We start from the raw sequence: 54,333 nt of genomic DNA, 5'->3' as shown, positions 1-54,333 counted from the left end.
CGCGACGATCGACGGCACCGCCCGGCGCGGCTGGCTCGACATCCAGATGCGCCCGGAGCGTCACAATGCGGTGAAGCTGCTCCTCTTCCTCGACGTCGGCGGATCGATGGACCCGCACATCAAGGTCTGCGAGGAGCTGTTCTCGGCCGCGACATCCGAATTCAAGAATCTCGAATTCTTCTACTTCCACAACTGCGTCTATGAGGGCGTGTGGAAGGATAACCGCCGCCGCCATTCCGAGCGGACCAAGACCTGGGACGTGCTCCACAAATACGGCCACGACTATAAGCTCGTCTTCGTCGGCGACGCTTCGATGAGCCCTTACGAGATCAGCCATCCCGGAGGCTCGGTCGAGCATTTCAACGAGGAAGCGGGCGCCGTCTGGATGCAGCGGATGGTGAACACCTATCCGTCGGCCGTCTGGCTGAATCCCCTGGGCGAGCGATATTGGGGTTATTCCCAGTCGATCGGCCTGATCCGCGCCCTGATGCAGGACCGCATGTATCCGCTGACGCTCGAAGGCCTCGATGAAGCGATGCGGACGCTGAGCCGGAAGAACTGAGGTTAGCCGCAGCTTGTCATCGGCTTGAGCGGCGGGCATCGTTTCGCTCCCAAAAAACCAGGGGGGCGCCATTCAATGCTGAAATATCTTCTTCTCGCCGCGACGATGCTGTCTGCGTCGCCCGCCCTTGCCGAAGTCCACGAATATCGCGTGCTCTCCGGCGGAAACGATGTCGGGCACCTGAAGGCCGATGTCGATGCCCAGCGCGTCACCATCGATTACGACTATAAGAATAACGGCCGCGGCCCGACCATCGCGGAGACGATCGCGCTGGACGCGGACGGCTATCCCGTCCGCTGGGACATCGAAGGAGCGACCACCTTCGGCAACAAGGTCGACGAAAGCTTCGCGCGCGAAGACGGCTCGGCGACGTGGCGGGACGCGACCGGCGAGGGGCAAGGTCCTACGGCCGAGGCGCGCTTCTACGTGCCGCAGAATGGAAGCCCCTGGTCGCTGGCGCTGGTGGCCAAGGCCCTGCTCGTCGACGAGGATCGCAGCCTGCCGGTGCTGCCGGGCGGCACCGCCAGCCTTACGGCGCGTGACACGATGACATTCGAAGGTCCGGACGGGCCGGTGGCGGCGACCATGTACGAGCTCAGCGGCCTCGATCTCAATCCCAGCTACCTGGCGCTCGATGCGGACGGCAATCTGTTCGCGCTGGCGAGCCCCCGCTTCGCCGTCATCCGCGCCGGCTATGAAGCGGCGGACCAGAAGCTGCGCGATTATGCCGAACAGCTCTCGACCGATCGCTTCGTCCGCATCCAGAAGGAAGCGGCGCACGATTTCGAAGGTCCGGTCCGCATCCGCAACGTCTACGTCTTCGATGCCGAGGACATGACCCGCAAGGGCCCCTATGCCGTCGTCTGGCACGAGGACCGGATCAGCAGCGTCCAGCCGAACGACGCCCCCGTCACGCAAGGCGAGACGGTGATCGACGGCGACGGCGGCACGCTCGTCCCCGGCCTTTACGAAATGCACGGCCATATCTCCCAGGGCGGCGCGCTGCTGAACATTGCCGCCGGCATCACCTCTGTGCGCGACATGGGCAACGAGAATGACGTGCTTGCCGGCCTGATCCAGCGCATCGGCGACGGCACGATCGCCGGTCCCCGCATCACCCGCAGCGGCTTCATCGAGGGTAAGAGCCCCTTCAGCTCCCAGACCGGCGAATTGGTCGAGACCAAGGAGCAGGCGCTCGATCAGGTACGCTGGTACGCGGCCCGCGGCTTCCATCAGGTGAAGCTCTACAACTCGATGACGCCGGAATGGGCGCCGGACCTGGTGAAGGAGGCGCACCGGCTGGGATTGCACGTCGCCGGCCACGTCCCCGCCTTCTCCAACGCCGACGCGATGATCGAGGCGGGCTTCGACGAACTCACCCATATCAACCAGCTGGTGCTCGGCTGGATCCTGGATGAGGGCGAGGATACGCGCACCCTCCTCCGCCTCACGGCCCTGGACCGGCTGCCCGCGCTCGATCTCTCCAGCGCGCCCGTGCAGCGCACGCTCGACATGATGGTCGGCAACGAGGTCTCCATCGATCCGACCCTCACCATTCACGAGAATCTGCTGCTCGGCCGCAACGGCAAGGTGTCGCCGAGCTTCGCCGACATTTACGATCATATGCCGATCGGCCAGCAGCGCAGCCTGAAGGAAGCCTGGGCGGACGTCTCCGCGCCGGGACAGGACGAGAAATATCGAGGCGCCTTCGACCAGATCATGGCGACGGTGCGAATGATGAAGGATCGCGGCATCTTCATGGTGCCGGGGACCGACATGGGCGGCTCCTTCGCCTATCATCGCGAGCTCGAGCTGTTCCAGCGCGCCGGCTACACTGCTCCGGAAGTGCTGCGGCTGGCGTCGCTCGGCATGGCCGAATATCTGGGGCAGGACGAGGACTTGGGCTCGATCGAAGACGGCAAGCTGGCCGACTTCTTCCTCGTGCCCGGCGACCCGACCAAGGATCTCAAGGCGGTGAAGTCCATCTCCATGGTGGTGGCGAACGGCACCGTCTATTTCCCGAGCGAAATCTATCCCCATTTCGGGATCAAGCCGTTTGCGCCCGCGCCGCGGATCGTAACCGCCGCCCCCTGACAACAAGGGAGCGCGCCCGAACCGGGTCAGCGCTCCCCTTGTTCGCCCTCTAGGGCCGCTCGCACGTTACCGAGGTGCGCCTCATAATTCCGCCACCGTCCGGCTGAGCGGCGGTAGATGGGCTGGCGCACCTGCCAGACGCTTGCCGTCCTGACGGCCGTGTTCGCCTCATGGAAGGAGAGGCAGGACTCCTTCCATTCGAGGCCGCAAAAGCCAAGAAGGCGCTCGATGGTGGGACGCGGCTCGGCGACCAGGGCCTCATAATCGAGGTCGTAAATGTCCTTCGGATAGAGCGCCTTCCAGTGCGCCATCAGGCGGCGGTACTGGCCGTGCCAATGGGCCGTGTCCATGAGGTCGAGCGCATAGGGCATGCTGTGGTCGAGGTGGAGGAAGTAGATCGACAGGATGTTGTCGAGCGGTTCCCGGCGGGTGTGGACGATCCGGGCGTCCGGAAACAGCGCCTTGATGAGGCCGATATGGAGGAAATTGTCGGGCCGCTTGTCGGTGACGAGACCGGCGTCGGGATGGATGGCACGGAGCCGCTCCAAATAATCGCGGCGCAGGCGTTCGAGCTTCTCGGGACCGGCCTCCGCCGCCGCCTCCGGATAAGGCTGAAGCTCCCGCTGAATGAGGGTCGGCAGCAGGTTCAGCTCCCCACCGGCAGTCACCTGGCTGTGGCTCGCCAGGATCTGCTCAGTCAGGGTCGAGCCGGACCGGAACATCCCGCAGATGAAGAGCGGCGCGCCGGTCTCGCCTTGACCTCGCGCGGCCGGTGCGGGGAAGGCCTCAATGAGACGATCGATCAGGCTCTCCACTGCCGCTGCGTCGTAGCGCACGGGCGCGCCGGCGCTGGCACGGCTGGCGGCATTGGCGTCGCCATAGGCGGCGAAAGCCTCGTCATAGGCTCCGGCGGCGTCGAGCGCCTGACCCAGCGCGAAGCCGAGATCCGCCCGATCGACGGCGCTTACGCCAGGGCGGGCGATCGCTTGCCTCAGTCGATCGATCATTGGATCGTCGGGACCTGCAGCCCTCGTCAGGCCGGCCAGCCGCGTCAGCGCCAGCGCGTGGTCGGGCTCCAGCGCCAGCACTTGCTCATAGGCCTCCCGCGCCTCGACCCGCAGGCCGCGATCTTCGTGGAGATTGCCGAGGTTGAGCCAAGCGGGAACGTAGCGCGGATTGAGCGCCAGCGCGGCCTTCAGCTCCGCCTCGGCGGCATCGCTCCGGGCGAGATGATCGGCGAGGATGACGCCCCGGTTGAGATGGACCTCCTCCGGCTGGCTGACACCATGGTCCAGGGCGCGCTGATAGGAAACCAGCGACTCTTCGAACCGCCCCGCCCAGCGTTGGAGGTACCCCAGATTGTACCAGCCTGCCGGAATGTCCGGCCGCAAGGCCAGCAGCTGCTCATAAGCCGCGATGGCGTCCTGAACCCGCCCGGCCCGTTGCAGGTCGGTGGCGCGCCTGAGCAGCGTTTCGGGCGTCTCGGCGGTCATGGATAGCGCAGATAGGGCCGCCGTTCTTCCAACCAGGCGCACTCGTCCGGCAAGGTCAGCGCCTCCAGGTCTTCCGGCGTCGCGGCCGCGTCGTCGACCCACTCGCGGAGAGCCGGGCCGCCGTTGATGACATCGATGGCGAGCTTGTCGAACTCATATTCGTACGGGAAGTCGCGCCAGAGCGGATAATCCGGATAGAGACGGCGGATCGCCTTGAAGGCGAGCGCCTGGAGCCGCCAGGGTTTGAAGGCGCCGTGGTCGTAACGCGGACCCTCGGCGTGGATGTGGACGCCGTTGCAGAGCTTGCCGACATGCTTGTGGAAGGTCGGCTCGAACCAGCAGTCGCGAAGGATGCAGCCCCGCAGCCACTCCGGCGCGAGCGACCGCATCTCGGCGATCACCGCCTTGGCGTCGATATCGGGCGCGCCGAACAGCTCCAGCGGGCGGGTCGTGCCCCTCCCCTCGGACAAGGTCGTGCCCTCGAGCATCACCGTGCCGGCATAGGCGCGGGCCATGTTGACGTTCGGGGCGTTGGGGCTGGGATTGATCCAGATGCGCTCCTCCAGCGGCCAGCCATGGCCGGGCGCCGCATCGGGCTCATAACCTTCCATCTCGATGACGCGATAGGCGACGTCGAGCTTCATCTCGTCCACGAACCAGAGACCCAGCTCGCCCAATGTCAGGCCGTGGCGCATCGGCATCGGCCCGGCGCCGACGAAGCTCTCCCAGCCGGGGCGGAGCGTGAGCCCCTCGACCGGGCGTCCGGCGGGGTTGGGGCGATCGAGCACCCACACTTCCTTGCCATGCTCGGCCGCCGCCTCGAGGACGTAGAGCAGGGTCGTGATGAAGGTGTAGATGCGGCAGCCAAGGTCCTGCAGGTCGACGAGCAGGATATCGAACGTGCCCATCGCCTGGCCGGTGGGGCGTCGGACCTCGCCATAGAGGCTGAAGACGGGGATGCCGTGCGCCGGGTCGTTATAGTCCGGCGACTCCATCATATTATCCTGCTTGTCGCCGCGCAGGCCGTGCTGCGGCCCGAAGGCGGCACTGAGCTTGATGTCACCCGACGCGGCGAGGGCGTCGAGCGAATGGGTCAGATATTCCGTCACTGATGCGGGATGGGCGAGCAGCGCCACGCGCTTGCCCTCCAGCGGCGCGCGCAGGGCCGGATCGGCGAGGAGGCGGTCGATACCGAATTTCATGGTCGAACTGCTGGCGGGAGTTGGAGTGCAAAGCAATCGGAATGATGAAAATCCGGGTCGCCGGGAGGATGCGCCAGCGCCCAATAGGATTTGCGGCCAGACCGCTCCTCGATAACGGCCGAGAGCCCCATTCGCGCAGGTCCCGCCCAAGCCAGCGTCGCCTGCAATTCGTAGCATCCGACATCCGCGCGGGCCCCGATAATCGGGGCAGTCACCGCGGCAAGGCTCCTCCCCTCCCGATAGTCCTTGAAGCGATAGGCGGCCCATTGCGTCGACGGCGCGAAGTTGAATTCGTGATAGCCGGTACCCGATGTGTCGCGAAGGAAAGCTTCGAAGCAGCTATGCTGCCACAGATCGTCCGCTCGGGTCGACGCGGCCGGAGGCGGCAGCAGGATCTCGCCTATTTCGCCTGTGACGCGATAGTGCAACGCCAGCTTCCCGGGGTTCGTAGATTCTACCTCCACTTCGATGCGAGACACGGCATTGGAGGGCGTGTCTGGATGAACCCTCAGCGCGACGCGCATGCCGCCTCCGTCACCAGCCCGATTGCCAGCCTCAAATCCGCCATGTAACCGCACGCCTCATGAGCCAGTACAAGTCCGATCTCCTCCGCCTACTCGACGAGCGCGGCTATATCCACCAGTTGACCGACGCCGAGGGCCTAGATGCCTTGGCGACGAAGGAGATCGTGCCGGGCTATATCGGCTTCGACCCGACCGCGCCCTCGCTCCATGTCGGCAGCCTGGTCCAGATCATGCTGCTGCGCCGGCTCCAGCAGGCGGGGCACAAGCCCATCGTGCTGATGGGCGGCGGCACCGGCAAGATCGGGGATCCAAGCTTCAAGGACGAAGCGAGGAAGCTGATGACCGAGGAGACGATCGCGGCCAACGTCGCCTCGATCAAGCGGGTGTTCGAGAATTTCCTGACCTTCGGCGACGGGCCGACCGACGCGATCATGCTCGACAATGCGGAATGGCTGGACGCCCTCGAATATATCCCCTTCCTTCGGGAGGTGGGGCAGCATTTCTCGATCAACCGGATGCTGACCTTCGACAGCGTCAAGCTGAGGCTCGATCGGGAGCAGTCGCTCTCCTTCCTCGAATTCAACTATATGATTCTCCAGGCCTATGACTTCCTGGAGCTGTCGCGCCGCGCCGGGTGCCGGCTGCAGCTCGGCGGATCGGACCAGTGGGGCAATATCGTCAACGGCGTCGAGCTCGCCCGCCGCGCCGACGGGACGCAAGTCTATGGCGTGACGACGCCGCTCATCACCACCGCCGACGGCGGCAAGATGGGCAAGACCATGTCGGGCGCGGTGTGGCTCAACGCGGACCAGCTGCCGCCCTATGATTATTGGCAGTTCTGGCGGAACACGCAGGACGCCGATGTGGGGCGCTTCCTGAGGCTCTTCACCGACCTGCCGGTGGACGAAGTCGCGCGGCTGGAGTCGCTCCAGGGGAGCGAAATCAACGAGGCGAAGAAGGTGCTGGCTGACCTCGCCACAGCGATGGCGCACGGTGAGGCCGCGGCAACCGAGGCGGCGGAGACGGCGCGTAGGACGTTCGAGCAAGGCGCGGCGGGAGACTCCCTGCCGACGCTGAGGGTGCAGGGCGATGGGCTCGGCATCGTCCAGGCCCTGACCGTGCTCGGCTTCGCCGCCTCGAACGGCGAGGCTCGGCGCAAGATCGGCGAAGGCGCCGTGCGGCTCAACAATGTCGTGATCTCCGACCCGACCTTCACGATCGTGCTGGAGACCGACGAACCGCTGAAGCTCAGCCTCGGCAAGAAAAAGCACGGCCTCCTGACACGCTGATCGTTGTCATTGCGAGGAGCGGAGCGACGCGGCAATCCAGACCTACGAGGCTGGATTGCTTCCCCGGCTTTCGCCGGGGTCGCAATGACGGCTGTTATCCCGAGCGCAGCAGTCCCACGGCCGCGTCGCGCTCGAACAAATAGAGCAGGGTTCGCGCCGCCTTGCCGCGCGGGCCTTCGAGGCCGCCGTCGCGGTCGACGAGGAGGCGGGCATCGTCCATCGCAGTCTGGGCGAGCTCCGCGATCTGTTCGGGACTGGCGAGACGGAACTGAGCCTCGCCCGACTGCCGCGTGCCGAGGATTTCGCCGGCACCGCGCAAGCGCAGATCCTCCTCGGCGATACGAAAGCCGTCATTGGTTTCGCGCATCAGAGCGAGGCGGGCGCGCGCCGTCTCGCTGAGACTGTTGCCGCGCAGCAGCAGGCAGACCGAGCGCTGGTCGCCACGGCCTACCCTACCCCTTAGCTGGTGGAGCTGGGCCAAGCCGAAGCGATCGGCGCCTTCGACGATCATCAAGGTGGCGTTGGGAACGTCGACGCCGACCTCGATGACGGTAGTGGCGACCAGCACGGAGAGCTCGCCGCGCTGGAACCGCTCCATCACCGCATCCTTCTCCGGCCCCTTCATTCGGCCGTGGACGAGGCCGATGCGGTCGCCGAAGCGGAGGCGGAGCGTCTGGGCGCGATCCTCGGCGGCGGCCTGGTCCGAGGCCTCGCTCTCCTCGACCAGCGGACAGACCCAATAGGCCTGTTTGCCCGCAGCGATGTGACGGCCGAGCGCTTCGACCACCTCGGGCAGCCGCTCCGCGCTCAGCACGCGGGTCTCGATCGGCTGGCGGCCGGGCGGCATCTCGTCGAGTCGGCTGACGTCCATCTCGCCATAATGGGTCAGCGTCAGCGTTCGCGGGATAGGCGTGGCAGTCATGACGAGGAGGTGCGGCGGCCGCACCGCCTTTTCCGCCAGCATCATCCTCTGCGCGACGCCGAAGCGATGCTGCTCGTCCACCACGGCGAGGCCAAGCCGCTTGTAGGTGACATGTTGCTGGAAGATGGCGTGGGTGCCGACGAGGATGTCGATCGAGCCGTCGGCGAGGCCCATCAGGGTCGCCTCGCGCGCTTTGCCCTTCTCGCGCCCGGTGAGGATGGCGACGTTGACCGGAAGCCCAGCGAGTTGGCGCGACAAAGTGTCGAAATGCTGGCGGGCAAGGATTTCGGTCGGCGCCAGCAACGCCCCCTGCGCGCCGGCTTCCACGGCGATCAGCAATGCCTTCAACGCCACCAATGTCTTGCCCGATCCGACATCGCCCTGGAGCAGCCGGAGCATCGGCATTTCCTGCTGGAGATCGCCCTCGATCTCGGCGATGGCGCGCGCCTGGGCCCCGGTGGGCGCATAGGGAAGCTTCAGCATGTCCCGTAGCCGCCGGTCGCCCCTCAGCGGCACGCCTTTGCGCTTCCTCGATGAGGCGCGGACCAGCATCAAGGCGAGTTGGTTGGCAAAGATTTCGTCATAGGCGAGCCGCTCGCGCGCCTGGCCTGCCTGACGCATGCGGTGCGCCATCGACAGAGCTTCCGACCAGCTTGGCCAGCCTCGCCGTTCGAGCACGCTCGGTTCCACCCATTCGGCGAGCTCCGGCACCCGCGATAGCGCCTGGGCGGCCAGATGGCCCATGCGATTGTTGGTGAGCCCTTCCGACAACGGATAGACGGGCTCGCTTTCCGGCAAGGTCGCGGCCTCGTCCGGCGGCAGCACATAGTCCGGATGGACGATCTGCAATTCCTGCCCGTACAGGTCCATCCGCCCGGAGACGACGCGCGGCTCGCCGATCTTGAGCTGCTTCTTCGCCCAGCCCGGATTGTTGAAGTAGACGAGGCTGAGATAATTGCCGGCCTTGTCGGTGGCGTGCACCCGAAACGGCCCGCGCGGCCCGCCCTGCCGATAGTCGACGGGCGTCACCTCCACCGTCACCACCCGCCCGGCATCGGCCTGATCGACGATCTCGACCCGCTTCCGGTCGATCCAGTTCACCGGCAGGTGGAAGAGGATGTCGACGACACGCTCCAGCCCCAGCCGCTTCAGCGGCTTGGCGAGCGCCGGGCCGATGCCCTTCAGCACCTCCACTTCAGCGAAGATCGGATTGAGAATATCGGGCCGCATGACTAAGTGAGCGTTCCTATTCAAAGCCGCCTGGTTTCACCAGAGCGGCCTTTCCACGTTGGAGCCCCATGGACCGCGAAGCCCGCCTCAAACGTCTCCGCTTCCGCGCCTGGCATCGCGGTACCAAGGAGGCCGACCTGCTGATCGGCGGATTTTTCGACCGGCATCATGAAGGCTGGAGCGACGCGGAGATCGACTGGTACGAGGCGTTCCTCGAGGAGCAGGACGTCGACATCATGGCCTGGGCGATCGGAACCCAGCCCGTGCCGGAGCGCTGGGACGGGGCGATGATGCGCCGGCTCAAGGCCCTCAACTATATCGAGCACCCCGAATAAGTGACCGACCTCAAGACGATCCTCGCGGCCGACAGGCCGATCACGCTGGCCGGCGCCCCGGCCGGATTCCTGCCCTGGCTCGCCGCCGACTTGGCGCGCGCCGCGAAGGGACGCGCCGTCTTCATCGCGCCCGACGAAGCGGCGATGCGTGCCATCGTCGACGCCGCCCATTATTTCGCGCCGGAGCTGGAGACGCTGTCCTTCCCGGCCTGGGACTGCCTCCCCTACGATCGCGCCTCGCCCTCGCTGCGAACGTCGTCGGAACGCTTGGCCACGCTCCACGCGCTGCAGCGCAAGAGCGACAAGCCCCAGCTTCTCGTCACCACCGTCAACGCCGCGACCCAGCGCACGCTTACCCCGTTCCGGATCCGCCAGCTCGTCGCCCGACTCGCTCCCGGCGAACGCATCGATCGCGACAAGCTTGGCGTGCTGCTCCGGGCCAATGGCTACATGCGCACCGATACCGTCGCCGACGCCGGCGAATATGCGGTGCGCGGCGGTCTGGTGGACCTCTTCCCCTCCGGCGAGGAGGAGGCGCTGCGCCTCGACTTCTTCGGCGACGAAATCGAGAGCGTCCGCCGTTTCGACCCCGCCACCCAGCGCACCATCGGCTCGGTGGACGGCTTTACCCTCCTCCCCGCCTCCGAGACCCTGCTCGACGAAGGGAGCATCAAGCGCTTCCGGTCCCGCTACCGCGAACTGTTCGGCGCCACCGCGACCGGCGACCCGCTCTACCAGGCGATCTCCGAAGGCCGTCGCCTCAGCGGCCTCGATCACTGGCTGCCACTGTTCGAGGAGAAGCTCGCCACTCTGTTCGATCATCTCTCGGAGGACGACCTCATCGTCCGCGACGCTCATGACTCCCGCGCCGCGGACGCCCGCTTCGAGGCGATCGAGGATTATTACCAGAACCGCACGCGGGCGCAGTCGTCGGACCCGGGCAGCTATCGTCCGCTGGAGCCGGGCACGCTCTATCTCGGCCGGGAGGAATGGGAGCGGATCATCGCCGAGCGGCCGCTCCACCAGACCACGCCTTTCCACGAGCCGGAAAGCGCCAGCGTCCTTGATTTCGGGGTGGACGGTCCCCGCGATTTCGCGCCGGAGCGGGCGCAGAACGCCAATCTCTATGAGGCGGTCGCGGCGCATGTCGCCGATCTCAGGCGCGCGAAGCACAAGGTCGTTCTGGCGAGCTATTCCAACGGCGCGCGAGAGCGGTTGAAGGGCCTGCTCGAGGACCATGGACTGAAGAAGCTCGCCCTGGCCGACACCTGGCAGGAAGCTTTGGGTGCTTCCTCTCCCCTCCCGCCAGCGGGAGGGGCTGGGGGAGGGCCTGTCAAGTCGCGCGCTGCCACACCCGACAAGCCCTCCCCTCAATCCCCTCCCGCAAGCGGGAGGGGAGGTAGCGTCGCCCTGACCGTCATCCAGCTCGACCATGGATTCACCACTCAGGAGGTCGCGCTGCTCACCGAGCAGGACATGCTCGGCGATCGCCTGGTGCGCCGTCGCAAGCGCAAGAAGAGCGCCGACGCCTTCCTCACCGAACTCGCCACTCTCACCCCCGGCGATCTCGTCGTCCATGCCGACCACGGCATCGGCCGCTACGAAGGGCTGATGCAGATTCCGGTGCAGAAGGCGCCGCACGACTGCGTTGCCCTTTCCTATTCCGGCGGCGACAAGCTTTACGTCCCGGTCGAAAATCTCGAAGTCCTCTCCCGCTACGGCAGCGAGAGCGAGGGCGTGACCCTCGACAAGCTCGGCGGCGAAGCCTGGCAGCGGCGGAAGTCGCGGATGAAGGAGCGGATTCGCGAGATCGCCGGCGAGCTGATCAAGACCGCGGCCGAACGGGCGCTCCGGGCCGGCGCCGTCGCCGAGCCCGATACCGGCTATGCCGCCTTCGCCGACCGCTTTCCCTATGAGGAGACGGACGATCAGGACCGGGCGATCGGCGACGTCATCGGCGATCTCGGCGCCGGCAAGCCGATGGACCGGCTCGTCTGCGGCGACGTGGGCTTCGGCAAGACCGAGGTCGCGCTGCGCGCGGCCTTCATCGCCGCCATGGCCGGGATGCAGGTGGCGCTCGTCTGCCCGACCACCCTCCTCGCCCGACAGCATTACAACACCTTCAAGGAACGCTTCCACGGCTTCCCGATCGAGATCGGCCGCCTCTCCCGCCTGGTCCCCGCCGCCGAGGCCAAGGCGACCAAGGAGGGCATCAAGGACGGCAAGGTCGACATCGTCATCGGCACCCACGCCATCCTCGCCAAGGGTATCGAGTTCAAAAACCTCGGGCTCGTCATCGTCGACGAGGAGCAGCGCTTCGGCGTCACCCACAAGGAGCGGCTGAAGGCGCTCCGCTCCGACGTCCATGTCCTGACGCTCACCGCCACGCCCATTCCGCGCACCTTGCAGATGGCGATGTCGGGCCTTCGCGAGCTTTCGGTCATCCAGACGCCGCCCGTCGATCGGCTGGCGGTCCGCACCTACGTCATGCCCTGGGATCCGGTCGTCGTCCGCGAGGCGCTGCTTCGCGAACATTATCGCGGCGGCCAGAGCTATTTCGTCGCTCCCCGCATCGCCGACCTGCCGGACATCGAGGAGTTTCTGCGCAACGAGGTGCCTGAGGTGAGCTCCATCACCGCCCACGGCCAGATGTCGCCGACCGAAGTCGAAGAGCGCATGTCCGCCTTCTACGACCGCAAGTACGACGTGCTGCTCTCGACCACCATCGTCGAAAGCGGGCTCGACATCCCGAGCGCCAACACCCTCATCATCCACCGCGCCGACCGCTTCGGCCTCGCCCAGCTTTACCAGCTGCGTGGCCGCGTCGGACGGTCCAAGACGCGCGCCTACGCCTATTTCACGACGCCCGAGACTCGCACCATCACCGAAGGCGCCGACAAGCGCCTCCAAGTGCTCGCCAATCTCGATTCACTGGGCGCGGGCTTCCAGCTCGCCAGCCACGACCTCGACATACGCGGCGCCGGCAACCTGCTCGGCGACGAGCAGTCCGGCCACATCAAGGAAGTCGGCTTCGAGCTTTACCAGTCGATGCTGGAGGAGGCGATCCTCGAGGCCAAGGCCGGCGATGCCGGACTAAAGGAGCGGGCCGAGGATTTCTCGCCCCAGATCACCGTAGATGCGCCGATCATGGTTCCCGAGGACTATGTTCCGGACCTCGACCTTCGCATGGGCCTCTACCGGCGCATGAACGAGCTGGAGGACCGGCAGGAGATCGAATCCTTCGCCGCCGAGCTGATCGACCGCTTCGGCAAGCTGCCGGAAGCGACGGAGAACCTGCTCAAGGTCATCGAGATCAAATTGATCTGCCGCAAGGCCCAGATCGTGAAGCTCGACGTCGGCCCCAAGGGCGCGCTGGTCCACTTCCACAACGACCAGTTTCCGGACCTCGAAGGCCTTATCGCCTATGTCCAGCGGCTGAAGGGAACGGCCAAGCTCCGCCCCGACAGCAAGCTCGTCATCTCGAGGAACTGGCCGGACCCGCAGGCCCGCATCAACGGCGCGCTGCAACTCTCCAAGGGTTTGGCGAAGATATTGGTGCAGGAGACGCGGCCGGCGAAGGAGCGCGAGCCCGCTTGAGCCGGGCCCGTCCCCCCGCTACAGCGCGGCTTTAATGTCCAACGCCTTTCCCCACCGCCACCTCCTCGGCATCGAGGGGCTGTCCGCCGACGATATCCGCATCATCCTGGACGAGGCGGAGCAGTGGGTGGAGTTCAATCGGCGGCCGCGCAAGCAGGACGGGCGGCTGGTCGGCCTCACCCAGATCAACGCCTTTTTCGAGAACAGCACGCGCACGCTCTTTTCCTTCGAGATCGCCGGCAAGCGGCTGGGGGCGCAGGTCGCCAACTTTCACGCCGCCGCCTCCAGCGTGAAGAAGGGCGAGAGCTTGATCGACACGGCGCTCACTCTCAACGCGATGCGGCCCGACGTGCTGATCATCCGTCATGAAGCCAATGGCGCCGCCGCCGATGTCGCCGACGTGATGGACTGCCCGGTCATCAATGCTGGCGACGGCCGCGGCGAGCACCCCACCCAGGCGCTGCTCGATGCGCTTACCCTCCGCCGCCGCTTCGGCCGGATCGAGGGACTGAAGATCGCCATCTGCGGCGACATCCGGCACAGCCGCGTCGCCGGTTCGAACATGCGTTCCCTGCCCCTGCTCGGCGCCGAGGTGCGGCTCGTGGGCCCGGTAGCGCTGCTTCCCGACTCGATACCCGCCGGCATCTCCACCTTCACCGATTTCGAGGAAGGTATTGCCGGAACGGACGTGGTGATGATGCTGCGTATCCAGCGCGAGCGGATGGAGGAGGCGCTGTCGGCGTCGCTCGGCGACTATCACAGCTTCTACGGACTGACCCGCGAACGGCTTGACCGGCTGGCGCCGAACGCGGCGGTGATGCACCCCGGGCCGATGAACCGCGGCGTCGAGATTGACGGCGATATCGCGGACGACCCGAAGCGCTCGCTCATTCAGGAGCAGGTCGAGATGGGGGTCGCCGTCCGGATGGCCTGCCTCGACATATTCACTCGGTCCGCCCGATCCTAAGCCCCCCACGCCTGGCGACGGGGGAGGCATGAGGGTCGTCAGCCGTTGCGCGTGTAGCGCGACGCCCAGCGCACCGGCGCGTCGCCCGCCGTTTCGCGGACGAAGCAGGCACCGCCCTTAGCGCGGATCGAGGCGCATAGGCCGTTCGCCTCCGCGCGCGAGTCGAAGCCGGAAACCGACAGGCGATGGAAGGTGCCGCGGCCCGGAATGGTGACGGTGGTGCTGAGCGGCACGCGCTCGGCCGCCGCCGGGTAGCGATCGATCGCCTTCACCCAGGCGCGCTCGACATTTTGGGGCGTGCTGAACGCGCCGAGCTGGACGACGAAGCGGCTGGGCTTGGCGCCGAGCGCCGCCCTCACCTCTTCCTGCCGCTCGGTACGGCCGACGATGCGCGGCGCCTTTTTGGCGGGCTCGAAGGTCGACATCGCCGCCCGGATCATCGGCGCTCTCTCGGCAGCGAGGTCGGCTTGCGGCTCGACCAAGGTCTGCACGGCTTCGGCGAAGCGAGATTCCGGAGTCGCGACCGGTACGGGCGCAGAGACGATCGCCTCCTCCGGCTCCGGCGCCGGCGCGAAAGCGACTTCGGTCGGTTTCGGCTCGGCGGCTATGACGGGAACGTCGGCAGCTTCAGCGAAGCGGACGTCATCAGCCTGCGGCGCCAAGGCAAGGCGCACCGGCTGCCCCGGATCCTGCACCGGCGTGACTCCGATCAGGCTCGCAACCTGCGTCCAGCTCGCCTCCGGATTGGCCATCGCGGCCCATTGCGCCATCCGCTCGTCGATCTGGGCGGGCGAGACGTCCTGCGCGGCGGTCGTGCGCGCCTTCAGCCAGTCGCCCGCCAGAGCGTAGGCCAGCGCCAGATTCTGGCGGACCCGAGCATCGGCGCCCGGCGCGCGGGCGGCGGGCTCGAGCAGCGCGATTGCCCGGTCGGTTTCACCCGCCAGCGCGTAGGCAAGACCGACATCGCCCGGCTTTGCGGTTTCGGCGAGTTGATCGAGCTGCGTCGTCGCCTGGTAGCGATTGCCCAGCGCGATCTGCGTCAGTGCCAGACTCAGCGCGGCGCGCTCATGGCCCGGCTGAAGGGTCAGCACGTCGTTGAAGCTGGTTGCTGCGGAGCGGAAGCGGCCGTTCTTGAGGTAGAGGTCGGCGAGCGACAGGCGGTAGCCGACGTCGCGCGGCTCGAGCTCGACCGCTTTTTCGACATGGACAAGCGCGTCGGTGAGCTTGCCCTGCCGCAGAGCCTGCTCGGCCTGGGCGTAGTGGGCCGCCGCCTGCTGCCCCGTCTGCGGCCCCTTGGCCGACAGGCTCGCCGGACGCGAGGCTTCGGGAGAGACCGTGCACCCGACCATGGTCATGCCGATGACCAGGGTCGAAGCCGCCAGTTTAACCGCTACGCTGTTGTTCATGATGACGACTCCGCTTCTCAGCTTGGCTTGCCGAGTCTCTTCGGCACCTGGCCCGCAAGCGCATCGAGCTCGGGCAGCGAATCGAGGAGATCGTCGAGCGCCTCGCTGACGATCTGCTGCGCCGAGCGGTTGGTGACCGCGCAGGCGAGCCGCAATTTCAGATGGCGTTCCGCGTCGAGCCGGAGGGTGAAGGCCGCCTTGGCCTTCGCGCCGGCTTCCTGGCGCGGTCGCGCCGGCAGGGTGACCACGTCGGCAGCTTTCCGAGCCTTGGTCTTCCTGAGCGGCACCTGGATCTTTTCCGCCGCCGGCTCTTCCTTGGCGCCGGCGAAGCTCGCTTCGATCGCGCGCTGCTGCTCGACGACGGGCGGAGGGGTGAAATCCATCTCCTCATGCTCGTCGAGCTCGGCGCTGGGCTCCTCGCCCGGCTTGGGCGCCGGGGTCAGGGCCGAAATCTTGCTCGGCACGCGCTCGGGGATATCGTTCTCATAGGCAGCCAAAGGCTCCGCCGGAGCCGGCGGCGCGTAGCCCATGTCGTTCCAGCCGAGATCCTCCATGCCCATGCCCATCTGGCCGAAGCCTTGCGGGCGCATGGCCGGCTTGGCCGCGCCCTTGCGGGCGAGCAGGCCCGATGAGAGGGACGCGAAGGGCTTGGGCTCGCTCATCACCCGGCCTCCCACCTTACTGGCCCACCACGCGGCGGCCGAAACCGCCCGCCGCGGGACGCTGCAGCGCGTGCGGCGAGATGCCGCCCGGAGCGGCAAAGACGGTGCGGCGGAAATTCTTTTCGAGCCGGTCGGAAATATAGTCCCACAGCTCGGCGACCTCGCGGGCCGACTTGCCGTTGGGGTCGACCTCCATCACCGTGCGGCCATCGATCATCGAGGCGGCGAAATCGGTGCGGTGGTGGAGCGTTACCGGCGCCACCGTGCCGTGCTGCGACAGGGCGACGGCGGCCTCGTAGGTGATCTTCGCCTTGGGCGTCGCCGCGTTGACGACGAAGATGAGCGGCTTGCCGGCGCGTTCGCAGAGATCGACCGTGGCGCCCACGGCGCGCAGGTCGTGCGGGCTGGGGCGAGTCGGAATGACAATCAACTCGGCCACCTGGATGACGCTCTGGATCGCCATGGTGATGGCCGGCGGCGTGTCGATGACGGCGAGGCGGAAGCCCTGCTGGCGCAGCACCTCGAGGTCGGCGGCGAGGCGCGCGACAGTGGTCTGGGCGAAAGCGGGCATTTCATCCTCGCGCTCGTTCCACCAATCGGCGAGCGAGCCTTGCGGATCGATATCGATAAGGCAGACGGGGCCGTGGCCGACGCGCTGCGCCTGCACGGCCAGATGGCCGGACAGGGTGGTCTTGCCCGATCCACCTTTCTGAGACGACAGTGCCAAGACGCGCATGATTTCCCCTCGGTTCGCGGACCTTCGGGATATGAATTGCGCCCGTGGCTGCTAAAATCTGGTTAACATCCCGGCGAGGGAATGGCGGTGTGGGGCCGGCCATGGCGAAGCCGCTGATTTTTATGTAAAGAACGGCTTAAGCATTTTTCCGCTAGATAAGTCCGTGACTTGTCGGCCCTGGGGGAGGGTTTCAGAATGCATCATCGCCAATATCTGTTCATCGCCGCGACCGCTGTTGCGGCCTTCCTTGCCGCGCCCGCCGCCGCCGACGTCAAGGCGGGCGTCGACGCCTGGAACGCCGGCAATTTCACCGCCGCTGTCGCCGAATGGCGCCCGCTCGCCGACAAAGGCGACGCCGACGCGCAGTTCAACATGGGCCAGGCCTATCGCTTCGGCAAAGGCGTGCCCAAGGACCTTCGCATCACGCAAAGCTGGTATCAAAAGGCCGCGCAGCAGGGCCATGAGAAGGCGCAGGCCAATCTCGGCATCCTACTGTTCGATACGGGCAAGCGCGCCGAAGCGATGCCCTGGATCAAGAAGGCGGCGGACCGGGGCGATCCGCGCGCGCTCTATGTGCTCGGCACGGCGCACTTCAATGGCGATCTCGTGGCCAAAGACTGGCCGCGCGCCTACGCGATGATGACGCGCGCTGCCGCCGCCGGTCTGCCTCCCGCCGCGAATAGCCTGGCCGAAATGGACAAATATGTTCCCGCCGCCGACCGCCAGAAGGGCATAGCTCTGGCTCGGCAGATCGGGAATGGCGGCAGCGTAGCCAGCCCGCCCAAGGGACCGGCACCGAAGCCGCCCCGGGTCGCCGGAGCGGCGAAGCCCGCTCCTGCCGCCAAGACCCCTGCCGCAAAACCCGCAGCGGCTCCCGTCGCAACCGGCCGCTGGCGCGTCCAACTGGGTGCCTATAGCAGCGCCGATTCCGCGCGCGAGCAATGGACGGCCGCGAGCAAGAAGATCGCGGCTCTCAAGGGCTTGCACCCTTATTACGAACCCGCGGGCAAGCTGACCCGCCTGCGCGTCGGGCCTTTGGCCGACAAAGCCGCCGCGGAGGGCCTTTGCGCTTCGGTCAAGGCGGCGGGACAGGGCTGCTACATCGTCGCGCCCTAGGGAGCGCCAGCTTAACGAATTTTTCGTGCCCCCTCCCCTAGCGTCGCCGCGGGGAAGCGTATCGAGGGGGAGGAACGATGGGAGCAAGGCCGCAATTTGTCGGCGCGTCGGCCATGGCATCACGATGGCGGCGACGCAGCATGTGCGTGCTGATCGCCGACCTGCCGACGCCGGCGGCGCTGCGCGACGTCTCCGCCACCGGCGCCTTCCTCGAAACCAACGCCCGTCCGCCGCTCGGCGCTGGTGTCGAGCTCCAGCATCCGGAAGCCGGCGCGATTGCCGGGACGGTATGCTCGGTCGCCGACGACGGCATCGCCATCGGCTTCGAAGCGGCGAGCAGTCGGTTGCCTTCGCGCTCGCCGCCATCACCTCGGATATGAGCCGGCCTCCCCTTCAGGCCTCCCAATCGTCCCGTGAATAGCCTTGCGCGAAGAGCAAGGCGCTGAGGTCGCCATGCTCGATCCGCGCGTCCGCGCCTGCGGCGACCTTCGGCTTGGCATGGTAGGCGATGCCGAGGCCCGCGGCTTGCAGCATCGGTATGTCGTTGGCGCCGTCGCCGATGGCGAGGCAATCGGCAAGGTCGACCTGCTGCTGGGCGGCCGCATTGACCAAGGCCTCAACTTTGCCTTCGGAGGCCAGGATCGGCTCCTCGACCAGACCGGTGAGCCTTCCTTCCTCGATCAACAGCCTGTTTGAAGCGGCGAGGTTGAAACCGATGGCGCTCGCCACCTGATCCGCGAAACGCGAGAATCCACCGGAGACGAGCAGGCAGTAAGCGCCCTCCCGCCGCATGGTCCGGACCAGCGCCCGGGCACCCGGCGTGATCCGCACCCGCTCGGCGTGGCAGCGGTCGAGAACGGCTTCCTCCAGCCCCTTGAGGAGGATGACGCGCTCGCGAAGGGCGGCCTCGAAATCGATCTCGCCGCGCATGGCACGCTCTGTGACTTCGGCGACTTCGGCCTTGCGACCGGCATAGTCGGCGAGCTCGTCGATGCACTCGACGGTGATCATCGTCGAATCCATGTCGGCAACGAGCAGGCGCTTGCGCCGCCCCGCCTCGCCCTGGACGACCAGGTCCACGCCGGGGATCAGCCCCTCCAGTGCCGCCTTGGCGAGGACCGGGTCGGCCGAGAACAGGATGTCGCAGGCTACGTCCGCCTCGATCCAGCTGCGGCCCATCGGCTCGATGCCATGCTCGCGCAGCGCATCCTCGGCGGTGGAAATATCGCCGCTGGAAAGGCGGCGGGCTGCTATCAGGGTGGCGATGAACATGGATTCCCCTGCAAGAACGAAGCTGGCGCTTATCGCGGGAGCAACCGCGAGCGGCAAGTCGGCTCTGGCCCTGGCGCTGGCCGAACGGCAAGCCGGCACGGTCATCAACGCCGACAGCGCCCAGGTTTACCGCGACCTCCGTATCGTTAGCGCCCGGCCTTCTGAGGCGGAGGAAGCTCGCGCCCCTCACCGCCTCTACGGCTATCGCGACGGCGCGGTCGCCTGCTCCGCCGCCGACTGGGCGGATGACGCCAAGGCCGCAATTCGCGAAGCGCAGCAGCAAGGTCGGCTGCCGATCCTCGTCGGCGGCACGGGGCTGTACATCCGAACGCTCCTGGAGGGGATCGCACCCATTCCGCCAATCGATCCGGACATTCGGGCCGAGGTGCGCGCCCTTCCCGTCGCCGAGGCTCACGCCTTGCTCGTCCGCGAGGACCCCATGGCCGCCGAGCGCCTGCGGCCGAGCGACACAACCCGGGTCGCGCGCGCCCTGGAAGTCGTGCGCTCGACCGGGCGGCCGCTGGGCGAATGGCACAGGGAGAAGGTCGGCGGCATCGCCGGCGACGTGCGCCTCGTCCCGCTCATCCTCCTGCCGCCGCGCGACTGGCTCTACACCCGCTGCGACCGGCGCTTCGAGACGATGATGGAGGAGGAAGGCCTGGCCGAGGTGGAGTCGCTTCTGGAGCGTCGGCTCGACCCTGCCCTCCCCGTGATGCGCGCCATCGGGGTGCCGGAGATCGCCGCCTTCCTCGCGGGCGAGCTCAGCCGGGAGCAAGCGTTGGAAGCCGGCCGCATCGCCACCCGCCAATATGCCAAGCGCCAATATACCTGGTTCTCGCGCCAGCCGCCGGCGGCGTGGCCGCGCTTCACCGAGCCGCTCGATTGCGAGGGGCTGGCAAATGCCCTAGCCCGGCTCGAGGAACAGATAGGAAGCTGATGCAGGTCTATTTCGACAGTGATGCCGATCCGGCGCTGATCCGGACGAAGCGGATCGCCATCCTGGGCTATGGCAATCAGGGCCGACCGCAGGCGCTGAACCTGCGCGACAGCGGCGTCGAGCAGCTACGCGTCGCTCTGCGCGAAGGCTCGTCCAGCGCGGGTGACGTGCGGGCCGACGGCCTTGACGTCATGACGCCGGCCGAAGCGGCGGCGTGGGCCGATATTATGGTCATGCTCTTCCCCGACGAGGAGCAGGGCCAGGTCTATCGTGAGGCGCTGGCGCCCAACCTCAGGCAAGGCGCCGCGCTCATCTTCGCTCACGGCCTCGCCATCCGCTTTGCCCTGATCGAGCCGCGCGACGATCTGGACGTGTTCCTGGTGGCGCCCAAGGGTCCGGGCACGGCGCTGCGCGAGGAGTATCTGAAAGGCAGCGGGCTCATCTCGCTCTTCGCTATCCATCAGGACGCGACGGGATCGGCCCGTCCCCTCGCCCTCTCCTACGGAAGCGCCATCGGCAGCGGCCGGGTCGGGATGCTGGAGACGAGCTTCGCCGAGGAATGCGAGGCCGACCTGTTCAACGAGCAGGCGGTGCTCTGGGGCGCCATTCCCGAGTTGATCCAGGCCGGGTTCGACACGTTGGTGGAAGCGGGCTTCTCGCCCGAAGTCGCCTATCTTGAATGCCTTACCGAGGTGAAGCTGATCGCCGATCTCATCTACGCGCGCGGCATCGCCGGGATGCGGGAAGCCATCTCGAACACCGCCGAGTTCGGCGCGCTCAAGGGCGGCGAGCGCATCGTCACCGCCGACACCCGCACCGAAATGCGCCGCATCCTCCGCGATGTCCGAAACGGCAGCTTCGTCAAGGATTTGCTCTCCGATGCTGAGAACGGATATGCGCTCCTGAAAGCCTCCCGCGCCAGAGCGAGCGCCCATCCCATCGAGCAGGCGCGGGCCCGGCTGGAACGGCTCAAGGACCGGCCATGATCTTCGCCGAGTCGGAAAGGCTCCGGCTGCGGCGGCTGCGTGACGACGATCTCGAGCCGCTGATCCGGAACTGGTCCGATCCGGCCATAAGCCGCTACACCAGCCGCCGACCCGACCTCCGCGGTTTCCTGACCCAGATCGTCGCCGACATGCAGGCCAAGCTGCCGGGCGAGACGGAGCCCGGCGGCCCCTGGTATCAGTTCGTCATCGAGCGGCGGGAGAATGGGCTGGCGATCGGGGACATCGGCGTTGGGTTCGGCATACCCGGCGAGCGTCAGGTCGAGCTCGGCTATCGCCTGCACCCCGACCACCAGCGCCGAGGCTATGCCCGGGAGGCCGTGGCGGCGATCATCGACTATCTGGTCGACAGCCATGCCATTCACCGCTTCGTCGCCGTCACCGCCGCGCCGAACACGGCCTCGATCGCCCTCCTCCGATCCCTCGGCTTTCGCAAGGAAGGCGAGTTTCGCCAAAGCTTCCTCTGCGACGGCGCGTGGCTGGACGACGAATATTATGCGCTCCTCGCCAGCGAATGGACGGTGCGGCGAACCTAACCCGGCGGAATCGTCCACAGATAGATGTTCGCCCGCTCGGTCGAAACGGTGCCCTCCGGCTTCCAATCGCCCATGTCGTGCCAGTAGCTGACGACCCGCGTGCCCGGCTTCAGCTGACGGAGCAGGATCGGCCTTAGCTTGAGATTGACGTCGGGTGAGAGGAACAGGGTCACCACCGTCGCGTCGCTGAAATCGGCCTCGAAGAGGTCCTCGTTGCGGAAGCTCACACGGTCCGTGACTCCCGCCTCGCGCGCATTCGCCTGCGCCTCGGCGATACGTTCGGGATCGATGTCGATCCCGACGCCGCGCGCACCGAAAACCTCGGCGGCCATGATCGGAATCCGCCCATCGCCCGAGCCGAGGTCGTAGACGACATCCTGCGGCCCCACCTTGGCAAGCTCCAGCATCTCGCGCACCACCGGCCTCGGGCTCGGTTCATAGCGGACGTCAGGCTTGCGAACGGTCGTGACCGCCAATGTCCCTTGCGATCCGCCTTCCGGGGACGCGGGAGCGCAGCTGGCCAGCGCCGTCATCAGCAGGATCGGCACGGCCTTCACCGGCTATTTCCTCCCGAACAGTTTCTCGATGTCGCCATGTCCGAGCTTAACCCAGGTCGGGCGGCCATGGTTGCACTGACCGCTGTGCGGCGTGACCTCCATCTCCCGGAGCAGGGCATTCATCTCGGCGACCGACAGCAGCCGCCCCGCCCTGACCGAGCCGTGGCAGGCCATGGTAGCGGCGACATGGTCGAGGCGTTCCTTCAGGGACAGCGCCTCGTCATAGGCGGCGAGCTCGTCGGCGAGGTCGGTGACGAGGCCGTTGATGTCGCCCTGCCCCAACAATGCCGGCGTGGCGCGGACGAGCATGGCACGCGGCCCGAACCGCTCCAGTTCCAGACCCATTTCGGCGAGCTCGGCGGCGCGGCCTTCAAGCCGGTCGCAGGCCGGCTCGTCCAGCTCGACCACCTCGGGGAGCAGAAGCGCCTGCGACGCGACGCCGCCGTTGGCCATCGCCGCGCGCATCCGCTCGAGCACCAGGCGTTCGTGCGCGGCATGCTGGTCTACGAGGACGAGCCCGTCCTCCGCTTCGGCGACGATATAGGTGGCGGCGACCTGGCCGCGTGCGACGCCGAGCGGGAAAGTGCCCGCGTGCGGCGGCGACTCCGTCGCCGGCTCGGCCCGCGCCTGGAGCGGAGCGGCATATTGCGGGTGCCGGTCCCAGACGCCGGTGGGTTCAGTCTGTCCGCGAGGCAGGCCGAACCAGTTGCCCTGCCCCGGCGTCGGCATCGGAAAGCTCGGGCTGCGCATCGCCTGCGCCGGCTCCTGCTGCCAGTTGCCGAGCGCCGCCGCGGACGGGCGCTGGGCGCTGCGGTGGCCGGCGGAGTCGAGCGCGTGGCGGAGGCCGCCGATGATGAGGCCGCGGATGTTGCCGGAATCTCGAAAGCGGACCTCGGTCTTGGCGGGATGGACGTTGACGTCCACCTCCTCGCCGGGAAGGTCGATGAAAAGCGCGAGGATCGGGTGGCGGTCGCGCGCGAGCAGGTCCTGATAGGCGGCGCGCACGGCGCCGATCAGCAGCCGGTCCTTCACCGGCCGGCCGTTGACGAAAAGATATTGATGATCGGCGACACCGCGGTTGAAGGTCGGAAGGCCGGCCACGCCGCCGAGCCGCGCCGGACCGCGCTCATAGTCGATGGCGACGCTATTGTCCGCGAGGCCCCGGTCGGTGAGTGCCGCCACCCGCGCCGGCCGGTCCTCCCCCGGCTGGACCGACAGGCTGCGACGGCCGTCATGGTCGAGGCTGAAGCCGATATCGGGCCGCGCCATGGCGAGCCGCTTCACGACATCGAGGCAGGCGCCATATTCGGAGCGCGGCGAGCGCAGGAACTTGCGCCGCGCCGGCACCCGCGCGAACAGGTCCTCGACGGTGATTCGCGTGCCCGGCGGAAGCGCGGCCGGCCCCTCCTCGACGAGCCTGCCATTGTCTATGTCGCTCGCCCAGCCGTCCGCGCCCCGTATCCGGCTCTCGACCCGCAGCCGGGCGACGCTGGCGATGGACGGCAGCGCCTCGCCGCGAAAGCCGAGCGTCGCCACCCGCTCGATCGCATCGTCGGGCAGTTTCGAGGTGGCGTGGCGCTCCAGCGCCAGGGCCATGTCGGCCGGACTCATGCCGCAGCCGTCGTCGGTCACCTCGATCCGGTCGGTGCCGCCGCCGCCGAGCGAAATGGCGATTCGCGTGGCGCCGGCATCGATCGCGTTTTCCACCAATTCTTTCAACACGCTGGCCGGCCTCTCCACGACTTCACCGGCGGCGATGCGGTTGACGAGATGTTCAGGAAGACGGCGTATTGACATGGACGAGTCTCTAGACCAATCGGCTCCCTCTCGCGAGGCGTTAACTGTTTTGTGGACGCGATGAGCGGGGGCACCCTATAGAGGCGATACTGGCGGAACCGGCCTCGGCCCGGCGCCGCGAATCCGAGGAAGCGAGACCTGCTCATATGTCCCTGATGCGTTTTCTGAAGTTCCCGTCGCACGACATGGCCATCGATCTCGGCACGGCGAATACGGTCGTCTATGTGCGCGGGCGCGGCGTCGTTCTGAACGAGCCCTCGGTGGTCGCGATCGAGACGATCAACGGCGTCAAGCGCGTCAAGGCGGTCGGCGACGACGCCAAGCTGATGATGGGCAAGACGCCCGACCAGATCGAGGCGATTCGCCCCCTGCGCGACGGCGTCATCGCGGACATCGATGTCGCCGAGCAGATGATCAAGCATTTCATCCAGAAGGTTCATGGCAAGCGCCGCTTCCCGCGCTGGCCGGAGATCGTGATCTGCGTGCCCTCGGGCTCCACCTCGGTCGAGCGCCGCGCCATCCGTGACGCCGCCTCCAACGCCGGCGCCTCGGCGGTCTATCTGATCGAGGAGCCCATGGCCGCCGCGATCGGCGCCGACATGCCGGTGACCGAGCCGATCGGATCGATGGTCGTCGACATTGGCGGCGGCACCACCGAAGTCGCGGTCCTCTCCCTGCGCGGCCTCGCCTACACCACCTCGGTGCGGGTCGGGGGCGACAAGATGGACGAGGCGATCTCCTCCTACGTCCGCCGCAACCATAACCTCCTCATCGGCGAGGCGACGGCCGAGCGCATCAAGCAGCAGGTCGGCATCGCCAAGCCGCCGGCCGACGGCGACGGTCTCACCGTCCACATCAAGGGCCGCGATCTCGTCAACGGCGTGCCCAAGGAGATCACGATCAACCAGCGCCAGATCGCCGAGGCGCTGTCCGAGCCGGTCGGCACCATCGTCGAGGGCGTCCGCATCGCGCTCGAGAACACCGCGCCGGAGCTTGCCGCCGACATCGTCGACCAGGGCATTGTGCTGACCGGCGGCGGCGCGCTGCTGCAGGGGCTGGACGAGGTGCTGCGCGACGAGACGGGCCTCCCCGTCACCGTCGCCGACGATCCCTTGACCTGCGTTGCCCTCGGCACCGGCAGGGCGCTGGAGGAGGAGATCTTCCGCGGCGTCCTGACCACGGCCTGAGCGGGGCGAGGAGACGATGGCGCCGCCCAAGACCCGGCGCCCCGGATTTTCCCGCAGGGCGCAATACGGACTGTTCATCGGCTATGTCGTGGCGGTGGGCGGCGTCCTGTTCGCGGTCCTGCTGCTGATCGTCGCCATGGTCGATCCGCGGGGCTTCAACGCCCTGCGCGGCGCCGCGCTCGACGCCACCCTGCCGATCAGCTCCGCCGGGCGGGCCGTGGTCCGAGGCGTCACGAACAGCGGCGAGGCAGTCAGCCACTACTTCATGGCCGCCTCGCAGAACGACGATCTGAAGCGGCAGCTCGAGGCAACGCACAATCGGCTGGTGGAGGCTCGGGCGCTGGAACTCGAGAATCGCCGCCTTAAGCGCCTGCTCAAGCTCACCAAGGACCTCACCGAGGAGGTCGCGACGACTCGCATCGTATCCTCATCCTTCGATTCCAGCCGTCGGCTCGCGACCATCGCGGCCGGCCGGGGCGACGGCGTCCAGATCGGCTATCCGGTCCGGGCGCCGGAGGGGCTGATCGGTCGAGTCGTCGAAACCGGCCATTTCGCTTCCCGGGTGCTGCTGCTCACCGACGGCGCCAGCAATGTGCCCGTGCAGCTGGCGCGCGAAGGCACGCCGGCCATGGCCACCGGCCTTGGCGACGGGACGATCGAGATCAAGCCGCTCGAGCTCGGCGAGAACCCGTTCAAGCGCGGCGACGTCTTCGTCACCTCCGGCACCGGCGGGATTTACGCGCCCGGCATTCCCGTTGCCATGGTGGTATCGGCGGACCGCGACCGGACGATCGCCCGGCCCCTCGCCGATCCGGCGCGGATAGACTTCGCGGTCGTGCAGAGCCTTTACGAACCGGCGGCCGGCGAACCGCTTGCGCCGGCGCCGACGCAAACGGCGGACGCGGCGCAATGAACCGGATCGCGCTCACCCAAAGCGACGTCCGGAGGGCGGATCGGCGGCGGCGTTACGTGCCGGTCGCCTCGACCATTGCCGCATCTCTGCTGACCTTGCTGCCCGTGATCGTGACCTCGCCGATCGTCCCGGATTTCGCCTTCCTGACCTTGATCGCGTGGCGCCTGCTCCGGCCGGAAATCTGGTCGGCGACGACCGCGCTTCCGCTGGGGCTTCTCAACGATCTGCTGGCCGGGCACCCGCTCGGCCAGTCGATGGCGCTGTGGACGATCGTCTTCCTCGCCTTCGACCTGCTCGATAGCCGCGTCCTCTTCCGCGACTATTGGATGGACTGGTTCTTCGCGACGCTGGCGATCCTCTTCTATGTGTGGAGCGGCTGGGTGATCGGCCGGCTGATGGGGAGCGACACGGCTTTCGCGGTGGTGGCGCCGCAACTCATCGCGTCCGTCTTCGCCTTTCCGCTGGTGGCCCGGGTCGTCCTTGCGCTAGACAGGTGGCGTCTGTCGCGATGAAACGGCGCATTCCTCTCGTTACGGAAAACAGCCAGACCTACACCTTCACCCGCCGGGCGCTGGTGCTGGGGGGAATGCAGGGCGGGATCGCCGCGCTCATCGCCGGTCGCATGGCCTGGCTCTCGGTCGCCGAGAATGAGCGCTACAAGCTATTGGCCGAGAGCAACCGCTTCCAGCTGATGATCGTGCCGCCCCGCCGCGGCTGGATCGTCGATCGCGAAGGACAGCCGATCGCGATCAACCGCAGCGACTATCGCGTCGACCTGATCCCGGACCAGCTGGAGGACCCGGACCGGATCATCGCTCAACTCACGAAGCTGCTCGCGCTGCCGGCCGAGGAAGTGCAGCGAATCCGGACCGAGCTGGAAGGCGCCGCCGGCTATCAACCCGTGCCCGTCGCGGAAAATCTGAGCTTCGACAAATATGCCGCCGTCACGCTCCGCCTGCCGGAGCTGCCGGGGGTTTCCCCCTTGCGCGGGTTCAGCCGCTACTATCCGGACGGTGCCGCGGTCGGCCAGCTGGTCGGCTATGTCGGCATCGCGAACAAGGAGGAGTATGAGGAGTCCGGCAAGAACCGTCTGCTGATCACGCCCGGATTCAAGATCGGCAAGGACGGCCTTGAAAAGACGATGGAACATCAGATGCGCGGCACCCCGGGGGCGAAGCGTCTGGAAGTGACGGCGCGTGGCAAGCTGGTGCGCGAGCTTTCAACCGTTCCCGACAAGCCGGGCAAGACGCTGCCCCTCGCCATCGACGCCGGCCTCCAGACCTATGCCGCCCGCCGCCTCGGAGACGAGTCCGGCGCCGTCATCGTCTTGGATTGCCAGAACGGCGACATTCTCTGCATGGCGTCGATGCCGTCCTTCGATCCCAACAGCTTTTCCGACGGCATCAGTCACAATGAATGGAACATGCTGTCGCAGGACGAGCGGCGGCCGCTGGTCAACAAGGCGCTGAGCTCGCTCTATCCGCCCGGATCGACCGTGAAGCCGATGGCCGCCATGGCGCTGCTCAGCGCCGGCATCGATCCGGAGGAACGGGTCTATTGCGGCGGCGGCTATCAGCTGGGGAACCGCTTCTTCCGCTGCCTCGGCCGGCACGGACCGATGACCATGCACACCGCCATCGCGCGCAGCTGCAACACCTATTTCTACGCAATGGGCAATCGCATCGGCTATGACGCGATCGCCGTGATGGCCCGGCGGCTGGGGCTCGGCGAGGAATATCCCCTCCCGGTCGTCTCCCAAAGCTACGGCACGGTGCCCGACAGCGCCTGGAAGATGCGCAAATACAAGCAGGATTGGACCCGATCGGACACGCTCAATGCCGTGATCGGCCAAGGTTATCTGCTGGTCAATCCGCTCCAGCTTGCCGTCATGGCGGCAAGGATCGCTTCCGGCCGAAACCTTCAGCCGACCCTGATCCGTGGCCGGGAGCGGCCGGCACCGCCGCTCGACATGCCGCCCGAGCATTTCGAGGCGGTGCGGCATGGCATGTGGGAAGTGGTGAACGGCGCCGGCACGGCCGGCCGCAGCCGGTTACCGTTGGACGGCATCCAGATGGGCGGCAAGACCGGCACCGCCCAGGTCCGGCGCATCGCCGCCGGCCAGCGCGGACAGGGCGGCGACTGGAAATATCGGGACCACGGCCTGTTCGTCTGCTTCGCGCCCACCGACAATCCGCGCTACGCCGCCTCGGTCGTGATCGAGCATGGCATGGGCGGCTCCCGCGCCGCCGCGCCGGTGGCGAAGGACGTGCTCACCTATCTGTTCGACAAGCCCAAGGCGATGGAGGCGCTGACCGCACTCGAGGAGGGCTGGGGCGGCAACATCACCGAGCGCATGAAGCGGGACGAGCGCCGCTGGTTGGCGGCCCAGGCAGCGAAAAAGGCGGACTCGCCGTCGGCGACGGAAAGCGCGGCGGGAGGGAGCACGGCGTGATCGGCAATTCCCTCGTTCCCGCGCCGATCGCCGTCCTTCCCTGGAAGGTTCTGTTCATCATCATGGCGATCGGCCTGTTCGGCGGCATGACGCTCTATTCCGCAGCGGGCGGATCGCTCGGCCCCTGGGCCCTCAACCATTTCATCCGCTTCACCGGACTCCTCGGAATGGCTGTCGCCCTTTCCTATTTCCGGCCACGCCAATTCCGCGACTGGGCCTACCCGGCTTATGGCGCAGTGATGATCCTGCTGCTCGTGGTCGAGGCGATCGGGGTCGTCGGCGGCGGCGCCCAGAGCTGGCTCAATCTCGGCCTCATTCAGCTTCAACCGTCCGAGTTGATGAAGCCCATCATCGTCCTGGTCCTGGCCGGCTTCTATGCCGGGCTTCCCACCGGCGAGATCAGGAAATGGAGCGCGATATGGCCGCCGGCGGTGTTGACGCTCATCCCGACCGTCCTGATCCTGATGCAGCCCGATCTCGGCACGGCGCTGCTGCTCATCTTCTCGGCGCTCACCGTCATGTTCCTGGCCGGTCTGCCACTGAGGCTGTTCGTCGGCGGCGGGCTCGCCGTCGCGGCGATGATTCCGATCGTCTACGCCTTCTTCATGATGCCGCATCAGCAGAAGCGCGTGCTGATCTTCCTCAATCCGGAAGAGGATCCCCTGGGCGCCGGCTATCACATCACCCAGTCCAAGATCGCGATCGGCTCCGGCGGCCTCTTCGGCAAGGGCTATCTCAACGGAACCCAGAGCCACCTCCATTATCTGCCCGAGCAGCATACCGACTTCATCTTCCCGGCGATGGTCGAGGAATGGGGGCTGATGGGCGGCCTGTTCCTGATCCTCTGCTTCGTCCTGCTGTTCCGTTGGGGCATGGCCGTCGCGCTCGAAACCAAGGACCGGTTCGAGCGGCTGACGGCGGCGGGGCTTACCATGACGATCTTCTTTTACTTCGCAGTCAACCTGCTGATGGTGATGGGGCTGGCGCCGGTGGTGGGCATCCCCCTGCCCCTCTTCTCCTATGGCGGATCGGCGATGCTGACCGTCATGCTGTGCCTTGGCATCCTGATGTCGATCGACCGGAACAACCGGCGCGAGCGGCGACGGCTCTGACCGGCCCCGGCAACAAGCCTCTGGCGCCAGTGGACGGCTGTCCTTAAACGCCGGGTTCATCCGGCCCGTCGCAAGGCGGGGCCGATTGGGTAAACAATGGATGGACTCCCGCCGGGCCAAGGGCTTAGGCGGACGACAGCGTGCGGGATAGCAAAGATTCGATGGTGAACAGAGGTCGGGGGCTGTGGCTTGCCGCGCTCGGATCGACGATCCTGGGCGTGCCCGCCCTTGCGCAGGAGGCATCGCCGCCCGCGTCGGACGTCATCGGCCCGCCCGCGCTCCAGGATTTCGAACTGAGGCCGGAGAACCAGGCGGCGCCGGTCGGAGAGCCGAGGCCGACCATCGCCCCGCTGTCGCCGCCTGCGCAGTCGGCCGAGCAGCAGCAGCCTGCTGCCTCGGAGCCGGTGGTGACGATCGCGCCGCCGCCTGCCCCGGTTACGAACCGGCCCGCTCCCCGACGTCAGCCAAGTCCGGTCGAGCAACGTGCGACGCGCAGCGCGTCGACGCCGACCGCCGAAGTGCCCGCGCCGCGCGAGCCGGCCACCGATCCCACCGCCGAACCGCTCGCTTCGCCCCTCCCGAATGAAGTTCCGGTCTCGCAGCCGCCTTCGAGCGCTACCGAGCCGCTGGAGCAGGCGCCCTTGGAGCTGGACGACACCGGCGGCCAATGGTGGCTCTACCTGCTGTTTGCCGGCCTCGTCGCTGGCCTTGGCTTCGTCGCTCTTCGCCGCAGGAGCCAGGCGGCTCCAGTCGTCTCCGCACCGGTCGCGGCGGCTCCGCTCCGACCAGCGACTCCTGCGCCCCCCGCTCCGCCCGTCCGCGAAGAGCCGGCGCGAGCGTGGATCGACCTCGAATTCAGGCCCCTCGAGGCCGGAACGACTGCTAGCCATGCCACGGTGAAGTTCGAGCTGACGGTGCGCAACACCGGTGACGGCGAAGCGCGCGACGTCAGGATCGACGGCCGTCTGTTCAACGCCGGTCCAACCCAGGATCAAGAGATCGGCGCCTACTTCGCCGAAGTCGCCGCCGGCGGCATGCCCGCGCCGAGGCCGCTCGCCGCCAAGACGCAGATGCCCTATCGCGGCACCGTGCTGCTGCCGCGCGAACAGGTTCGGGAGGTCACGGTGCAGGGGCGTCGCCTGTTCATCCCGATGGTGGCGTTCAAGGTCCGCTATCGCTGGGGCGAAACGGGGACGGGCCAGACCTCGGCCTCCTACCTGGTCGGAAGCGAAAGCGATCCGCCGACCGAGAAGATGGGGCCCTTCCGGCTCGATCTCGGCCCTCGAATCTATCGTAAGGTGGGGCAGCGCGAGCACCGCCTCCGCCGTCGCATCTGACCCCTAGCGCGCGCGTTCGTGCGCCGTGTCGGCGTCGATCGGCCTCGGCGCGTCGGCCTCCGATCGCTCGCCTCGCTGGCGGTTGTCCGGCGAGGGATCCTGGCCCTTTTTTTTCACATTGCCCGTGATGTCGGCGCTTTCCTCGCGCGGCTTTTCGGGTGCGGGGCCCTGGTTGACCGTATTCTCGTGGCCGGTTCCGCTCTTGGTGGTTCCCATCTGACTTCTCCATCGGCTTTGCACCAGCCAACGAACCGGGGGGTCAAGCGTTGCGCGATCCGGGCGCTCTCGGCTAGGGGGTTCGGCATGTCAGACGAAACTTCGAAGCCGGATCCGGCTGCCAAGCCCGACGAGAACAACAAGTCCAAGAAGCGCGTGGCGACCGGCGTCGCCGTCGGTATCGGATCGGCGGCCATCGTCGCCGCTCTGCTCTACGCCAACCGGTCGCGAAAGAACGACAAGGGCGGCCCTAAATAGGCAGCATGCCGAAATAGGCGAGGACCGCCACCACCAGGATCAGCAGTGCGATCGCGGCAATGATGCCGCCGCCACTGCCGCGCTCGACGATCACGGTCTCTTTTTCGGTCACGGGTTCACGCTCGTCCATGGGCCGTCTCCATCCTTGTTACAGGACGAAAACGTTCCCCCCGCCGCGGCGTTCCCCTCAGGCGGCGTGGGCGACGGTGCCGGCGAGCCAGGCGCGCGCCTGGCGCTGCGCCTCGGCGATCTCCCGGGCGGTCATCTCCTCGGCGATCTCCGCGCGGCATCGCTGCCCTTCGCGGCTGCCGTTGAGCGCGGCGAGGTTGAACCATTTATGGGCTTGGATGAGGTCGACATCGACCCCGTTCGATCCCGTGGAATAAGCGACGCCCAATTCATACAAGGCCGCCGCATTTCCCCCGGCGGCTTCGGCGAGGCGGCTTTCCATCAGAAAGGCCGCGGACCTCAGGCTGTTCCCCATCACATGCCCCCTGTCGACTTATTGTCGAGGGCGAATGTCGACCCTTTTGTGCAAAGAAATGGTTAACGGCCCGGTGACGTTCTTCAGCTGTGTGCCGGGACGACCGGCAGATTGTCGATAAGGCGCGTCCTGCCGAGGCGGGCGGCGGCCAGCAGACGGCTGGGCCGCGAGAGGCTCGACAGCGGCTGCAGCGTCTCCGCATCGCACAGCTGGACATAGTCGATCGGGTCGAAGCCGGCGGCTGCCAGCTTGCCGCGCGCCGTCGCGAGCGCCTCGTCTATGTCTACGCCCTCCAGAATCGCCCGTGCCGCCTCGCCCAGCGCCCGCGGCAGCGCGCGGGCGGCGACCCGCTCCTCATCCGACAGATAGATGTTGCGCGAGGACAAAGCGAGGCCGTCGGCGTCGCGCTGGGTGGGGACGCCGATCACCTCCACCGGCAGATCGAGATCGCGTGTCATCCGGCGAATGACGGCTAGCTGCTGATAATCCTTCTCGCCGAACAGGGCCACATCCGGGCGGACCTGGTTGAAGAGCTTGGCGACCACCGTCGCCACGCCGTCGAAATGGCCGGGCCGGGAGGCTCCGCACAGCCCCTCGCTCACTCCCGCCATGGAAACAGTGGTGGCATAGCCTTCCGGGTACATGACCTCGACGGCCGGCGTCCACAAAAGCTCGCAGCCCGCCTCTTCCAGCATGCGGGAGTCGCTCGCCTCCCGGCGCGGGTAGGCGGCAAGATCCTCGTTGGGCCCGAACTGGGTCGGGTTGACGAAGATGGAGACGACGACATGGGCCGCGTGCCGCTTCGCCTCGGCGACGAGCGCCATGTGGCCGGCGTGGAGGGCGCCCATCGTCGGGACCAGAGCGACGCCGCCGCCTTCCTGGCGCAGTGTTGCGACGGCGTCCCTAAGGGCATCTATTTCACGGATTAATTGCACGGCCTCATGGCCTCCGATACAGGCTTGGCCTATTCATGAACCGCGCTCCTTGCTGGAGCGCGGCGGCGAGATCAAGAGGGGGCAAGGCAGGAACGATGACCGGGGCAAGGCCGCACTTCATCGTATTCGCCAACGAAAAGGGCGGAACGGGCAAATCGACGACGGCCGTCCACAGCGCGGTGGCGCTTGCTGCCGCCGGTCGGCGCGTGGCGGCGATCGACCTCGACACGCGGCAAAGAACCCTCGGCCGCTACCTCGACAATCGCGCCGCCTCGATCGCGCGGCTGGGCACGCCGCTGCCGATGCCGGTATACGAGACGTTCGACCCGGCCAAGGACGAGACCCTTCACGACCAGATCGAGCGCCTGGCCGGCGATGCCGACGTCGTCGTCATCGACACGCCCGGCCGCGATGATCCCCACGCGCGGGAGGCGATGCTCAGCGCCGACACGCTGGTGACGCCGATCAACGACAGCTTCGTCGACCTCGACCTGATCGGCGAGGTGGACGCCGAAACCTACAAGATCCGCCGCCCCAGCTTCTACGCCGAGCTGGTCTGGAACAGCCGCACCCAGAAGGCGAAGGCGACCGGAACGAGCGTCGATTGGGTCGTGCTTCGCAACCGTCTCCAGCATGTCGAGGCGAAGAATATGCGCCGCGTCGGCGCCGCCCTCGACGAGTTGTCGCGGCGCGTGGGCTTCCGCGTCATTCCAGGCCTTGGCGAGCGCGTCATCTTCCGCGAACTCTTTCCCAAGGGGCTGACCCTGCTCGACCTCGCCCATCTCGGCAATGTCGGAATCAGCCACATCGCCGCTCGCCAGGAACTGCGCGAGATGATCGCTGGCTTCGGCCTTCCCGAGGAAGGACGAGAGCCGGCGCCGCTTCGGGCTGCCGCGGGCTGAGATGCCGGTCGCGCTGCTCCTGCTGATCGCGGCCGGAGCCGGCTGGGCCTGGTGGACCGGCCGCCTCAAGGGACTGACCTTCGAAGACGGTATTGCCGGCGCCGCTTTCCTCCTCGGCATTCGATTCGCCACGACAGGACGCCTCGCGCTCGGACTGCCATTGATGGCGGGCTCCGCGCTGTGGGCCGTCTACCGGCGGGGTCGCAGGGCCTCGCCATCGATGCCGGTAGCGGAAGCACGCCAGCTTCTCGGCGTCGATGAGACCGCCACCCTCGCCGACATACGCGATGCGCACCGCCGCTTAATTGCCAGGGTCCATCCCGACAAAGGCGGCTCGGCGGATCTCGCCCACCGGGTCAACCTTGCCAGGGACACTTTGGTCGCCGAAATGAACCGTCGAACGCCTCGCGCGTCTTGATTGTCCCACACTAGACCGGAGTCCTTCATGAGCCACCGTTTCCACCCGACGACCCTTCGCGAGTACGACATACGCGGCATCGTGGGAGAAACGCTGGGCGAAGTGGATGCCCACGCGATCGGCCGGAGCTTTGCGACGCTGGTCAGGCGCGGCGGCGGCACTCGCGTGGCTGTCGGTTATGATGGCCGGGAAAGTTCGCCGGCCCTCGAAAAGGCGCTGATCCGCGGCCTCAACGAATCGGGCGTCGACGTCACCCGCGTCGGCCTCGGGCCGACGCCGATGCTCTACTTCGCCGAAGCGGAGCTGGAAGTGGACGGCGGCATCATGATCACCGGCAGCCACAATCCCGCCCATTATAACGGCTTCAAGATGGTGATGTTCGGCAACGCTTTCTTCGGAGAGGACATCAAGCGCCTCGGCGCCATGGCCGCCGAAGGCGATTGGGAGGACGGCGAAGGCACGGTCGGCGAGGCCGACGTCATGGACATGTATGTCGACCGGCTGCTCAGGAATTTCGACGGCGCCGCCTTCCGCATCGCCTGGGACGCCGGCAACGGCGCCGCGGGCCCCGTGGTCGAGAAACTGACCGCGCGCCTGCCGGGCGAACACCATCTCCTCTACACCGACGTCGACAGCCGCTTCCCGAACCACCATCCCGACCCGACCGAGGAAAAGAATCTCGAGGACCTGAAAGCAGCCGTGGCCGGTAAGGGCCTCGATTTCGGCATCGCGTTCGACGGCGACGGCGATCGGATCGGCGCCGTTGACGGCGAGGGCCGCGTCGTCTGGGGCGACCAGCTTCTCTCCATCCTCGCCGAGCCGGTCCTGCAGGACGTGGACGGCGCCACCATCATCGCCGACGTGAAGGCGAGCCAGGCCCTGTTCGATCGCGTCGCCGAGCTGGGTGGACAGCCGCTGATGTGGAAGACGGGCCATAGCCTCATCAAGTCCAAGATGAAGGAAACCGGCTCGCCTCTGGCCGGCGAGATGAGCGGCCACATCTTCTTCGCCCATGACTATTACGGGTTCGACGACGCGCTCTATGCGGCGGTGCGCCTGATCCGTGCCGTGACCCATCTCGGCGGCTCGCTGACCGCGCTCCGCTCCGCCATGCCGGACATGGTCAACACGCCCGAAATGCGCTTCCAGGTCGACGAAAGCCGGAAATTCCCGGTGGTCGAGGAAGTGCTGGAGCGCTTGGAGGGGAACGGCGCCGAGGTGAACCGCACCGACGGTGCTCGCGTCACCACCGACGATGGCTGGTGGCTGCTCCGCGCCTCCAACACCCAGGATGTGCTCGTCGCGCGGGCCGAGGCGAGGACGCGCGAAGGCCTCGATCGTCTCGTTGCCCAGATCGACGAGCAGCTTGCCTTGTCGGGCCTTCAACGGGGTCCGCAGGCGGCACACTGATCCAGCGCTTCTCGGGAAAGGTCGGGGAGGACACAGGCGTGCATTGACGCCCCTCCCCTTTACCTTAAGGGAAAGCGGATGGCTCTTCCCTTGCTTTTCAACCGGCTGCGACTGCCCGTCATCGGCGCGCCCTTGTTCATCGTCTCCAACCCCGATCTGGTCATCGCCCAGTGCAAGGCGGGGATCGTCGGCTCCTTCCCGGCGCTGAACGCGCGGCCGCAGTCGCTGCTCGACGAATGGCTGCACCGCATCACCGAAGAGCTCGCCGCCTGGGACCGGGACCATCCCGACACGCCTGCCGCGCCCTTTGCCGTCAACCAGATCGTCCACCGTTCCAACGGCCGCCTTCAAGACGACCTGGCGACCTGCGCCAAATGGAAGGTGCCGATCGTCATCACCTCGCTGGGCGCGAACGAGGAGCTCAACCATGCCGTTCATGGCTGGGGCGGCATCACGCTCCACGACGTCATCAACGACCGCTTCGCGCGCAAGGCGATCGAGAAGGGCGCCGACGGCCTCATCGCCGTCGCGGCGGGGGCCGGCGGCCATGCGGGGCGGCTGTCGCCCTTCGCCCTCGTCCAGGAGATCCGCGCCTGGTTCGACGGGCCTCTCATCCTCTCGGGCGCCATCGCCACCGGCCGCGCCATCCTTGCCGCCCAGGCCATGGGCGCGGATCTGGCCTATATCGGCTCCCCTTTCATCGCGACCGAGGAAGCCAACGCAACCCCCGAATATAAAAACGGAATCGTGGAGGGGCGCGCGGCGGACATCATCTATTCCAGCCTCTTCACCGGCGTCCATGGCAACTATCTTCGCCAGTCGATTCTCGCGGCGGGGCTCGACCCCGACGACCTTCCGGAAGGCGATCTGAAGACGATGGACTTCGGCTCCGGCGAAGGCAGCAAGAAGGCCTGGCGCGACATCTGGGGCTCAGGCCAGGGCATTGGCGCGATCCAGGAGATCCGGCCGGCCGCGGACTATATCGCTCGCCTGCTCACGGAATATGCCGAAGCCAGGGCCACCCTGCTGAAGACGCTTGGCTAGCTAGTCCGCCAGCCTTTGCAGTGCGCTCCGCCAGCGTTCGGGCAAGCGCATCGGCCGACGCTTCTCGCGATCGACATAGACATGGACGAAGCGCCCTTCGGCGGCGGCTTCAGATCCATTCTTCGGGAACACGCCCAATCGATAGGAAACGCTGGAGTTTCCCAGCCTTTCTACGGCCAGTCCAATGTCGACGGGCTGCGGATAGGCGAGCGGCGCGGCGAAGCGGCAGCCCGTCTCGACCACCAGCCCGATCGGTTCCCCCTGCTTCAGATCGAGCAGGCCGGAGTCGATCAGCCAGCCGTTCACGGCGGTATCGAACCACTGATAATAGACGGTGTTGTTGACGTGGCCGTAGGCGTCGTTGTCGGCCCAGCGCGTTCCGATCTCGCGCCAGGTCCTGTAATGATCCCGCCCCTTCAGCGGCGCCCGCGTCACAGCGCCGCCTCGTAGAGGCGCCGGGCATCGGCTTCGCTAATCGGGCAGGGATTGTTCACCAGCAGCCGCTCCTGCTTCATCGCCTCGCTTGCCAGAAGGTCGAGATCGGCGGCGCGGACGCCGACGTCGGAAAGCCGCTGCGGCAGCCCCGTGGCTCGCGACAGGGTGCGCAGGCGCTCGACGAAGGCGCTCGCCTGCGCCTGCGCGCCGAGACGCTCGAGGCTGGGATCGAGCCATCGTCCAAGCTCGGCATATGACGTCATGGCGGCAACCATGTTGTGGCCGAGCACATGCGGCAGCATCAGCGCATTGGAGAGGCCGTGCGGCACATGGAAATGCCCTCCGAGAGGATAGGCGAGCGCATGCACCCCGGCCACCGGCGCATTGGCGAAGGCGACGCCGGCGAGATGCGCGCCGAGCAGCATCGCTTCCCGCGCCTTCCTGTCCTCGGGCCGCTCGCATGCCGTCAGCAGGCTCGCGTCGAGGAGCCGCAGCGCCTCGCGCGCCAGCAGGTCGGACATCGGATTTTTGAGCCGCGCGGAGGTATAGGCCTCGATCGCATGCACCATGGCGTCCATGCCCGTCGCGGCGGTGACTGGGCGCGGCAGGCCGATCGTGAGCTCGGCGTCGAGGATGGCTAAGTCGGCGATCAGCGCGCGGCTGCTGACGCCCTTCTTCTCGGCGCCACCCAGAGTGATGACCGCGACCGGCGTCGCTTCCGAGCCGGTGCCGGCGGTGGTCGGGACCAGGATCAGCGGGAGACGCTGCCCCCGCGCCTTGTCGACGCCCCAGAGCGTGACGAGATCGTCACCGCTTCGAATGAGATAGGCGGCGAGCTTGGCCACATCCATCGGGCTGCCGCCGCCGAACCCGATCGTCGAGACGCAGCCCCGCGCTCGGCCCGCTTCGACCGCGGCCAGCAGCGTTTCGCGCGAGGGATCCGCCTCCACCGCATCGAAAATGACAGGCTCGGCACCGGCCGCTTCGAGCGACTCGAGGGCGGCGCGAGCCAGACCCAGGGCCAAGATCTGGCCGTCGGTGACGAATAGGCACGGACCTTTGGGAACGAACTCGCCCAGCCGTCCGGATGCGCCCGCTCCGGAAACGAGCTTGGGGCCGTAGCTGAAACGATAGTCGCTCAATAGAGCAGCCGCGTCAGAGCGAGCGCTCCAGCCGCCGCAGCAGGTTACGAGCCGGGCTGGGCTGAGGCTCCATCTCGTCGCCGCCTTCGTCGAGCCGCTGCACGCGGGCATAGAGATCGCGGCTCGACTGGATAAGCTGCAGCGCGGCCTCGGGAAGCTGTTCCAGCAGCTCCGGATCGCTTTCTGGCGCTTCGCCGAGCCGGCGCGTGGGCTTGCGCGCCTGGGCGGAGGTCAACTCGCCCGCCTCGACGGCTCGTTGGGTGAGGAGCCAGGCGATGATGTGCATCAGCCGAGTCGTCACCTTCAGCGACTCGCAGGAAAAGCCGACTCGGACGATCGGGTCCAACGCCATCCGATCGTCGCGCCCGTTGCGGTCGAAATAGGCGCGAGCCTCGTCGGCGAGCACCATCGCCTCGACATAGAGCGAGTCGATGAGCCGCGGGGTCATTCGGCTGCGGGCTTGCTCGGTGGCCATGCGCCGACAGTGCCACAGGAGGACGCCGCGGTGAACGCCGAAAAAGGGTTAGTCATTCCTTTTCGCAGAAAATCAGGCGATGATATCGGGGACGAGATGGTCCTCGATCAGCGCGATCTCGTCCTTGAGGCGGAGCTTGCGGCGTTTCAATCGCGCGAGTTGGAGCTGGTCGGCCGCCAGCGTGCTGGTCAGCGCCTCGATCGCGGCATCGAGATCGCGGTGTTCCATCCTCAACTGAGCCAGCTTGGATGCTTCGTTAAGCTCACCAACGTCATTCGCCACCATGGCCGTCCTCCGGCTACCAAACCTTAGTGAAGACGCTATAGATAGACGATCAACGGGTCGTCGAACAGGGACGCCCGGCCGTCCGATCCGGGGAGACAGACGAGCGCTTCTTCGTTCTAATAATTCAGACCAACAGCCGTGCAGAGGAGATGGGAATGCAAAACGCGCATATGTCCGCATTGGAGCTGAAACATGCTGGTCTCGATGCCCGTATCAGTGAGGAAAATCAGCGACCCAATCCGGACATGGCCACGATTACCCGACTGAAGAAGGAAAAGCTCAAGATCAAGGAAGCTATACTCGGCCTCTAGCCGAACCCGATCAGAGCGGGCGCTGCGGCGCCCGCCTCACAACCGGCCTGCGAGCCTTCAAAGGATCGATTTCGACGTCGAAGTTGATCCCGATCCTCCCCCTCTTAATCCACGCCACCTTCCCCGCTACCGAGCCGATACCGCGCACGGTAACGACCACTACCTCGCCCGGCGACGCTACGTCATTGAAGTCGGCCATGACGCCGATCGCCGAGAGATTGCGGACCCGCACCGGCACCGGCTCTGCGGTATCCTCTGGCCTGCGGATGGTCGCGGATAGAAACAGGCTGTCGCGCGGCGACGTCCGCCGAGTCGGGGCAGCTTTATCGGAAACTATCTTGGTTTCGATCACGGGCAGGCTCTCCGGAGCCGCTCTGCGGCGGCGCAGCGAACCTAGCCTCCAATGGTCGAAATCGGGTTAACGACGTCAGTCGTCGCGCGAGACGCGTTCCTGCCGCTCGTGCCGCTCCTGGGCCTCGACCGTCATGGTTGCGACGGGACGGGCCTCGAGCCGGGCCAGCGAGATCGGCTCCCCGGTCACTTCGCAGAAGCCATATTCGCCCTCGTCGATTCGGCGCAGCGCGGCGTCGATCTTGGCGATCAGCTTGCGCTGCCGGTCACGGGTGCGAAGCTCGATGCCCCAGTCGGTTTCGCTCGACGCGCGATCGGTGATGTCGGCCTCGCGGATCGGGCCGCTCTTCAGCTGCGCCATCGTGTCCCGCGATTCCTGGATGATCGCTTCTTTCCAGTCGAGCAGCTTCTTGCGGAAATACGCCAGCTGGAGCGGGTTCATGAACTCTTCATGGGGGCTCGGCCGGTAGCCGTCGTCGAGCGGCACCATCGCCGGACTGAAACCTGATTCGTAAACGTCACTGAGAGCCGTAGCCATAAAACCCCTCCACTCGTCGGGCGGCCCGGCGCGAAAGGCCGGTCCGCAACCCTGGTGCCGCCCGCATTTCGCGATTGTTCGGCACCTGCCCCAGCGCGCCTATAGCTTTGCGACGCGTGAAGGACAAGTCACTCAAAAGTCGATTGAAAATGGAGGCGATTTTACGCTGGAAGCGTGACCTTTTTGCCTCCCCCCGCGGGGAGGCCGTCGCTACACGCACGAATCGGCGAATCACGAGCGACTCAAAGCCGCCGGCGCGAAGATCAGCATGAATGTAGGGCGCGCAGCTTGTTCACGGCTGTCTGCACAATGTCTTCTATTGGGACGAAACCGTTCCGAATAGCCGTTTACCCCTGCTTCAGAGGGCAAGATGTGGTTAACGAACTTGCACTGAAACGACCATTGGGCATCTCTGAAGCATAGCTCGACGCAGCGCCGGATCATCGGGGTCAACTATCCGTCAGCCGCGAGAGCCTAGAACAGGGTAGATGTCATGTCTGTAAGAATGGCCTTGGCGAAACTGGCCGCTTGCACCTGCGGCGGAGCGATCATCGGCGGCGGCGCAGTGCACGTTTCTGCGAACCCGCCGGAACGGCCGGTCCTGGTCAAGCAGGCGAAGGCGAGCACGATCAAGCGCGCCGACCGTCCCATGAGGGTCAAGCGGACGAAGCTGACGAAGGCGGTGAAGCCCGCCGAGTGCAAGGTCGCGCCGGCGACGACGGTGACGACGCGCACGATCACCTACCCGCCCCCGCCCCTTCCCTATCCGGCACCGCCGCCTCCGCCGGTGGTCGTTCCTGCGATAGGAGGCGGCGCGGTGCCGGTCGTGATCGGCGGCGGCGCGATCGGCAGCGGCTTCGGGCCCGGCTTCTTCAGCGGCGGCTTTTTCTCCGGCGGCAGCAGCGGCAACACCATCTTCACCGCCTCGACCAGCACATCGACCGGCGGCAGCTCCACCTCTAGCGGCGCCGTCTCGTCCACATCCAGCACCAGTGGCGGTTCGACCAGCACCAGTGGCGGTTCGACCAGCACCAGCGGCGGCTCAACCAGCACCAGCGGAGGCTCGACTTCCACCTCGACATCGACAGGCGGCATCTCCTCGACCTCCACGTCGAGTTCGAGCGGCAATGTTTCAACGAGCTCCAGCTCCAGCAGCTTCGGCGGCAGCACGAGCACATCGAGCAGCACAAGCTCGTCGACCTCGAGCAGCACCAGCTCCTCCAGCAGCACGAGCTCCTCGACGTCCAGCAGCACCAGCTCGTCCACGTCCAGCGGCGGCTCGACGAGCAGCTCAAGCGGCGGAACGCCGGTGCCGGCGCCGCCTATCATTATCCTGTTCGGCGCCGCAGCGGCTGCCCTGGTCGCGCGGAAAAGGCTCGGTCGCTCCGCAGACTGAGAACCTGGGGGAGCCGGACAGGAAGAAGGCCGCGCCCGACCCTTCAGGCGCGGCCTTCACCCGTTACGAACGAATGAACTTATTCAGTTGCGTCCGTGGTCACCGCAGCGGCGGTCTCGGCGCCGGCGGTCGCATCCGCGGTCGCCTCGGCCGTCGCGTCGGCCGCCGGCGTAGCCGCGGCGGCGCTGGCGGCACCGGCCGCTTCGAGCTCGGCCGCGCTCATGCCGACGACCGGGCCGCTGGCACCGGGGCCGAAGGCGGAGACGGGAAGCGCGACCAGGCTGCCGCTGGAAAGCCGCAGCGTCGCGAGCTCACCCTCGACCTTCTGGATCGAGCCGACGAAGTCGCCGCTGGTGTCGCGCACCATGGCGCCGACGGTGACGAGGCTGTCGGCCTTGGCCAGGCTCTGCTCGACCGCGGCGTTCACCTGGGCCTGCGTCATCGCCATGATGAAGCCGTCGTCCACTGCGGTGAAAGAGGATTTGGGCAGGCGGACCTCATGCTTGTCCGTCTTGAGCACGACATAGTCGCCCTCGACGCTGGTGATCGTGCCGACGGCACCGCCGGCGGTGTCGCTCACATTGGCGCCGGTGGAGAAGGTCGCCTGGGCGAAGGCCGGCTGGAGCGCAGCCGACGCCAGCAGTGCGGCGGAAACGAGAATGGTCTTGCGAAAGGTCATGGTCTCTCCTGAAATTGTGCCTGCCCCGCTATAACATATTGTTAATGAACGAAAACCGTCTCACCAAAAAGCGGGGGAGCGTCGCCGCTCCAGCGGCCACGGAGAGGCACGCTATTCGGCACTGAGGATTTTTTCAATCTCCGAGACCGGATGGCCGGTCAGATCCTTGGCGATTTCGCCCGCGAGCCGCTTCTCGACTTCCTTGTGATAATGTTTGCGAAGCTCGCCCAGAGTGCGGGGCGGGGCGACCACGATCAGCGATTCGAAGTCGTTCTGGAGTGCCCGCTTGCGCAACAGCTCGGCGGTCTCGGCGGCGAAGCGGTCCTCCTCGATCTGATGGAAATCCGCCTCCGCCATGGCGCTTCGGCCGTTGCCGATGCTGGCAAAAGCGCGGCCCGGGCTGTCGGTCTTGATGTCGCGATTGGGGGGATTTTCGCTTTGTCTTTTGCGTTCCACTTCCAGCTTGGGATAGTCGGCGTCTCCATCGTTGCGGAAAAAGAGCATCTTTTCGCCGTCCGCGACGACGATGAAGCTGTTGTGCGGAACTCGCATGTCAATCTCCTCTGATTTTTCCCGGTCAACGCCGCAAATGCGGCGATAGTTGCCGCCGCAAGGCTTGCTTCGCCCCCGTTCCAACGCATAGCTAGGCGGCGATGCGCATCCTCCTCACCAACGACGACGGCGTGAACGCGACGGGCCTCAAGGTGCTGGAGCGGATCGCCCGGGAGTTCTCCGACGACATCTGGATCGTCGCCCCGACCGAGGAGCAGTCGGGCGCCGGCCATTCGCTCACCCTCACCTTTCCGGTGCGGCTGAGGAAGCTCGGCGAGCGCCGCTTCTGCGTCACCGGCACCCCCACCGACTCCGTGATGATGGCGATCGCCCACGTCATGAAGGATGACCCGCCCGACCTCATCCTCTCCGGCGTCAATCGCGGCGCCAATCTCGGCGAAGATGTCACCTATTCGGGCACCGTGTCCGCCGCCATGGAGGGCGCGCTTGCCGGCATTCCGTCGATCGCGCTTAGCCAGGCCTATGCCAAGGAAGGCATGGGCGACACCGTTCCCTTCGCCGCCGCCGAGGCCTGGGCCGACGAGGTGCTGCGCCCGCTCATTGCCACGCCGATGGCGCCGCGGACCCTCGTCAACGTCAACTTCCCCGCCCTCACCCCGAGCGAGGTCAAGGGGATTCGCGTCACCCAGCAGGGCCTTCGCGACTACGGCCGCCTGCGCATCGTGCAGCGTACCGACACGCGCGGCTTCGATTATTTCTGGTTCGGCCTCGGCCCGATGATCGAGACGCCGAGCCATTCCACGGACCTTGAGGCGGTCGCCGACGGTTACGTCGCCGTGACTCCGCTGCATCTCGACCTCACCCACGGGCCGTCGCTCGGCCGCCTCGCCGAGCTTTATCCCTGATGGCCCGCCGCCGCCGCAGGGGTCCGGATTACACCACCCTGCAGCGCAAGGGCCGCCTTCCCGTCTGGGTTCAGATCACCTGGCGGGCGCTATTCGTGGTCGCTCTGCTCGCCGTCGCCGTCGCGGTGCACTGGTTCGAGCGCGACGGCCTGCGCGACAATTTCGACGGCCATGTCAGCTTTCTCGACGTCGTCTATTTCACGATGATCAGCGTCACCACCACCGGCTATGGCGACATCGCCCCGGTGAGCGACCAGGCGCGCCTGTTCGACGCCCTCATCGTGACCCCGATCCGTATCTTCGCGGTGCTGATCTTCCTCGGCACGGCCTACAGCTTCGTTTTCAGACGCACATGGGATAGATGGCGCATGGCGATCATTCAGCGGAATCTCCAGGACCACATCATCGTCGCGGGCTACGGTACCAGCGGCAGCCAGGCGGTGGACGAGCTCATCGCCCGCAAGACCGATCCTTCCTGCCTGGTGGTGATCGACGCCGACGGGGGCGCGCTGGAGCGCGCCCGATCGCAAGGCTGCGCGGTGATGCAGGCCGACGCCACTCGCGACAAGACACTTCAGGCGGTGCGCATCGATCGCGCCCGGGCGATGATCATCTCCGCCGGAAGCGACGACACCTCGATCCTCATCACCCTCACCGCCCGCCACCTCGCGCCCCGCATCCCGATCAGCGTCGCCGTACGCAACGCCGACAATGAGCTGCTCGCTCGCCAGGCCGGCGCCACCACCGTGATCAACCCGGTAAGCTTCGCCGGCCTTCTCCTCGCCGGCTCCACCCATGGCGAGCATATCAGCGACTATCTCGCCGACCTCGCTTCCACGAGCGGCCGCGTCCAGCTCGCCGAGCGGATGGTGGGGCCGGAGGATCACGGCAAATCGCTCGCCGACGCCGCCCGGGGCATTGGCGTCCGCCTCTACCGCGACGGCAAGCCCCATGGCTTCTGGGAGCCGGAATCAAACATGCTCATCCCCGGCGACGTCATCGTCGAGATCGTGCCGACCGCATTGAACGAGGCGGAACCACGCTGAATTCCGGTCGAGCGGTCATCCGGGCAAAACGGCTCACGCCATTGATGATCGTTTCGCACGATGAGCCGAAAACAGATCGGGAACGGGAACTGGTCAGGAGAGGTTGGCATGTCGGCGGGGAGCGCGGGGCCCTGCCGATCCACCTTTCTGATCCTCGCAAGTCACGGAGCACGACATGCACCGCACTATGTTCTTTGCCGCCATTCTGGCCCTGGCGGCCCCGGCGGCGGCCGCAACCATGCAGCAGCCGTCCGAGCCGCCCGCGGACCAGGCGGGGGCGCCACCCGCAGGAGGCGACTTCGCATCCTTCGACGCTGACGGGAATGGAAGCCTCAATCAGGCTGAATTCTCGGCCTGGGCGAGCGCGCAGGGTGCGAGTGCCGAGCCCGCGTCGGCCGCCTTCACTCAGGCGGACTCCGACGGCAACGGCGAGATCAGCGCGTCCGAACTGGCCGCCGTGGTATCGACCCCACGATAAACGAAGAACCATAGCGGCGGTGGCGACCCCACCGCCGCTTTCGGCACGAACCGGTTTCCCCACTCCATAAGGAGCCAGGTGAAACCGGGATCAAAGCCACAGTTTCACCGCAATTGGCATGTTGTCTGCCTCCGGCCATCGACGGAGACGCCATGCCGGCGGCATTGATGATCCTGCTTCAGGTCGCCACTCCTGTCCCGGCGACGTCAATGGTCGACGATTTCGATCTCGACCAGATCCCGCGCGAAGGCCTTCCGCGCCCGAAGATCATCGATCGCTGCCCGGACGACGACCCGACCGTCATCGTCGTGTGCGGCTCTAGAAATCAGGACGAAGGTTATCGACTCCGCCCGCCTTCGGGGGATCTCACCGAGGCCGGACCTCCTATCGCCGAGACCGACCTCGGCGGAGGCGTGACCGGCGCGATCGTGCTGGACTCCGCGGGCATGCCGAGCGGCGAGGTCAGCAAGCGCATCATGATCAAAGTCGGGACGAAATTCTAAAAAGGCGGCCGGCTCGCCTTCAGCGACTGTCCGAATGCGAACGCCGCTGTCCGCTCCTGAACGTTCGCGTGGAGTGTCGACCCGCCAATCCGAGGCGGGCGGCGCTGGCCCGGTCCTTGCACGGCCGACGCGAAATTCATGAGGGGACACATCATGCGCCTGCCGATCGCCACCACGGCGTCACCCGGGATTTCATCCGCCGCACGAATGGTTCGCAGCGGTTGATGGCCGAACAGTTGGTCCGCCTGCGGATCGGCGGATGAGCGGCGACGGCAGCAGGATGTTCAGCTGCCCCGCGGTCCCCACAGGATGATGGCGGCGCCCACGAGCGCGATCGCGGTTCCGCTCAGGTCCCATCGGTCGGGCTTCACGCCTTCGAAGAGCCACAGCCACAGCAGCGCCGACATGATGTAGACGCCGCCATAGGCCGCATAGGTCCGTCCGGCATGTTCGGCATCGACGAGAGTCAGAAGCCAGGCGAACAGGCACAGCGACGCGACGCCGGGAACCAGCCACCACGGCGACTTGTCGAGCTTCCACCACGCCCAGAAGGCGAAGCAACCGGCAATCTCGGCCAACGCCGCGCCGATATATGCGAAAACGGCCATTTCTGCTGTCTCGCAGTCATGCGGCAAGCCTGCAATGGGTGGTAAAAGGACACTCAGGCGCGCCCGTTATAGCGGGCCACGCAAGCATGGCGAGAACTGGCGGCTCATTGGCTCGGCACGGCGCCAGCGGCCCCGCGCTCGGCTGCTATCAGGCGAACGAGACCTTCGTCACCTTCGCCCGCTGCCGGCGGCGCCGAAGCGAATAGCCGACGACACCGAAGCCGAGTAGCATCAAGGCCCAGGTCGACGGTTCCGGGATCGGCGAGACCGAAACCGTCCCTGCGAAGGACCCGCCGCCCCCGGAGGAGCCGTTTACGACCAGGGTATGAGGCCCGGCCGATGATAGTCGAGAGGCGAAGCCGAATTCCGCCTCACCCTGCGGCGTTATAAACGAGATCAAGTTGAAAGGTGTCCCGTTGAGGAAGGCGGACCCAAAATTGATATTGGTGACGCCGCTCACACCGAAATTGCTCAACGTTGCGCCCACGCGGCTGGTCCTCGGAACGTTGAACGTGAATGTCGAGTTAAACGGCCCTAGCGTACTGATCGTCTGACCGAAAAAGCCGGAAAGATCGCCGCTGGGATGCGGAACGAGTATGATTTCGGCGGCTTGTGCGGCGGGCGCGATGCCGAATGTCGAGAGAGCTACAAGGGCGGTCGCAACGAGTCTCTTCATGTTATTCCTCCCTGCCGAGGGTCAAACCCCGCTCATTCCTCCATCAGGTCTGAAACGCCAGACAACAATTTTTCCCGTAACTCTCGACATTTACCAAATTCGACTTCGCCGATCAATTGGCGCAGTTGAGGCCAAAGCCGAAGGTCTGCTTTGGGTCGAGGGCGGACGTTCCAATGGTCGCGATTGCGTGGTGGGAGTTGGGTCCGGCTCTCGCCGGGGAGCGGCATCGTCAACCGAACACTAGGAAAATGCCGCATCTGCCACTATTTGGGCGCCACTCATGGCCATTCAGCTCCCCTCCCCGCCGAAAATCGGCATGGTTTCGCTCGGCTGCCCCAAGGCGCTGGTCGATTCAGAACGCATCCTGACGAAGCTCAGGAGCGACGGCTATGCCCTGTCGCCGGATTACGACCAGGCCGATGTGGTACTGGTCAATACCTGCGGCTTCCTCGATTCCGCGAAGGAAGAGAGCCTGGCCGCGATCGGCGAAGCGATCGCCGAGAATGGCCGCGTCGTCGTCACCGGCTGCATGGGGAAGGAAGCCGACCTCATCCGCGAGCGCTTCCCCGAAGTCCTCGCCGTCACCGGCCCGCATCAATATGAGCAAGTGGTGGGCGCCGTCCACGAAGCCGCGCCGATGCCGCCCAGCGCCTTCCTGAACCTGGTGCCCGAAGGCGGCCTCAAGCTCACCCCGCGCCACTACAGCTATCTGAAGATTTCAGAGGGCTGCAACCACCGCTGCAGTTTCTGCATCATCCCGTCGATCCGCGGCGACCTCGCCTCCCGCCGGCCCGATGCGATCCTGCGCGAGGCCGAGAAGCTGGTCGCCGCCGGCACCAAGGAGCTGCTGGTCATCAGCCAGGACACCTCGGCCTACGGCCTCGACCTGAAGCACGCTTCCTGGCCGTGGAAGGGCGGAGAAGTCCGCGCCCACATGACCGACCTCGCTCGCGAACTGGGCAAGCTCGGCGCCTGGGTGCGTCTCCATTACGTCTACCCCTACCCCTATGTCGACAAGGTCATCCCGCTGATGGCCGAGGGGCTGCTCCTCCCCTATCTCGACATTCCCTTCCAGCATGCGAGCCCTAAGGTTCTGAAGGCCATGAAGCGCCCGGCCAACGAGGCCAAGGTGCTGGAGCGGCTGAAGGGCTGGCGGGAGATCTGCCCGGACATCGCGATCCGCTCCTCCTTCGTCGTCGGCTTTCCCGGCGAGACGGAGGAGGATTTCCAGTATCTGCTCGACTGGCTCGATGAGGCGCGGCTCGACCGCGTCGGCGCCTTCCGCTTCGAACCCGTCGAGGGCGCCGCCGCCAACGACCTTCCCGGCGCCGTGCCGGAGGAAGTGAAGGAAGAGCGTTACGCCCGCCTGATGGAGAAGACCGCCGCCATCTCCGCCGCCAAGCTCCAGGCGAAGATCGGGCGTGAGATCGACGTCATCATCGACGTCGCGGACGAAGAGGGCGGCGCCACCGGCCGCTCCAAGGCCGACGCGCCCGAGATCGACGGCGAAGTCCATCTGCGCGATGCCGTCGGCGTAAAGCCAGGTGATATCGTTAAGGTGCTCGTCGAGGATGCCGACGAGCACGATCTGTTCGGCGTGCCTACGTCGTCTTAACTTCCACCCTAGGCTCCCTCCCGCTTCCGATCTTCGGCCGCTTCCAAAACAGGAACAGCAGCGCGAAGACAGGAATCGCAAACTCCATCGTGAAGGGTTCGAGCGGCGTCGCCTTCCAGAAGCCGGCGCCCAGCAGAACTACCTTGATCGGCAGGAAATCGACATCGCCCGTGCCCCAGTTGAGGCTGAAGGCGCCTGTCCCGAACAGGCAGCCGATTGTCCAGAGCCATCGCCTATCGAAGGCTGGCCCACGCAACACCAGGATGGTGGCGATGCTGCAGGTCAAGACGCTGACGATCATCAGCAGCAGCCAGAGGAAGTGGATTGGGCTCCTGTCGTTGAGATCGAATTGGATGAAGGCGCTCGGCCGCTCGTCGACGGGCATGAGCGAGCATTGGGTGATAGCGGGGCCATCCGGCAGGTCCGCCACCAGCACTTCCGCTCGAATCCACTCCGTGGCCGGCCTCTCTCCCGGCCTGTCGGCGCGACGCGAGGCGCCGTTGCCCGGTGTCTCGAACACTAAGTTGTGCCCCGAATGCGTGGAGCCGTCCGGCAGGGTGACAACCATTGGCTGAGACGCGACGAAACGGAAATCCTGTCGATGCGGCTGGAGCCACTCCGGCACGATTTCAAACTGCTCTTCGAAATCGGCCGCCGCCCAGCTAGGTTCGGCCGCCTCACGGGCATCAGTCCAGTTGCCGGCAATGACGTCCTCGAGGAATGACACGGCTATCGCCTGCTCGGCCTCGCTCGCTTGCTCAAAGGCGCCACACCCCGTGAGCAGGCCCAAGACGGCGAACGCGATCCATCTCATGAATATATTCATGTTCCCCCCTTACTGACCGATCCGACGACCGGACGCACACAGGCTTGGCCGCTACCCCCCCAATCCGTTAGGGGAGCAACATGAACGACATGTCCGCACTGGTCCATCCCGCCAAAGGCCAGCCCGCCACCCTTCTCCACCTTGTCGACAAGAAAGGCTTCGACACTTGGCTCGGCGGCCAGCCCGAGCGGGTGAGGCAGGCGGTGGCGGCGCAAGGCTTTAAAGGCGAGGGATTCCAGCTCGCGATCCTGCCGGGCGAGAAGGAGGGATGGTCCGCCCTCCTTGGCGTCGCCAATGTCGACGAGCTCAGCCCCTGGTGCCTCGCCAAAGCGGCCGAGACCCTTCCGGAAGGCACCTATCGAGTCGCCGATCGCAGTCCCGGTCCGGCCGTGCTCGGCTGGTTGCTGGGCCAGTACAGGTTCGAGCGCTACAAGAAGGAGCCGTCGAAGAAGGGTCCGCGCATCCTCCTCACCGACGATCCGGCGCGGATCGACGAGACGGCGCTGATCGCCGAGGCCACGAACCTCGTGCGCGACCTCGTCAACATCCCGGCTGGGGAGTTGGGTCCGGCCGAGCTCCAGAAGGCGGCCGAGGCGCTGGCTTCCGAGTGCGGGGCGAGCGTTGCCGTCACCTCCGGTGCCGACCTCGCCGCGGGCTATCCGATGATCCACGCGGTCGGCATGGCCGCCACGGCGGAACGGGCGCCACGCCTCATCGAGCTGGAATGGGGCGATCCCAGGAACCCGCGCCTCGCCATCGTCGGCAAGGGCGTGGTGTTCGATTCCGGCGGCCTCGACATCAAGCCAGCCGCCGGCATGCGCCTGATGAAGAAGGACATGGGCGGCGCGGCCCACGCCCTTGCCCTTGCGCGACTCGTCATGAAGAGCCGCCTGCCGGTCCGTCTCCACCTGCTCATCCCGGCGGTCGAGAACGCCATATCGGGCGCCGCCTTCCGCCCCGGCGATGTCCTCAGGAGCCGCAAGGGGCTCACCGTCGAGATCGGCAACACCGACGCCGAGGGCCGCCTGATCCTCGGCGACGCCCTCTCCAAGGCAGCCGAGGACAAGCCGGAGCTGATCCTCGATTTCGCGACCCTCACCGGCGCTGCCCGCATCGCGCTGGGTCCCGACCTTCCGCCCGTCTTCGCCAATCGCGACGATCTCGCCGAGGACTTGCTGAAGGGTGGCGAGGCCGTGTCGGACCCCGTCTGGCGGATGCCGCTGTGGAAGCATTATGAGGAGATGCTCGCTTCCGACATCGCCGACCTCGGCAACGCCGCCGACAGCCCGATGGCGGGCTCAGTCACCGCGGCGCTCTTCCTCCAGAAGTTCGTGCCCGATGAAATCGCCTGGGCCCATTTCGACACCTTCGCCTGGCGCCCGGCGGCGAAACCCGGCCGGCCCAAGGGCGGCGACGCGCTCGGCCTGCGCGCCGCCTGGCAGATGCTCAGGGCCCGCTACCGGAAATGAGACGGAAATGCCCGTCTTCGCGTCGAAATTCCAGCGTGTTAACGAAACGATTTGGCGTCTGACTGGTTTACTTCCCGAAACGTCACCCGCGCGAACCTCGGAGAAGCTATGTGTCAGAACGCGCGCTAAAGAATTGGATGAACGCTCTGATCGGCTATGTGCGCTCCGGTCAGCCCGATCTCACCAACCGTCAGATGGCCTTGATGCTGCTCGTTTACCTGACGCCGGGACCGCATACGGTGCGAGGCCTGGCGAACATATTGGGCGTGTCGAAGCCCGTCATCACGCGCGCCTTGAACACGCTGGGCTCGCTCGGCTATCTCCGCCGAGTCCGTGACGAGGCGGACCGGCGAAACGTCTTCGTCGCCAAGACCAGCACGGGACAGGAATTCCTTGACGGCTTCGAACGAAATATCGAGCAGGACGGCTCGTCCCGCCGCTCCGCCAAAGATCGAGGATTCATCCTCCAGCACAGCTGAGCGCTTCCGCCTCACCGAGCCCTCGCTGACTCTCGATCACCGCGTCCACGCCTATCGCCGGGATCTTGCCGACGTCGCCCTGGCCGGCCACCTCTTCGCTCCGCATTATGCCCGTCCCCTCGTCCGAAGCTGCGGATCCCATCGCACCTTCGTCTACCCCGCGCCGGGAGGTGATGGCCAACCTTCCTCCGAGTTGCTGCCGGGCGAGGAGTTCGCCGTCCTCGAAGTCTCCGGCCACTGGGCGTGGGGCTATTGCCGCTACGATCACTATGTCGGCTATGTCGAGGCGATCGCCCTCGTCGAGCCGCTCGCGTCCACCCACATCGTCGCCGCCGCAACCGCACCCATCCTTCCCGAGCCGGACGTCCACGCCCCCGCCATCGCCCAGCTGCCGATGGGGTCGCGGGTTTGCGGTCACGAAAGCCACGGCTTCCTCGCGACCGACGGCGGCTTCATCCCATCCACCCATGTCCGGGAGATCGGAGCCTGGGAGCAGGACTGCGTCGGCATCGCCGAGCGGTTCCTCGGCGCACCCTATCTGCTCGGCGGCCGAAGCATCCACGGCATCGACTGCTCCGGCCTGGTCCAGCTTTCGCTCGGCCTTTGCGGTCTTCACGCACCCCGCGACAGCGACCAGCAACGCTCCCTCGGTAGCTCGCTGGACGCCGATGCCCCTCTGGCGCGCGGCGACCTCATATTCTTCGAAGGCCATGTCGGCCTGATGAAGGACGGCACCGACCTGATCCACGCCACCGGACATCATGGCAAGGTGCTGATCGAGCCGCTCGCCGCCGTCTCCGCCCGCGTCCCGATCCACGATCGCCGCCGGCTCGTTTGAGCCGATTGCATTTCGCCTCCGGAACGAGCAGTCTCCCCGTGGGAAAAAACGGGGAGGTGCCATCATGAACGAAGCTGCTGTCGCCCGGCCGACGACCTGGTATTGGGTCGTTGCCACGCTCGCCTTGCTGTGGAACCTGATCGGTGTCGCGTCCTATCTGATGACGGTCTACGGGGCCGTTCCGACGGTCTCCGAGGCCCAGAGCACGCTCGAGGCGGCAACGCCGGCCTGGGTCATGGGCGCCTTCGCCATCGCGGCGTTCGGCGGAGCGCTCGGCAGCCTCGGGCTGCTGCTCCGCAAGCGCTGGGCCAAGATCCTGCTGGTGGTGTCGCTCATCGCGGCATTGGCGCAGCAGCTCTGGCTGCTGGTCCTCAGCGACGCGCTCGCCCTGATGGGCCCCAGCGCCGCCATCTTGCCCGCCACGGTGATCGTCGTCGCGGTCCTGCTCGTCTGGTTCGCCACCGTCGCCGATCGCAGGGGCTGGCTGAACTAAGCGGTTCGTCATTGCGAGGAGCGAAGCGGCGAAGCAATCCAGTCCTGTGCTTTTGGATTGCTTCGCTGCGCTCGCAATGACGTGCATCCCTGGCTGAGCTAAGTGCTCACATTTCGCCTCGGGCGCGGCGGATGGCGTACCATTTGGCCACGTTGGCATTATGCTCGGCCAGCGTGTTGGCGAAGATGTGGCCGCCCGTCCCGTCCGCGACGAAATAGAGCGCCTCGGTCTTGGCCGGGTTGAGAACCGCGGCGATGGACAAGCGGCCCGGATTGGCGATCGGTCCGGCGGGCAAGCCGGCCATCGCATAGGTATTGTAGCCATTCGCCGCGTCTAGCTCCGATCGGCGGATGCGGCGGCCGAGCGGCTTGCCCTTGGTGACGGGGTAGATGACGGTGGGATCGGCCTGCAGCGGCATCCCGACCTTCAGGCGGTTGCTGTAGACTCCGGCGACCATGCGCCGCTCGGTCGGTTTGGCGGTTTCCTTCTCGACGATCGAGGCGAGGATGATCGCTTCTTGCTTGGTGTCGACCGCCGAGTGAGGCTGCCGCTTCGCCCACAATGCGTCGAGCTCGCGCGTCATCGCCTGCTGCATCCGCTCCAGCACGGCCGCGCGCGTTTCGCCGCGGTGATAGCCGTAGCTGTCCGGCAGGACCGAGCCTTCCTCCGGCACCGGGATCTGGCCGGTGAGATAGGGGATGCCCATCAGCCGTTCGTGGACGAGGATCGAGGGCATGCCTTCGGGAATGGTGACGAGGCGCTGGATCGGCTGGCCGTGCTGCAGCAGGTCGAGGATCTCGGCGGCGTTGGCCCCCTTCGGGATCAGGAACTCGCCCGCCTGGACCGGGTCGTCCGACCCGAACAGGCGCGCCATCCCGCGAAAGGTGGTGGCATTGCCGGGAATGGCCCCGGCCGCCTCGAGCTTCGCGGCGACGTCGCTGAGGGTGGCGCCCTGCTCGACGACGATGGTGTACGGACCTTCCTTCGGCCCTGCGCTTGTCCACAGCGCCACATAGCCACCGGCGGCGGCGAGCGCCGCCAGGGCTATGAGGATGAGCAGCCATTTCTTCATGGCTGGGTCAGCTTCAGACCGCGCGCATGACCAGGCTGGCGTTGGTGCCGCCGAAGCCGAAGCTGTTGTTGAGCACCGCCTTCACCCTCCGCTCCTTTGCCTTGTGCGGCACCAGATCGACGCCGGCGCAGCCGTCGCCCGGATTGTCGAGGTTCAATGTCGGCGGGACGATCTGGTCGCGGATGGCGAGAATGCAGAAGATCGATTCGACCGCGCCCGCGCCGCCGAGCAGATGGCCGATCGCCGACTTGGTCGAGCTCATCGAGAGCCCGCCGATCGCGTTGCCGAACAGTC

General features: G+C 66.5%; 61 protein-coding genes (2 of these 61 only partly in view). 32 read left to right on the top strand and 29 right to left on the bottom strand.

Going from position 1 to position 54,333, the window contains the following annotated elements:
- Together DF286_RS13065 and DF286_RS13060 are read left to right on the top strand one after the other, a co-directional pair.
- On the top strand, nt 1-562 hold the final stretch of the coding sequence (locus tag DF286_RS13065) for a vWA domain-containing protein (RefSeq protein ID WP_109271843.1). The gene continues 620 nt to the left of window position 1, outside the view; only the last 562 of its 1,182 coding nucleotides appear in the window; its start codon lies off the left edge, out of view; its stop codon occupies nt 560-562.
- 75 nt (nt 563-637) lie between these two features.
- A complete protein-coding gene (locus DF286_RS13060) occupies nt 638-2,656 on the top strand; it encodes an amidohydrolase family protein (protein WP_109271842.1) in 2,019 nt (672 codons plus the stop codon).
- A 26-nt stretch (nt 2,657-2,682) separates the two neighbouring features.
- Here the strand turns inward: DF286_RS13060 and DF286_RS13055 are convergent, their stop codons facing one another.
- The 3 genes from DF286_RS13055 to DF286_RS13045 are packed head-to-tail and all read right to left on the bottom strand — an operon-like array spanning nt 2,683 to nt 5,875.
- Entirely contained in the window at nt 2,683-4,149 is a 1,467-nt protein-coding gene (locus tag DF286_RS13055) for a tetratricopeptide repeat-containing sulfotransferase family protein (protein WP_109271841.1), read from the bottom strand.
- Complete coding sequence (locus DF286_RS13050; protein WP_109271840.1) at nt 4,146-5,351, bottom strand: exo-beta-N-acetylmuramidase NamZ family protein; 1,206 nt, start codon at nt 5,349-5,351, stop codon at nt 4,146-4,148. Before DF286_RS13050 ends, DF286_RS13055 begins: the two co-directional genes overlap by 4 nt.
- Nucleotides 5,348-5,875: a DOMON-like domain-containing protein gene (locus DF286_RS13045; RefSeq protein WP_109271839.1), complete on the bottom strand. Its 528-nt coding sequence runs from the start codon at nt 5,873-5,875 to the stop codon at nt 5,348-5,350. The genes DF286_RS13050 and DF286_RS13045 overlap by 4 nt, the downstream gene beginning before the upstream one ends.
- A gap of 59 nt (nt 5,876-5,934) precedes the next feature.
- Between DF286_RS13045 and tyrS the strand changes: the two genes are divergently transcribed.
- The gene (gene tyrS, locus DF286_RS13040; protein ID WP_109271838.1) at nt 5,935-7,164 is read left to right on the top strand and encodes a tyrosine--tRNA ligase; all 1,230 of its coding nucleotides are present in this window, start codon (nt 5,935-5,937) and stop codon (nt 7,162-7,164) included.
- Between the two features lie 94 nt (nt 7,165-7,258).
- Here tyrS and recG read toward each other — a convergent pair whose 3' ends face one another.
- A complete protein-coding gene (gene recG, locus DF286_RS13035; RefSeq protein WP_109271837.1) occupies nt 7,259-9,316 on the bottom strand; it encodes an ATP-dependent DNA helicase RecG in 2,058 nt (685 codons plus the stop codon).
- A gap of 68 nt (nt 9,317-9,384) precedes the next feature.
- Here recG and DF286_RS13030 point away from each other — a divergent pair, with 68 nt between their 5' ends.
- From DF286_RS13030 to DF286_RS13020, 3 genes are read left to right on the top strand one after another with little or no spacing between them, the layout of a single operon-like run.
- Nucleotides 9,385-9,651 carry an FAD assembly factor SdhE gene (locus DF286_RS13030; RefSeq protein ID WP_109271836.1) on the top strand — a complete coding sequence of 89 codons (267 nt, stop codon included), beginning with the start codon at nt 9,385-9,387 and terminating at the stop codon, nt 9,649-9,651.
- Nucleotides 9,652-13,248, top strand: a complete 3,597-nt coding sequence (mfd, locus tag DF286_RS13025) for a transcription-repair coupling factor (RefSeq protein WP_109271835.1) — start codon at nt 9,652-9,654, stop codon at nt 13,246-13,248.
- Nucleotides 13,249-13,282: 34 nt separating this feature from the next.
- Nucleotides 13,283-14,215 carry an aspartate carbamoyltransferase catalytic subunit gene (locus DF286_RS13020; protein ID WP_109271834.1) on the top strand — a complete coding sequence of 311 codons (933 nt, stop codon included), beginning with the start codon at nt 13,283-13,285 and terminating at the stop codon, nt 14,213-14,215.
- A gap of 38 nt (nt 14,216-14,253) precedes the next feature.
- Here DF286_RS13020 and DF286_RS13015 read toward each other — a convergent pair whose 3' ends face one another.
- The 3 genes from DF286_RS13015 to DF286_RS13005 are packed head-to-tail and all read right to left on the bottom strand — an operon-like array spanning nt 14,254 to nt 17,019.
- Nucleotides 14,254-15,621: an SPOR domain-containing protein gene (locus DF286_RS13015; RefSeq protein ID WP_109271833.1), complete on the bottom strand. Its 1,368-nt coding sequence runs from the start codon at nt 15,619-15,621 to the stop codon at nt 14,254-14,256.
- Nucleotides 15,622-15,638: 17 nt separating this feature from the next.
- Nucleotides 15,639-16,283 (bottom strand): hypothetical protein, encoded by a 645-nt coding sequence (locus tag DF286_RS13010; RefSeq protein WP_109271832.1) that lies wholly within the window; start codon nt 16,281-16,283, stop codon nt 15,639-15,641.
- Nucleotides 16,284-16,299: 16 nt separating this feature from the next.
- A complete protein-coding gene (locus tag DF286_RS13005) occupies nt 16,300-17,019 on the bottom strand; it encodes a ParA family protein (protein ID WP_109271831.1) in 720 nt (239 codons plus the stop codon).
- Between the two features lie 195 nt (nt 17,020-17,214).
- Here DF286_RS13005 and DF286_RS13000 point away from each other — a divergent pair, with 195 nt between their 5' ends.
- On the top strand, nt 17,215-18,135 hold the full coding sequence (locus tag DF286_RS13000) for an SPOR domain-containing protein (RefSeq protein ID WP_109271830.1): 921 nt from the start codon (nt 17,215-17,217) through the stop codon (nt 18,133-18,135).
- Nucleotides 18,136-18,281: 146 nt separating this feature from the next.
- A complete protein-coding gene (locus tag DF286_RS12995; protein WP_146193628.1) occupies nt 18,282-18,515 on the top strand; it encodes a hypothetical protein in 234 nt (77 codons plus the stop codon).
- Nucleotides 18,516-18,528: 13 nt separating this feature from the next.
- On the opposite strand, the gene serB is transcribed toward DF286_RS12995, so the two are convergent.
- Complete coding sequence (serB, locus tag DF286_RS12990) at nt 18,529-19,407, bottom strand: phosphoserine phosphatase SerB (RefSeq protein ID WP_109271828.1); 879 nt, start codon at nt 19,405-19,407, stop codon at nt 18,529-18,531.
- On the opposite strand from serB, the gene miaA reads away from it, so the two are divergent.
- From miaA to DF286_RS12975, 3 genes are read left to right on the top strand one after another with little or no spacing between them, the layout of a single operon-like run.
- Entirely contained in the window at nt 19,406-20,344 is a 939-nt protein-coding gene (miaA, locus tag DF286_RS12985; RefSeq protein WP_109271827.1) for a tRNA (adenosine(37)-N6)-dimethylallyltransferase MiaA, read from the top strand. The two genes, serB and miaA, sit on opposite strands and share 2 nt — an antisense overlap.
- The gene (ilvC, locus tag DF286_RS12980) at nt 20,344-21,330 is read left to right on the top strand and encodes a ketol-acid reductoisomerase (protein WP_109271826.1); all 987 of its coding nucleotides are present in this window, start codon (nt 20,344-20,346) and stop codon (nt 21,328-21,330) included. Before miaA ends, ilvC begins: the two co-directional genes overlap by 1 nt.
- Complete coding sequence (locus tag DF286_RS12975; protein ID WP_109271825.1) at nt 21,327-21,884, top strand: GNAT family N-acetyltransferase; 558 nt, start codon at nt 21,327-21,329, stop codon at nt 21,882-21,884. The genes ilvC and DF286_RS12975 overlap by 4 nt, the downstream gene beginning before the upstream one ends.
- On the opposite strand, the gene DF286_RS12970 is transcribed toward DF286_RS12975, so the two are convergent.
- Complete coding sequence (locus tag DF286_RS12970; RefSeq protein ID WP_207790031.1) at nt 21,881-22,441, bottom strand: SAM-dependent methyltransferase; 561 nt, start codon at nt 22,439-22,441, stop codon at nt 21,881-21,883. The two genes, DF286_RS12975 and DF286_RS12970, sit on opposite strands and share 4 nt — an antisense overlap.
- 3 nt (nt 22,442-22,444) lie before the next feature.
- On the bottom strand, nt 22,445-24,238 hold the full coding sequence (gene mutL / locus DF286_RS12965; RefSeq protein WP_109271824.1) for a DNA mismatch repair endonuclease MutL: 1,794 nt from the start codon (nt 24,236-24,238) through the stop codon (nt 22,445-22,447).
- A gap of 146 nt (nt 24,239-24,384) precedes the next feature.
- Between mutL and DF286_RS12960 the strand changes: the two genes are divergently transcribed.
- The 6 genes from DF286_RS12960 to DF286_RS12935 all read left to right on the top strand — a co-directional run bounded on the left by DF286_RS12960 (nt 24,385) and on the right by DF286_RS12935 (nt 31,239).
- On the top strand, nt 24,385-25,425 hold the full coding sequence (locus tag DF286_RS12960; protein ID WP_109271823.1) for a rod shape-determining protein: 1,041 nt from the start codon (nt 24,385-24,387) through the stop codon (nt 25,423-25,425).
- A gap of 16 nt (nt 25,426-25,441) precedes the next feature.
- The gene (gene mreC / locus DF286_RS12955; protein ID WP_109271822.1) at nt 25,442-26,338 is read left to right on the top strand and encodes a rod shape-determining protein MreC; all 897 of its coding nucleotides are present in this window, start codon (nt 25,442-25,444) and stop codon (nt 26,336-26,338) included.
- Complete coding sequence (mreD, locus tag DF286_RS12950; RefSeq protein ID WP_109271821.1) at nt 26,335-26,850, top strand: rod shape-determining protein MreD; 516 nt, start codon at nt 26,335-26,337, stop codon at nt 26,848-26,850. The genes mreC and mreD overlap by 4 nt, the downstream gene beginning before the upstream one ends.
- Nucleotides 26,847-28,790: a penicillin-binding protein 2 gene (gene mrdA / locus DF286_RS12945; RefSeq protein ID WP_109271820.1), complete on the top strand. Its 1,944-nt coding sequence runs from the start codon at nt 26,847-26,849 to the stop codon at nt 28,788-28,790. The genes mreD and mrdA overlap by 4 nt, the downstream gene beginning before the upstream one ends.
- The gene (rodA, locus tag DF286_RS12940) at nt 28,790-29,902 is read left to right on the top strand and encodes a rod shape-determining protein RodA (RefSeq protein ID WP_109272182.1); all 1,113 of its coding nucleotides are present in this window, start codon (nt 28,790-28,792) and stop codon (nt 29,900-29,902) included. Before mrdA ends, rodA begins: the two co-directional genes overlap by 1 nt.
- Before the next feature lie 164 nt (nt 29,903-30,066).
- Nucleotides 30,067-31,239, top strand: a complete 1,173-nt coding sequence (locus DF286_RS12935; RefSeq protein ID WP_146193627.1) for a hypothetical protein — start codon at nt 30,067-30,069, stop codon at nt 31,237-31,239.
- A 3-nt stretch (nt 31,240-31,242) separates the two neighbouring features.
- Here DF286_RS12935 and DF286_RS12930 read toward each other — a convergent pair whose 3' ends face one another.
- The gene (locus DF286_RS12930; protein WP_109271818.1) at nt 31,243-31,455 is read right to left on the bottom strand and encodes a hypothetical protein; all 213 of its coding nucleotides are present in this window, start codon (nt 31,453-31,455) and stop codon (nt 31,243-31,245) included.
- Between the two features lie 87 nt (nt 31,456-31,542).
- Here DF286_RS12930 and DF286_RS15270 point away from each other — a divergent pair, with 87 nt between their 5' ends.
- A complete protein-coding gene (locus DF286_RS15270; protein WP_170303964.1) occupies nt 31,543-31,713 on the top strand; it encodes a hypothetical protein in 171 nt (56 codons plus the stop codon).
- Here the strand turns inward: DF286_RS15270 and DF286_RS15210 are convergent.
- The 3 genes from DF286_RS15210 to panC all read right to left on the bottom strand — a co-directional run bounded on the left by DF286_RS15210 (nt 31,706) and on the right by panC (nt 33,132).
- Nucleotides 31,706-31,843: a hypothetical protein gene (locus DF286_RS15210; protein ID WP_158274692.1), complete on the bottom strand. Its 138-nt coding sequence runs from the start codon at nt 31,841-31,843 to the stop codon at nt 31,706-31,708. The genes DF286_RS15270 and DF286_RS15210 overlap by 8 nt on opposite strands.
- A 57-nt stretch (nt 31,844-31,900) precedes the next feature.
- On the bottom strand, nt 31,901-32,197 hold the full coding sequence (locus tag DF286_RS12925; RefSeq protein ID WP_109271817.1) for an SEL1-like repeat protein: 297 nt from the start codon (nt 32,195-32,197) through the stop codon (nt 31,901-31,903).
- Between the two features lie 83 nt (nt 32,198-32,280).
- A complete protein-coding gene (gene panC / locus DF286_RS12920) occupies nt 32,281-33,132 on the bottom strand; it encodes a pantoate--beta-alanine ligase (RefSeq protein WP_109271816.1) in 852 nt (283 codons plus the stop codon).
- Between the two features lie 95 nt (nt 33,133-33,227).
- On the opposite strand from panC, the gene DF286_RS12915 reads away from it, so the two are divergent.
- The 4 genes from DF286_RS12915 to DF286_RS12900 all read left to right on the top strand — a co-directional run bounded on the left by DF286_RS12915 (nt 33,228) and on the right by DF286_RS12900 (nt 36,906).
- Nucleotides 33,228-34,034, top strand: coding sequence for a division plane positioning ATPase MipZ (locus DF286_RS12915; protein ID WP_109271815.1), 807 nt, complete (start codon nt 33,228-33,230; stop codon nt 34,032-34,034).
- A 1-nt stretch (nt 34,035) separates the two neighbouring features.
- Nucleotides 34,036-34,452 (top strand): DnaJ domain-containing protein, encoded by a 417-nt coding sequence (locus DF286_RS12910; RefSeq protein ID WP_109271814.1) that lies wholly within the window; start codon nt 34,036-34,038, stop codon nt 34,450-34,452.
- A gap of 27 nt (nt 34,453-34,479) precedes the next feature.
- A complete protein-coding gene (gene pgmG / locus DF286_RS12905) occupies nt 34,480-35,862 on the top strand; it encodes a phosphoglucomutase/phosphomannomutase PgmG (protein ID WP_109271813.1) in 1,383 nt (460 codons plus the stop codon).
- A gap of 78 nt (nt 35,863-35,940) precedes the next feature.
- On the top strand, nt 35,941-36,906 hold the full coding sequence (locus tag DF286_RS12900; protein ID WP_109271812.1) for an NAD(P)H-dependent flavin oxidoreductase: 966 nt from the start codon (nt 35,941-35,943) through the stop codon (nt 36,904-36,906).
- Here the strand turns inward: DF286_RS12900 and DF286_RS12895 are convergent, their stop codons facing one another.
- The 4 genes from DF286_RS12895 to DF286_RS12880 all read right to left on the bottom strand — a co-directional run bounded on the left by DF286_RS12895 (nt 36,907) and on the right by DF286_RS12880 (nt 39,243).
- The gene (locus tag DF286_RS12895) at nt 36,907-37,341 is read right to left on the bottom strand and encodes an acyl-CoA thioesterase (RefSeq protein WP_109271811.1); all 435 of its coding nucleotides are present in this window, start codon (nt 37,339-37,341) and stop codon (nt 36,907-36,909) included.
- Nucleotides 37,338-38,483, bottom strand: a complete 1,146-nt coding sequence (locus DF286_RS12890) for an iron-containing alcohol dehydrogenase (RefSeq protein ID WP_243444824.1) — start codon at nt 38,481-38,483, stop codon at nt 37,338-37,340. Before DF286_RS12890 ends, DF286_RS12895 begins: the two co-directional genes overlap by 4 nt.
- 13 nt (nt 38,484-38,496) lie before the next feature.
- Nucleotides 38,497-38,958, bottom strand: a complete 462-nt coding sequence (locus tag DF286_RS12885) for a DUF1465 family protein (protein WP_243444823.1) — start codon at nt 38,956-38,958, stop codon at nt 38,497-38,499.
- Nucleotides 38,959-39,030: 72 nt separating this feature from the next.
- Nucleotides 39,031-39,243, bottom strand: a complete 213-nt coding sequence (locus tag DF286_RS12880; RefSeq protein ID WP_109271809.1) for a YdcH family protein — start codon at nt 39,241-39,243, stop codon at nt 39,031-39,033.
- Between the two features lie 155 nt (nt 39,244-39,398).
- On the opposite strand from DF286_RS12880, the gene DF286_RS12875 reads away from it, so the two are divergent.
- Nucleotides 39,399-39,554, top strand: coding sequence for a DUF465 domain-containing protein (locus tag DF286_RS12875; RefSeq protein ID WP_109271808.1), 156 nt, complete (start codon nt 39,399-39,401; stop codon nt 39,552-39,554).
- A gap of 10 nt (nt 39,555-39,564) precedes the next feature.
- Here DF286_RS12875 and DF286_RS12870 read toward each other — a convergent pair whose 3' ends face one another.
- The 6 genes from DF286_RS12870 to DF286_RS12850 all read right to left on the bottom strand — a co-directional run bounded on the left by DF286_RS12870 (nt 39,565) and on the right by DF286_RS12850 (nt 43,070).
- Nucleotides 39,565-39,906, bottom strand: a complete 342-nt coding sequence (locus DF286_RS12870) for a PilZ domain-containing protein (protein ID WP_243444822.1) — start codon at nt 39,904-39,906, stop codon at nt 39,565-39,567.
- Nucleotides 39,907-39,981: 75 nt separating this feature from the next.
- Nucleotides 39,982-40,443, bottom strand: a complete 462-nt coding sequence (gene dksA / locus DF286_RS12865) for an RNA polymerase-binding protein DksA (protein ID WP_109271807.1) — start codon at nt 40,441-40,443, stop codon at nt 39,982-39,984.
- Nucleotides 40,444-40,917: 474 nt separating this feature from the next.
- Nucleotides 40,918-41,184, bottom strand: a complete 267-nt coding sequence (locus DF286_RS15205) for a hypothetical protein (protein ID WP_158274691.1) — start codon at nt 41,182-41,184, stop codon at nt 40,918-40,920.
- A 21-nt stretch (nt 41,185-41,205) separates the two neighbouring features.
- Nucleotides 41,206-41,772, bottom strand: a complete 567-nt coding sequence (locus DF286_RS15200; protein ID WP_158274690.1) for a hypothetical protein — start codon at nt 41,770-41,772, stop codon at nt 41,206-41,208.
- Between the two features lie 146 nt (nt 41,773-41,918).
- Nucleotides 41,919-42,518, bottom strand: a complete 600-nt coding sequence (locus tag DF286_RS12855) for a preprotein translocase subunit YajC (RefSeq protein ID WP_109271805.1) — start codon at nt 42,516-42,518, stop codon at nt 41,919-41,921.
- Between the two features lie 111 nt (nt 42,519-42,629).
- Nucleotides 42,630-43,070 carry a host attachment family protein gene (locus DF286_RS12850; protein ID WP_109271804.1) on the bottom strand — a complete coding sequence of 147 codons (441 nt, stop codon included), beginning with the start codon at nt 43,068-43,070 and terminating at the stop codon, nt 42,630-42,632.
- Between the two features lie 101 nt (nt 43,071-43,171).
- On the opposite strand from DF286_RS12850, the gene surE reads away from it, so the two are divergent.
- The 4 genes from surE to DF286_RS12830 all read left to right on the top strand — a co-directional run bounded on the left by surE (nt 43,172) and on the right by DF286_RS12830 (nt 45,963).
- A complete protein-coding gene (surE, locus tag DF286_RS12845; protein ID WP_109271803.1) occupies nt 43,172-43,936 on the top strand; it encodes a 5'/3'-nucleotidase SurE in 765 nt (254 codons plus the stop codon).
- The gene (locus tag DF286_RS12840) at nt 43,936-44,982 is read left to right on the top strand and encodes a potassium channel family protein (RefSeq protein WP_109271802.1); all 1,047 of its coding nucleotides are present in this window, start codon (nt 43,936-43,938) and stop codon (nt 44,980-44,982) included. Before surE ends, DF286_RS12840 begins: the two co-directional genes overlap by 1 nt.
- A gap of 175 nt (nt 44,983-45,157) precedes the next feature.
- The gene (locus DF286_RS12835) at nt 45,158-45,460 is read left to right on the top strand and encodes an EF-hand domain-containing protein (protein WP_109272179.1); all 303 of its coding nucleotides are present in this window, start codon (nt 45,158-45,160) and stop codon (nt 45,458-45,460) included.
- Between the two features lie 152 nt (nt 45,461-45,612).
- Nucleotides 45,613-45,963 (top strand): hypothetical protein, encoded by a 351-nt coding sequence (locus DF286_RS12830; protein ID WP_109271801.1) that lies wholly within the window; start codon nt 45,613-45,615, stop codon nt 45,961-45,963.
- 284 nt (nt 45,964-46,247) lie between these two features.
- Here DF286_RS12830 and DF286_RS12825 read toward each other — a convergent pair whose 3' ends face one another.
- Both DF286_RS12825 and DF286_RS12820 read right to left on the bottom strand, forming a co-directional pair.
- Complete coding sequence (locus DF286_RS12825; RefSeq protein WP_109271800.1) at nt 46,248-46,571, bottom strand: YnfA family protein; 324 nt, start codon at nt 46,569-46,571, stop codon at nt 46,248-46,250.
- 148 nt (nt 46,572-46,719) lie between these two features.
- Entirely contained in the window at nt 46,720-47,247 is a 528-nt protein-coding gene (locus DF286_RS12820) for an FxDxF family PEP-CTERM protein (RefSeq protein ID WP_109271799.1), read from the bottom strand.
- A 280-nt stretch (nt 47,248-47,527) separates the two neighbouring features.
- On the opposite strand from DF286_RS12820, the gene rimO reads away from it, so the two are divergent.
- A complete protein-coding gene (gene rimO / locus DF286_RS12815; protein ID WP_109271798.1) occupies nt 47,528-48,862 on the top strand; it encodes a 30S ribosomal protein S12 methylthiotransferase RimO in 1,335 nt (444 codons plus the stop codon).
- On the opposite strand, the gene DF286_RS12810 is transcribed toward rimO, so the two are convergent.
- Nucleotides 48,849-49,676: a hypothetical protein gene (locus tag DF286_RS12810; RefSeq protein ID WP_109271797.1), complete on the bottom strand. Its 828-nt coding sequence runs from the start codon at nt 49,674-49,676 to the stop codon at nt 48,849-48,851. The genes rimO and DF286_RS12810 overlap by 14 nt on opposite strands.
- A 92-nt stretch (nt 49,677-49,768) precedes the next feature.
- Between DF286_RS12810 and DF286_RS12805 the strand changes: the two genes are divergently transcribed.
- From DF286_RS12805 to DF286_RS12790, 4 genes are all read left to right on the top strand, one after another.
- On the top strand, nt 49,769-51,157 hold the full coding sequence (locus DF286_RS12805) for a leucyl aminopeptidase family protein (protein WP_109271796.1): 1,389 nt from the start codon (nt 49,769-49,771) through the stop codon (nt 51,155-51,157).
- A gap of 137 nt (nt 51,158-51,294) precedes the next feature.
- On the top strand, nt 51,295-51,636 hold the full coding sequence (locus tag DF286_RS12800; protein ID WP_109271795.1) for a MarR family winged helix-turn-helix transcriptional regulator: 342 nt from the start codon (nt 51,295-51,297) through the stop codon (nt 51,634-51,636).
- A complete protein-coding gene (locus tag DF286_RS12795; protein ID WP_109271794.1) occupies nt 51,551-52,474 on the top strand; it encodes a C40 family peptidase in 924 nt (307 codons plus the stop codon). Before DF286_RS12800 ends, DF286_RS12795 begins: the two co-directional genes overlap by 86 nt.
- Before the next feature lie 64 nt (nt 52,475-52,538).
- A complete protein-coding gene (locus tag DF286_RS12790) occupies nt 52,539-52,967 on the top strand; it encodes a hypothetical protein (protein WP_109271793.1) in 429 nt (142 codons plus the stop codon).
- Between the two features lie 106 nt (nt 52,968-53,073).
- Here the strand turns inward: DF286_RS12790 and mltG are convergent, their stop codons facing one another.
- Together mltG and fabF are read right to left on the bottom strand one after the other, a co-directional pair.
- Nucleotides 53,074-54,039 carry an endolytic transglycosylase MltG gene (mltG, locus tag DF286_RS12785; protein WP_109271792.1) on the bottom strand — a complete coding sequence of 322 codons (966 nt, stop codon included), beginning with the start codon at nt 54,037-54,039 and terminating at the stop codon, nt 53,074-53,076.
- A gap of 13 nt (nt 54,040-54,052) precedes the next feature.
- Nucleotides 54,053-54,333, bottom strand: partial view of a beta-ketoacyl-ACP synthase II gene (gene fabF / locus DF286_RS12780; protein ID WP_109271791.1) — the 3' end only. It continues 979 nt past the right edge of the window; only the last 281 of its 1,260 coding nucleotides appear in the window; its start codon lies beyond the right edge, outside the window; its stop codon occupies nt 54,053-54,055.

It is taken from the genome of Sphingosinicella humi, from assembly GCF_003129465.1.
In the GTDB taxonomy this organism is placed as follows: domain Bacteria; phylum Pseudomonadota; class Alphaproteobacteria; order Sphingomonadales; family Sphingomonadaceae; genus Allosphingosinicella; species Allosphingosinicella humi.
The sequence above is the reverse complement of the archived record's forward strand: the minus strand, read 5'-3'. Positions and strand labels throughout refer to the sequence as shown.

Bases quoted from the DNA above. Each gene is read 5' to 3' on its own strand.
- DF286_RS13030 (WP_109271836.1), top strand. From the start codon at position 9,385: ATGGACCGCGAAGCCCGCCTCAAACGTCTCCGCTTCCGCGCCTGGCAT.
- recG (WP_109271837.1), bottom strand. From the start codon at position 9,316: ATGCGGCCCGATATTCTCAATCCGATCTTCGCTGAAGTGGAGGTGCTG.
- mrdA (WP_109271820.1), top strand. From the start codon at position 26,847: ATGAAACGGCGCATTCCTCTCGTTACGGAAAACAGCCAGACCTACACC.
- dksA (WP_109271807.1), bottom strand. From the start codon at position 40,443: ATGGCTACGGCTCTCAGTGACGTTTACGAATCAGGTTTCAGTCCGGCG.
- DF286_RS12820 (WP_109271799.1), bottom strand. From the start codon at position 47,247: ATGAAGAGACTCGTTGCGACCGCCCTTGTAGCTCTCTCGACATTCGGC.
- DF286_RS15200 (WP_158274690.1), bottom strand. From the start codon at position 41,772: ATGATAGGCGGCGCCGGCACCGGCGTTCCGCCGCTTGAGCTGCTCGTC.
- DF286_RS13060 (WP_109271842.1), top strand. From the start codon at position 638: ATGCTGAAATATCTTCTTCTCGCCGCGACGATGCTGTCTGCGTCGCCC.
- rimO (WP_109271798.1), top strand. From the start codon at position 47,528: ATGGCCATTCAGCTCCCCTCCCCGCCGAAAATCGGCATGGTTTCGCTC.
- miaA (WP_109271827.1), top strand. From the start codon at position 19,406: ATGGATTCCCCTGCAAGAACGAAGCTGGCGCTTATCGCGGGAGCAACC.
- DF286_RS12825 (WP_109271800.1), bottom strand. From the start codon at position 46,571: ATGGCCGTTTTCGCATATATCGGCGCGGCGTTGGCCGAGATTGCCGGT.
- pgmG (WP_109271813.1), top strand. From the start codon at position 34,480: ATGAGCCACCGTTTCCACCCGACGACCCTTCGCGAGTACGACATACGC.
- DF286_RS15210 (WP_158274692.1), bottom strand. From the start codon at position 31,843: ATGGACGAGCGTGAACCCGTGACCGAAAAAGAGACCGTGATCGTCGAG.
- DF286_RS12805 (WP_109271796.1), top strand. From the start codon at position 49,769: ATGAACGACATGTCCGCACTGGTCCATCCCGCCAAAGGCCAGCCCGCC.
- DF286_RS12800 (WP_109271795.1), top strand. From the start codon at position 51,295: ATGAACGCTCTGATCGGCTATGTGCGCTCCGGTCAGCCCGATCTCACC.
- DF286_RS12875 (WP_109271808.1), top strand. From the start codon at position 39,399: ATGCAAAACGCGCATATGTCCGCATTGGAGCTGAAACATGCTGGTCTC.
- DF286_RS12925 (WP_109271817.1), bottom strand. From the start codon at position 32,197: ATGGGGAACAGCCTGAGGTCCGCGGCCTTTCTGATGGAAAGCCGCCTC.
- DF286_RS13005 (WP_109271831.1), bottom strand. From the start codon at position 17,019: ATGCGCGTCTTGGCACTGTCGTCTCAGAAAGGTGGATCGGGCAAGACC.
- mutL (WP_109271824.1), bottom strand. From the start codon at position 24,238: ATGTCAATACGCCGTCTTCCTGAACATCTCGTCAACCGCATCGCCGCC.
- DF286_RS13055 (WP_109271841.1), bottom strand. From the start codon at position 4,149: ATGACCGCCGAGACGCCCGAAACGCTGCTCAGGCGCGCCACCGACCTG.
- DF286_RS12900 (WP_109271812.1), top strand. From the start codon at position 35,941: ATGGCTCTTCCCTTGCTTTTCAACCGGCTGCGACTGCCCGTCATCGGC.
- DF286_RS12975 (WP_109271825.1), top strand. From the start codon at position 21,327: ATGATCTTCGCCGAGTCGGAAAGGCTCCGGCTGCGGCGGCTGCGTGAC.
- DF286_RS12910 (WP_109271814.1), top strand. From the start codon at position 34,036: ATGCCGGTCGCGCTGCTCCTGCTGATCGCGGCCGGAGCCGGCTGGGCC.
- DF286_RS13000 (WP_109271830.1), top strand. From the start codon at position 17,215: ATGCATCATCGCCAATATCTGTTCATCGCCGCGACCGCTGTTGCGGCC.
- ilvC (WP_109271826.1), top strand. From the start codon at position 20,344: ATGCAGGTCTATTTCGACAGTGATGCCGATCCGGCGCTGATCCGGACG.
- DF286_RS12810 (WP_109271797.1), bottom strand. From the start codon at position 49,676: ATGAGATGGATCGCGTTCGCCGTCTTGGGCCTGCTCACGGGGTGTGGC.
- DF286_RS12790 (WP_109271793.1), top strand. From the start codon at position 52,539: ATGAACGAAGCTGCTGTCGCCCGGCCGACGACCTGGTATTGGGTCGTT.
- DF286_RS12960 (WP_109271823.1), top strand. From the start codon at position 24,385: ATGTCCCTGATGCGTTTTCTGAAGTTCCCGTCGCACGACATGGCCATC.
- DF286_RS12880 (WP_109271809.1), bottom strand. From the start codon at position 39,243: ATGGTGGCGAATGACGTTGGTGAGCTTAACGAAGCATCCAAGCTGGCT.
- DF286_RS12830 (WP_109271801.1), top strand. From the start codon at position 45,613: ATGCCGGCGGCATTGATGATCCTGCTTCAGGTCGCCACTCCTGTCCCG.
- mltG (WP_109271792.1), bottom strand. From the start codon at position 54,039: ATGAAGAAATGGCTGCTCATCCTCATAGCCCTGGCGGCGCTCGCCGCC.
- mreC (WP_109271822.1), top strand. From the start codon at position 25,442: ATGGCGCCGCCCAAGACCCGGCGCCCCGGATTTTCCCGCAGGGCGCAA.
- surE (WP_109271803.1), top strand. From the start codon at position 43,172: ATGCGCATCCTCCTCACCAACGACGACGGCGTGAACGCGACGGGCCTC.
- DF286_RS13010 (WP_109271832.1), bottom strand. From the start codon at position 16,283: ATGAGCGAGCCCAAGCCCTTCGCGTCCCTCTCATCGGGCCTGCTCGCC.
- DF286_RS12855 (WP_109271805.1), bottom strand. From the start codon at position 42,518: ATGACCTTTCGCAAGACCATTCTCGTTTCCGCCGCACTGCTGGCGTCG.
- serB (WP_109271828.1), bottom strand. From the start codon at position 19,407: ATGTTCATCGCCACCCTGATAGCAGCCCGCCGCCTTTCCAGCGGCGAT.
- DF286_RS13020 (WP_109271834.1), top strand. From the start codon at position 13,283: ATGTCCAACGCCTTTCCCCACCGCCACCTCCTCGGCATCGAGGGGCTG.
- DF286_RS13050 (WP_109271840.1), bottom strand. From the start codon at position 5,351: ATGAAATTCGGTATCGACCGCCTCCTCGCCGATCCGGCCCTGCGCGCG.
- DF286_RS13045 (WP_109271839.1), bottom strand. From the start codon at position 5,875: ATGCGCGTCGCGCTGAGGGTTCATCCAGACACGCCCTCCAATGCCGTG.
- DF286_RS12850 (WP_109271804.1), bottom strand. From the start codon at position 43,070: ATGCGAGTTCCGCACAACAGCTTCATCGTCGTCGCGGACGGCGAAAAG.
- DF286_RS12835 (WP_109272179.1), top strand. From the start codon at position 45,158: ATGCACCGCACTATGTTCTTTGCCGCCATTCTGGCCCTGGCGGCCCCG.
- DF286_RS12930 (WP_109271818.1), bottom strand. From the start codon at position 31,455: ATGGGAACCACCAAGAGCGGAACCGGCCACGAGAATACGGTCAACCAG.
- DF286_RS12915 (WP_109271815.1), top strand. From the start codon at position 33,228: ATGACCGGGGCAAGGCCGCACTTCATCGTATTCGCCAACGAAAAGGGC.
- DF286_RS12885 (WP_243444823.1), bottom strand. From the start codon at position 38,958: ATGGCCACCGAGCAAGCCCGCAGCCGAATGACCCCGCGGCTCATCGAC.
- tyrS (WP_109271838.1), top strand. From the start codon at position 5,935: ATGAGCCAGTACAAGTCCGATCTCCTCCGCCTACTCGACGAGCGCGGC.
- mreD (WP_109271821.1), top strand. From the start codon at position 26,335: ATGAACCGGATCGCGCTCACCCAAAGCGACGTCCGGAGGGCGGATCGG.
- DF286_RS13015 (WP_109271833.1), bottom strand. From the start codon at position 15,621: ATGAACAACAGCGTAGCGGTTAAACTGGCGGCTTCGACCCTGGTCATC.
- DF286_RS12840 (WP_109271802.1), top strand. From the start codon at position 43,936: ATGGCCCGCCGCCGCCGCAGGGGTCCGGATTACACCACCCTGCAGCGC.
- DF286_RS15270 (WP_170303964.1), top strand. From the start codon at position 31,543: ATGTCAGACGAAACTTCGAAGCCGGATCCGGCTGCCAAGCCCGACGAG.